We start from the raw sequence: 56,619 nt of genomic DNA, 5'->3' as shown, positions 1-56,619 counted from the left end.
TGACCAGCTCCGCTTTTCTCTATAAAAAATATATCCGCCATGATGCAGGGTATTTTCATCAACGAATTTACCGTCTGCGGTAAAGCCGGTATCATCCCAATAGTCAATATGATCGCCTTTGATCTCGTAACGCCCGGTGTAGGCGCTCTGCCTGTTGCCGCGTGCTTCATCGTATCTGCCATTGGGTAAAAGTTCCTGCCTGATATATTTATCAGCCGTCATCCACATACCCAGGTACTTTTGATTATCCATAGTTTTATGTTTTTGATAAAGCAAAATTAGCCTGGGAGGTTGGGGGAACTATTGCGAAGTGAAAACAAATACTTACAAAATTCAAACAGTCTGTTCAGACACGAGTTTATCCAATGTGGCATAGGTCGCTTTCATCCCATCTTCCATACCCATTTCCAGCACCTGTTCGAGGTCGGCGAGTGATTTGAAGGTCAGCACACTTTGTACGACGGTCGTATCTTCTTTGCCAGTGAAGGTAACCCTCCAGTCGGCACCGGGAATAGCAGTATTGATGGTGCCGTTTTCATCGCAGAAAGCATCAGAAAACGACAATTCACCCGGGGGCTGGATTTTTTTGTATTGTGTCATACCCCAGTATTCGTTGCCGTCGGCATCTACCATTTTGTAATGCCAGTGTCCACCTTCCCGGAAGTCCATTGACCTGGTTACAGTGCTCATTGGCTGGGGAGCAAACCATTGCTCCAGTAATTCCTGTTTGGTGTAATAATCCCAAAGTCGTGCACGATCTGCCGAGAACTCGCGTTGGATGGTGAGGGTGTTCTTTTCCCTGTCAGGGGTGTAGTTAAACATTATATGGAGGATTTAGTTTTTGATTGCTACAATGGTTCCGTCTGGCTTTACCTGGTATTGTTGTTGCGGCGTACCCGCTTCATTTTTCTGCTTCCTGGAATAAAGATGAACGACATGATCTTTATCTATTACAAAATACAACAAACGCTCGTCATCTACCTGACCAATCTGAAGTTTGGCTATTATTTTATAGTTAACGACGGTAACGAGGTAGTATCGTTCTACGTCAGTTTGTGTGTATGCAATAATATAAGGGTGTATGGCTTCTATGTCAGGTAAAATAAAATAGTCAGTAGCATCTTCATCAATCGCTTCTTCTACAATCGATTTCAGGCTGGCATCGTTCTCTATGGGATAGGAAGGATAGTTGGCGGCACATTTACTTTTATCTTCCGGGTAAACGCAGGCTTTATAATATTCGTCGAAGTCAAAAGGCAATTTCACGGGTTGTGTCTCTAAAGGAACTACTTTCTGTGCCCGTTGTTGCCAGACCGAGAGCGGAAGACGGCTTCCCTCTACAGGTTCATCTACGAGGATATCTTTGCAGTCCTGCGTATTTACATAGAACGTGAAATAGTTCTCTCTATGAAATTCGCTATTAAAGCCCACATGGATTTCATAATAGGCATTCCCATCAATATTGGTCGTGTCTGTGATGAAAGATATGCCTTTCTGGTGGTGGGTCAACGAGTCGAGATAATGTGCCTGCCTGATCACTTCAGGGATGTTCCGGACATTGGCAATGGCCTGTTCTTCTGAGCAGGTGGCTGCGGAAGGACCTTTTTTTTCTTTTACACCTTCACAGGCTATGCAGGAAACGAATATGGCGGCTAGTAAGTATTTCATATGACCCGAACTAAAGATAAGTATATTTAAGCATCGTGCTGCTTCTTTTACTGCTGATCCGCCAAAGGGGATGCTGATGTCCACGGCTATAAGTTAACTTCCTGCCTGTAACAGCTATTATGTAAAAATGTATAAGAACTTCCGACATCCGTATAAATCCGTCTATTTCCGCTCTCATAGCTTTGTGTGATCAAACAAACAAAACACATGGCAAAGACAATATTCATTACCGGTGCCTCCCGTGGATTCGGTCAATTATGGGCAGCCGCCTTCCTGGAAAAGGGACACCAGGTAGTAGCAACAGCACGCGACCTGCGTTCTTTAGATAATCTTGCAAAGCAGTATCCCGACACGCTCCTGCCCTTACAATTGGATGTCAATGACCGTGCGGCTGATTTTGCAGCGATCGCACAGGCAAAGGAACATTTTGGTAGCATTGATGTACTGATTAACAATGCGGGCTACGGTTTGTTCGGTAGCATTGAGGAAACGACCGAGCAACAGGCACGTGCGCAAATGGAGACCAACTTTTTCGGCCTGCTCTGGCTGACGCAGGCAGTGCTACCTGTTATGCGCGAGCAGGGACATGGCCACATCATCCAACTTTCCAGCGTATTAGGCCTCGTTACAGTACCTGTTCTGGGGTTATACAATGCTTCCAAATTTGCTGTAGAGGGCCTGAGCGAATCACTGGCACATGAAGTGAAATCGTTCGGTATTCATGTAACCCTGGTAGAGCCAAACCAGTTCTCTACGGATTGGGCCAGTGCTTCTGCGACAGTGACGACTCCAATGCCTGCGTATGATGGTGCAAGGGCCTGGTTACAGCAGGCAGTCACAGAAGATGGAATCGGTATCCCGGAGGCTACGGTACCTGCTATCTTACAACTGATTGATAGCGAAAACCCTCCATTACGGTTATTGATGGGCAAACAGGGTCATCCGTGGATCAGGCAGGTATATGAAGCCCGGTTTGCAGAATGGGATGCCTGGAAGGAAACTTCACTCGCAGCCCATGGCAAATAAACCTATCTTTGATAAGATCTACGCCCGGCATGGGCGTAGATCTTCTAATGTAGTATTTTATGCAGCACTTTAGCAGTCTCGCAGATATGCATCGTTTTAACGGCATCGCCGTGCCGGAGAATCCGCTTTTCAGCGCTATCCGATGTGTGAATCGTTGCAATTTAGGTGACAGGGAGTTTACGTCGGACTTTTACATGATTGCACTTAAGAAACTTACAGCTGGTGTGATCCTGTATGGTCGTACCAAATATGACCATGATACTGGCAGCATGTCTTTTATCAAGCCCCGTCAGGTAGTGGAATTTAAAAACCTGGAATTTGAGGAAGATGCCTTTATGATCTTTATTCATGAGGATTATTTGTCAGGCAACAAGCTTCACAACGAAATTAGTGGCTACGGTTATTTCGATTACGAGATCAATGAAGCGCTGCACCTTTCTCCCAGGGAAGAACAGGTCATGTGGGATCTTTATCTCAAAATAGAGAATGAATACCTCAACAATACGGATGAATACAGCAGGGATATCATATTGACACATATTGATTCCATGCTGAAATATTCACAGCGTTTTTATAAGCGGCAGTTCATCAACCGTGCAAAACTGTCCGGTAAAACAGTATCCCAGTTTAATGAGGCCATGGCTAAATACTTTCAGGGTGGGCAGGGGTTGCCAACCGTGAGTATGCTGGCAGGCCAGCTGAATATCTCTCCCAGGTATCTGAGTGACTTGCTGAAACAGGAGACGGGGAAAACCGCTATTGAGAATATTCATATTTACCTGATCAATGAGGCCAAGAACAGGCTGAAGAGTCAGCAGCAGAATATTTCGGAGATCGCCTATGAACTGGGTTTTGAAAATGTGCCTTACTTCTCAAGGTTGTTTAAGAAAGAAACGGGGATCAGCCCTAACCAGTTCAAAAAACAGCTGATCAATTAAAGGGGTTGTTGTGAAGTGATTGCCTGGTTTGATCAGGAGATACGCTGGTCCGGCTCTTCGGCAGCTAGTTAAATGATTGCCTGAACTGCAAAGGAGATACTTTTGCCTTGACCTTGAAAAACTTACTGAAGGATTGTGAATGTTCGAATCCTAGCTGGAAAGCAATCTCAGAAGCAGACAGTGTAGTAGTAGACAATAACTCTTTGGCTTTTTCAAACAGCTTTGCCTGAATCAGTTGCTGGGCATTCTGACCAACAAGCGAGCGTAGCATATCGCTCAGATAACTGGTAGAAAGGTGTAGCTGATCTGCCAGGTATTGTACAGATGGCAGTCCCGTCGCATCACTATCAAAATAATTATTCAACAGTTCTTCTATTCTTTGCAACAGGTCGTTGTGCACGACCTTACGGGTAATGAACTGGCGCTTATAATAGCGATTTGCGTAATTCAGCAATAACTCGATATGGGAGATAAGCACATCCTGACTAAAATCGTCTATCCTGCTATTCAGCTCTACGTCGATCATTTTAAAGATAGCAATGATCGTCTCTTTTTCTTCTTCAGAAAGATGTAAGGCTTCATTGGTGGAATAGGAGAAAAAACCATATTGCCTTATTTTTTTGGCGATCGGGTAATTCAGCAGGAAATCAGGATCTATCAGCAACACATAGGCAGAACAAACAGCAGCCTCGTCTCCATGCTGCCCGATGATCTGGCCGGGTGCCGCGAAGAGCAAACCGCCTTCATCAAAATCATAGTAACTCTGGCCGTACCGGATCCTTCCGCTCAGTTTTGGTTTATAAGAGATCTTGTAATAGTTCAACACATGTGGGCCTATAGGCGCATTATCAATCCGGGTAGTAGTGCCATTGATGAGACTTACCAATGGATGCTTTGGCGCCGGCAGCCCTACCTCCCGGTGCAGCTCTGTCAGGGAGCTCAGTTGATACAGGTGTTTTTCCTCTTTTTTCATGGTCATTCAAAGATATCTTTAATTTGTTTTCCTTTGATTGGAAACGGAGATTTTCTACCAGGCAGGGCGATGAGGCCAGTTATTGCCGGAGGTAATGATCGTACAAAGATGGGCAGGAATTATTTTCGAGGTGTATCTCTATCGGGGGACTTTGTAGTATAACAGAGGTATGTCATCAGGCGAGGTGAAAATAACGAAGGTACCGGGTTTGGCAACCGCAAATAACTGGTTGAAGATAAGCGGGCATATTGCGCATGTGTTGCTGCATAAGCAGGGGACTTAACAAAGGCGGAACCGGGCCTCCCTCCTCTCCTTTTATGCAACCAGGTCAATCAATAAGCCGTTTGCGGATCCTGCTTAAGGATTGCGGTTTAACACATACGTAAGAAGCTATATAATATTGGGGAATGCGCTGGGCGATATCGAAATAAGTGTCCATGAACTTCTGGTAACGGACCTGGGGCTTATCGTTGTATAGTGAGGAAACCTGTTGTATTACATTTGTAAATACCTGTTCTATAGCCAGACGGCCGAACCTTTCAGCATGTTCCACTTCCTGGTAGAACTTTTGCAGGTCATCTCAAGTGATGGTAAAAATAGTCGAATCTTCCAGGGCCTGTATATTGGCTATCGTGGGCATTTTTGGCAGAAAACTTGGATAATCGCACACCCATTCTCCTTCTTTATTAAAGTAGTAAGTCAACTCCTCTCCATTGTTGGAAAGGTAGTACCTGACGAGTCCTTTTTCAATAAAGACCACGCGGCGGCACACTTCTCCTTCCTTTAACAAATATTCCTCCTTATTCATGTGCTTTTTATGAAACAAGGTCTTGATCACTTCCTCGTCTGCTGCAGACAGCGGTATACAGCTTTTGATATTTTCGATGAGCGGGTCCATCAGCGGGATTTAGTTTACAAAATAAGATAAGGCCTCCTGATTTTTACATCTGAAGGCCTTTAATTTCTCTTTATTGATTATTTGAGTATCACAACAGCGCTTACCAGATCCTGATCCGCTTACTCTCATCCACATACATACTGTCACCAGGTTGTACATTAAATGCGGTATAAAAAGCGGGGGTATTCATCAGCGGGCCATTTACACGCCACATGGGCGGGGAATGCGGATCGTTATTCACCCAATAGCGCAGGTATTCGTCTTTCATTTTCACCCGCCAGATCCTGGCTATTGAAAAGAAAAATCGCTGATCAGGGGTAAAGCCACCGATCTTAGTAGTATCCTGGCCTTGTTTGGTCATTTTAAAAGCATCGTAGGCTACAGCGATCCCGCTGAGGTCTGCTGTATTTTCTCCTACCGTGAGCGCGCCTTTTACGTGAATGCTATCAAGCACGGTGAACTTGCTGTACAGGTCAATCACCTGTTGTGTTTTGGCTTTAAACTTCTCGTAGTCGGCTGGCGTCCACCAGCTTTTCACGTTACCATCTTTATCGAACTGTGCCCCCTGGTCATCAAAAGTATGTGTCATTTCATGACCAATGACCATTCCGATACCGCCATAGTTAAGCGCATCATCTGCGTCGTTATCGAAGTAAGGAGGCTGCAGGATGCCAGCCGGAAATACGATCTCGTTGGCGAGCGGGTTGTTATAAGCGGTCACCGTAGAAGGGGTGGTATACCACTCGGTCTTGTCAACAGGTTTGCCAAGTTTGCCCAGGGCATACTGGAAGTTATTGGCTGCCGCGGAGACTACGTTTTCAAAATATTTGTTCCTTACAACAGTTACATTTTTGTAGTCCCGCCACTTGTCGGGGTACCCGATTTTTTTGGTGATAGCGAATAGTTTTTCCTTTGCCTTTTGTTTTGTGCTGTCGCTCATCCAGTCCAGTTTATCCACCCTGTTGGAGAAGGCTTTCTGGAGATTATTGACTAGTTCCAGCATGCGTGTTTTAGCAGATTCGGGGAAATATATTTTTGTATATAACTGTCCCAATGCCTGTCCGAGATAGCTGTCTACCGCGCCTGACATGATCTCTCCGCGTGTTTTCTGCACGGCCTGCCCGGTCAGGGCTTTATTATATTCAAACGATGCATTTACAAATGGTTTGCTGAGATAATCCGCGTAATTACTTATATAATTTGCTTTCAGGTATATTTTCCAGTCCTGGATCGGGATTGATTTGAGGAGTGCGTTCAACTTATCATAATAAGCTGGTTGACCGACGTTTACTGAATCCATGGTCGCTCCCAGATGTTGGAAGAAGGCTGTCCACCCTATATTTGGTTGTTGCTTATTTAAATCAGCCACTGCTGTCTTATGAAAATTGCCTTTTACATCCCGCAGCTCAATATTTGTTTTATGGGCGGTAGCCAGTTGTTGCTGGATATTGTAGACAAGGGCTGCATTCTTTTGCGCAGCTGCCGTATCACTTCCGGTCAGTGCAAAAAGCGCTGCCAGGTATTTTTTATAGGCCAGTTGTATAGCAACGGTCGCAGTATCGGTCTTGAAATAGTAATCCCTGTCAGGCATACCTATACCGGTTTGATAAATATGGCCCATATTCATGCGGCTGTTTTCCTGGTCGGGATATACCTGGAAATCAATGAGGGACACATTTGACAATCTGGTTTCTTCTGCTATGAAGGTGAGCATATCAGCCGTACCTGTGAGGGCGTTGATACGATCCAATCCGGGTTTTAACGGGTCGAAGCCACGCTGGTTCACGGTGTTTGTATCCATTCCCGCGGCGTAGAAATCCCCGATCTTCTGTTCCAGGCTACCAGCGGGGTTATTGATCTTAGATACGCTATCGAGGATGCCCTGCAGTTTGAGGCGTTGCTGATAGTTCATGAACCGGTATGCGCCTACACCAGACTGGCTGGGTGGGATTTGAGCGGTGTCGTACCATTTTAAATTCACATAGTTATAGAAGTTGTTGCCCGGCCGGATAGCAGAGTCGATCCCTTCTATGGCGATGAAAGGAGGGACTGTTTTTCGGGTTTGGCAGGCAATCATGGAAATCAGGAAAACGGATAGTAAGAATCTGTTTTTCATATAGATTTTGATTGATGGCAAAATGATGTTATGGTTGATAAAGATATTACTTTATTAAATAGATCAGGATTGAAAGTAGTTATCAGGCTATATTGGGCAATGACTTGATAAGTACGTACAGCAGCCGGGGAGCTTTCCCCTGTTTACCGGGTAGTATTTTCCGGCCGGCACTCTCCCTTTCGGCTACAATCCTGCGACATTTGCATACATCCGATCGCCTTTAATGACCCAACTTTGCTGTAACAAAAACAGCCAATATGGAATTACAGCATAACACTATTCTGATCACCGGGGGCACGAGTGGATTCGGTTTTGAATTTGCCTCCCGGTTGATTGCGATGGGAAATACGGTGATTATCACCGGCAGAAACAACCAGAAATTACAGGAAACCAGGCGCAGGCTACCGGGTGTACATACCATACAAAGCGACGTAAGCAAGCCGGCTGATATTGCCAGCTTATATGACGACGTAATACGTGCATTCCCCGACCTGAACATCATCATCAATAATGCCGGCGAAATGCGGCAGCTTGTGGTCCACGATGCGCACGACCTGTATGATGTTACGCGCGAGATCGACATTAACCTGATGGGCCCTATACGCATGATACAGCAGTTCCTGCCGCATCTCAAAAAGCAAAAAAATGCGGCTATATTGAATGTTACTTCCGGTATTGCACTGATGGCTTTCCCGTTAACGCCTGTTTACAGCGCGAGCAAATCCGGACTTCGCGCCTACACCCAAAGCCTGCGGGTGCAATTAAAACACACAGGAATTAAGGTCTTTGAACTGGTTGCCCCTGGGTCGCCAACGCCTTTAAACGAAAAATTCCTGCAAGTGGATGGATTTGATCCGAAGGGATTAGTTCCTGTCAAACAGGTTATTGATGAAGCCATTAAGGGTCTGCAGAGGGATCAATTTGAGGTGTACCCCGGTCCGCTGAAATTCCTCCGTTTTATTATCCGGCTTTTCCCGGGCATGGTAGTTAATTACGCGAGCAAGGTCGGTGCAAAGGCGATGGCAGGTAGTTTAAAAGATTAAAACAAATCTCATGATCACGAAATTAATCACTATAGCGCTGCTATTCATATCGGCGGGGCTCAGCATTAAACATGGCATAGATGCATTCCGGCCCGCTACTGCCGAGCAAGCGCAAATGATGGAGTCGCTCGGCATCAGCACGGATTATGTTCCATACCTGGGTGTACTTTCCTTACTGATCGGTCTCCTTTTGCTGTTTCCACAAACTTATTTTATCAGTAATTTAATGAATGCGATCATCATCCTGCTGATCATGGCTTTTTCTTTACGCGGCGGCTATGTGAAAACCGCGGTGATTGAAATACCGTTTCTGGCTATGCCGCTGCTATTGATCTGGTTAAAATATCCATTCAGCAGGTAGATAATTCCTTCATCATTATAATTGTTAAATTTGACTATGGCTAATCAGCAACCCTACAGAATCAGGTCCATAGCGGAGGTGCATCAGCTGATGGGGCTTTCCAGACCGCAGCACCCGCTCATTGGGGTAATTGACCTGAACGGTTTGAAAGATGATAAGAATATTCCGGCCGTCACGTTCGACTTTTACGTGATATCAATGAAAAGAGGCTGTAACAAGTTATTGTACGGGCAGCAGAAATATGACTTCGATGAAGGTCTGATGGCATTTATGTCGCCCGGGCAAGTCCTTCGCGGCGATGAAACTGGCGTGCCTGATCAACTGGAAGGCTGGATGCTGTTCGTGCACCCTGATTTTTTATGGAATACTCCGCTGGCAAAAAAGATCAGGCAATATGCCTATTTTGGTTATGCCGCTAATGAAGCCCTTTTCCTGTCGGATAAAGAGGAAGGGATCATTAACGGGATTGTAGACCTGATCAAACAGGAGTACCACGCTAATATTGACAGGTTCAGCCAGGATGTGATCATTGCGCAACTGGAACTGCTATTGACATATGCACAGCGGTTCTATGAGCGACAGTTTATTACCCGGAAGATTAGTAACAGTAAGCTGCTGGAACGGTTCGAGGAAATACTGGCGGATCATTTCGGGGACGAAGAACGGCTATCCAAAGGATTACCCTCTGTGCAGGGCATTGCTGATTCGCTTAACATTTCTGCGAAATACCTCGGTAGTCTACTAAAACAACTTACGGGGCAAACTACCCAACAACATATTCATGAAAAGCTGATTGAAAAGGCAAAAGAAAAGCTATCTACATCAGCACTTTCGGTGAGTGAGATCGCTTATAGTTTAGGTTTTGAGCATTCTCAATCATTCAGTAAGCTGTTTAAAACCAAGACGCGGTTGTCGCCGCTCGAGTTCAGGGCTTCGTTTAGTTAAAGGGATTTCACACTACCGGTGCATCCGGATAAAAAGGGGTTGTATAAAAAGTAATTTGAAGACATTGAGAATTCAATATTCAAAATTCCTCTCCATCAGGTATCCGGGTTGAATCCGGGGAATTTTACTTTTGATACAACCCCAAATGGTTTGCGGGGAAATGGGAATACGGGCCTGATATTATTTGAACAAAGACAGGTCAATACTGTCGCCCATTAAGCGATAACCATGTTCATTAGGATGCAGAAAATCATTAGCGCCCGCTTGCACTTCATACTTTAAAGCATCTTTATCATCAGCATCTCTCATCAAATAGTCAAAATCAATCACTGCATCGAAGCGGTTCGACGTCCGGATCCATTCATTGACCTTATTGCGGGCGGAAATTCTATACCCTGCATCATAAAAGCTTTTCTTAAAGGGCATGATGGTAGCACCGTATACCTTTATGCCCTTGGCATGTGCCAGATCAATAAATTTCTGGTAGGCAGCGATGAGATTTTTGGCCACTTCATCGGCGGCGAGACTATCGGGTGTACTGCCAAGGTCGTTCACTCCTTCTGCAATGATCAGCCATCTGACACTGTTTTGGTTCAGCACGTCATGTTCGAAACGTTTTAGACCGGTGGGACCTAATCCTCCTTTGAGAACACAATTGCCACCGATTCCCATGTTGACTACACCTACGTTGCTGGTAGCAGGATCTTTCAGCAAATTTTCTGATAAAATATCGGGCCAGCGATTCTGTTTATTAGTACCAGAGCCGCGGCCATCCGTGATAGAATCACCAAAAACAACGACTGCGCCACTCCTGTTCTTTGCTTCCACTTCGATGCCTGCAATAACATACCAATGGTCAATCCTGATCGCATCTTTGAATGGCTCCCGAGGATTGGCAGGAGTATCGGCAAGCAGGTAAGAAGTAGTTCTGGAGCCGCCATGGCCGGTAAGAATCAGGGGGACATCGCCGAAAGAAATAGTAATGGCGATCCTGGCTCTTGGTTTGAGGTTGTAAGATATTGGATCCGCATATATTTCGGTACCTGGTGGTATGGTAACCTGCTGTTTGCCTTTGAAGGTTAGCAAAGCGGTCGTTGATGTATCTATATCGCTGCTGTCTTTCGCCACGCCAATCTGTACTGATTTGATAACAAGGGGGCTTTTCCCGAATTGATTGGAGAATTTCAGCTTCAGTTTATCGCCACCGATGGAGACGCAGACGATTTGTCTTAAGACATGATTCGCGAGTCCGGGTTTGGGAGGCATGTCTTTGGCTGCAATGGGTAAAAGTGCCGTTGCCCAGGTGCCTACCCAGCTGGGGCTGTTCTGTGATACATGATCAGTGGCAGGTGGGTTTGCTGATAAAGGAATACAATACAGTAGCCATAGCGAGGTGAATAAGATTCGCGCAATGCCAAGGGTCGGATATCGTTTTGTCATGATGAATGATTGAATGTTTAATCGTACACGTGGTTAATTGGCAAGGCCATTGTATTTACCAATTTGATAGTGCCTGGGTTCAATTGGTGGATGCCAGCAGCTGGTAATTGTTTGAATGATAGTTAACATTTGCAAACGGCGTTAGCTCCGTTTGCATGAAATTAATGAAATTATTTATACTGTGAATTGTGTTGGATGATTTCGCTTTTTTGTGAAAAGGAAGGATGCAGACTAAATTTGCAGTTAATATCAAGGGGCTTTCGAATGTAGATCTTGAATTAGTAACAGGTGTGCAGGCTTATAACTTCCGTGGGGAATTTAACCATGGTTGCGAGCTCCCCTATTGCCTAGCAATGGTATACAAAACCGGCAGGCGTCGCAAAAACGGACGGAGTTGGGTAGCAAGGCAGTTTATTGTAACTAAATAGAAAAGTGACGTTTTTGTTAAATAGAATTAATTATAAAGGCTGGGACATAAGTTCCAGCCTTTATAATTAAATGCTATTAATGACATTATTCTGAATAATCCAGCAGATCTCCCGGCTTGCAATCCAATACCCGACACAATGCTTCCAGTGTTTCCAGTCTTATCGCCTTTGCCTTACCAGTCTTTAAAATGGAAAGGTTTGACATGGTAATACCTACTTTTTCACTTAGTTCAGTCAGAGACATTTTGCGCCGTGCCAGCATTACGTCTAAGTTTATAATAATCGGCATAGTTATACAGTTAAATTATTCTCTGTTTGCAGTTCCACTCCACGTTGATAGATCACGGTAATGATATATGTAATTGCGCCAATGATAAAGCCATTGCCTATCTCAGATTCGAGTTTGAACCCCTGCATGGGCATTTGTTGATGCAGATATTGATTAAAGATGAGGTAGTTTACAATTTTTATAAAATCGGCTATTATAAAAACAGCCGCTACATATTTTAACAGTCGTACCACTTTCCCGGTGAATGGTGCATCCAGTTGGATTTCTTTCAGGATTTTTCTAAACGTCCAGAGGGTAAAGATTCCCAGTAGAAGGTGAATGAAATTAACAAGTGCTGTATAGTATCCAAAAGGGCTGGATGGATTGATCTGCACATAGTATTCATTTTGCAGCGGCTGATACCGCAGTTGTTTGTTACCGGAATATTTTACATCGGATGGGCTGCTGTTGCCCGTAAAGGACATCACTTTATATTTATTGTATTTGAAAGTTGGGGAACTTACGGTGTTATTGCCCGTTGCATTCATCAGAAAAAACAGTAAAAATACAGCTGTTATCATAATGAGAAAATAAAAGCCTATTGTAGTCAACACTTTAAAAACGGCGATGAGGTGGGTAGGTTTCATGAGGTTATTATTTATATGCAAAGAAATCAATAATTTATTATTTCACAAAATAATTTTATTGTTTTACAATAAATATTATCTGAATTAAGGCAAGTGTCTCCCCTTTTATTTGACCAGGATGGGGCGACAGTCAGGTTTATTTAGGGCAACACGACATCATAAGGGGGAAATCCTATACAAGTAATTGGAAAGCATTAAAAATTCAGGGAGGGGGGTGTAATACGGACCGTTCAATGCCTACTTAATCTTCAGGTTGCTGATCACCATGAGTGAATTGTTTTAAAATCACCTTTTTCAGATGCTCCTGGTGTTCGTCGCCCCAAAGTCCGATTGCCTGAATTAGCGGGATCAGTGTTTTGCCAAAGTCGGTAAGATCATACTCTACTTTTGGCGGCATAACCGGGTAGATCTTTCTCGTCACTAATTCATGATCTTCCAGTTCTTTTAACTGGATATTCAGCACCCTTCTGGATGCATCGGGGATCTTACGCTGTAGTTCACCGGGGCGTTTGAATCCTTCATGAATAAACCATAGTATCCGGATTTTCCATTTACCATACAGCACCTCTCCTACCAGGTCAAGTCCGCAATTAAGCTGTGGTATAATTTTCCTTTCATACATATATACAAATATAAAGCTGCCACCTGAAGTGGGCAATAGGGAAAAATTTCTCCCTATCTGAATCGTAAGTCCGTACTTGTAAGCATCTCATGTACGATCGAAATTTGTACAAAAATGATCTACATGGAACCAGCTTTTAATGGATACGATGAATTGTCCGGCAAGATTGCCCTGGTAACCGGCGGCACAAAGGGAGCCGGTAAAGCTATTGCGAAACGCCTGCAGGCAGCGGGAGCAACCGTCATAATTACAGCAAGGAACAAACCGGAGCACGACGATCCGCATCTTCATTTTATTGCGGCAGATCTGATCCAGCCAGCAGAGATAGATAAAGTTGTACGGGAAGTACTAGGCAAATATGGCAGGCTCGACATCCTGGTCAATAACCTGGGCGGTGCAGAAACGCCCGGAGGAGGATTTGCCGCCCTGACTGCGGAAGATTGGGAATTATCGTTGCGTACTAATCTGCTGGCACCAGTCGGCCTCGACAGCCGGTTTCTGCCGCAGATGATTGAGCGGGGCAGTGGGGTGATTATCCATATTGCATCCATCCAGGGCAAATTGCCGCTCCATGATTCTACCTTGCCCTATGCTGCTGCCAAAGCAGGACTGATCAATTATAGTAAGGGTTTATCGAAAGAGGTAGCGCCCAAAGGCGTGCGTGTACTGACGGTATCACCAGGATGGATTATGACCGAATCTTCGCAACGAATGATGGAGCGAATCTCGAAGAGTTCAAATATTACGATAGAGGAAGCTACGCAAAGCGTGATGCATGCATTAGGTGGCATACCGATGGGCAGACCGGCACAACCTGAAGATGTAGCAGAATTGGTAGGCTTCCTGGTATCACCAAGGGCCAGTTACCTCACGGGGACAGAATTTATAATTGACGGCGGAACAATTCCGACCGTTTAACACTTTAAAATTTACACCATGCAATTGAATAAAATAGTTACCCGCCTGATAGCGGCACAAAACAGCCATGATAGCCAGGCCTATGCTGCATGTTTTACAGCGGCGGCCATAGTTCATGATGAGGGCAAAATCTATAGCGGTCAAGCAGCGATCGAACGGTGGATTGCGGATTCAAACCAACAATATCAGGCTGTGATGAAACCACTGAATTATGAGGAAACTGCAACTGAGCATTTACTTACAGCGGAGGTATCCGGAAACTTTCCCGGGAGTCCAGCTATCCTGCATTTTCACCTGGGCCTGGAGGGAGATCTGATCAGGTCATTGGAAATAACGGGGTAGTAAAGAGCAGTTCCGAACATGCTATCATTTCGAGCCGGTTAGATTAAATCATAGTCTTCCATACAGTTCACTCTTTCAGTAAATTGTATGGAAGATCAACCGGCTATCATAAGTTAAGCACACCATAGGGCACTCTCACAGCTCTCGGCCGATAAATATCCGGATCAAATTTATTGTTATTACAGGGAGCTACACAAGGTTGGTAGGTGTTAATACAGTAAGTAAACAGCCACTCGTTATTTGCATTGAATTCCGGATGTATGGATGGGGTATAAAAAAACGGAGTGTGTCCCTGCAACTTATCAGGGATGTTATAAATGATATTTGTACTGATAGCTCCCCAACCACTGGTTGGGCTGCTACTGGCTGTTCCATAGATAGCTGTACCGCCGTCGCACTCCATATTGAATGTCGTTGCGATCATAACGTACTTTGTATTCACGTAACTGACACTAATACCTCCTGAGGGTGCGGTAGCTATCACAGCTGCTGATGAAGCAGCATTTCCCCAGGATGAGCCATTCCAGAATGTCCAGTTGCCCACGCTATTTTGGGGGAATCTGGCTACATATACATCGCATTGCCCGATGGTGTTGGGTTTTAATTTGCCTCCCCATATGTAGACATACCCGTCCAGGTTCTTCACCATTCCTTTTGTAAAATCAATACCATTTAAATCAGGTATAGGCGTATAGGAGACCGTATTATCGGACTCATTTAAGCCTGCCATGATCTCACTGACCAGCTGACCGGTTGTGCTACTCATTTCGAGGCAGACAGTATATACAGTGTTTCCTATTTCAACACCGGCAGAAGGCCAGTAGTAATTGCCCGGCGTAATAGACTGAAACAGGTCGGGGTTGCCATACAGCAAAAGGTTTGTGGTTTGTGAGGGATCCCAGCTATGATTGGCTGGCTGTAATAATACTGTATTATGTTTATTAAAAATGCAGGGGACGGTGCCGTCGGGATTCATGTCATCGTAAAAGGTATCATTGAACAGCCAGATTACTTTACCGTTCGACAGTGGTACAGAGAGTGCGCCATCAAAAGCAATGGAGCCGGAGGTTCGCCGGAAGAATGCTGTAGCATTGGGATCCTGGTAGGCGGATGTCGCAACATTGGAGATGGCCATGCGGGTGTTGTCAGTTGGCCGTGGAGATGCCTTTTTTGTACAGGCATGGAGTAGCGGCAATGCTATCGCAATTGCGATACAAATGGATAACGGAGTTTTCATAACATAGAATTTAGATAGTACTGAATGTACAAAAAAAGTGGAATGCTGGTATATCGGTGATCAATTGCCTGATAAATAAGGGAGTGGTGTCCGGCGGCAGTTGAAGATAATTAAGCGTTTCCTAACGAAGGCTATTTCAGGTATTTAGCAGGTAGATATGTTCGATGCCATCCACTTCATCAACCTCTTCATGAATTTTGACAAATCCCATTTTTGAGACAAGGTTAGCAGAGGGGATATTGTTGGGCGCTATGGAAGTAACAATGCCTAAAACGCCGTAGTGTTTGGCCCAGGTGATCATCTCTTTGATCATTTCTTCTGCGAAGCCTTTACGTCTGTATGTTGGGAATATGGCGTAGCCGATTTCAACAAGTGATGGACCATGGTTGCGAAGATACTCCGGGTCGGGAAGCGTATGAAAGCGGAATATACCGATCATTTCGCCGGTGGATCGTAGCAGTACGGCGCGGGTGGACCAGTTTTGGAATGCAGCATCTGTTTTTATCCTGGAAAGGTCATGGGCAAAGGCGGTCGTGTGTTCAAGCAAATGCGGATTAAGTTGTATGCCTTCAGTTATTTCAGCATGTTTGAGATTGCCCATTGACAATGAAGATATTGCATTTGGTGAAAAGCTTCGGATGATCAGTTGTTTTGTAAGAATGTCCTTGTTTAGGTTTTTCATGTACATAGAGTGAAAACTCAAATTTAGGTCATTCGTTGAAATGATGGGTATTGAGATTTGATCTGAGGTAAAAAAGCATCGGCTATCCGATTATGCAGGAAGCCTTCAGACTTTTCACATCTGAAGGCTTCTCGGTTATTGAATGTTTTTAGCGCATTACACAGGATAAGTCCGAATTGACGGGATTATAGAACCGCAGGTTGACTAACGATGCTTAGGATGCCGAAGGAACTGCGTCTTCAGTATTCAGCAGCTCAGTAATGGTTTGTTGCAACTGCGCTTTGGTAAAAGGCTTCCTGAGGAAAGCATCAGCACCGTTTTCGAGCGCTACGTCCTGAGCGGCCGCATCCACGCCAGAGATCATGATCACTTTTATTGCAGGATATTCTTTTTTTACAACGCTTAGAAAATCGATACCGAAACCGTCAGGGAGGCGATTGTCTAATAATATCAAAGAAGGTTGTTCGTGTAGAAGATATTCCTCAGCTTTTGCAATGCTTTGCACATGTTCCACTTCCATTCCTTTTCCATCGAGTAGTATGTTTATAAGCAGGCACAGGTCACCTTCATCTTCAATGATCAGTACTTTGCGGGTGTTCGTTTTCATACTTGCATATTTATTTATGGACAGTAAGTCAAAAAAGCATGCCAAACGGCATACTATTGTAAAAATTAATATGTCCAGCTTAATATTCAGTTATTGTGGGCGGGGATGGCTATTCTAAGCAGCAGGAAGTGGTTCCTGTCAGATCCGGAAGTCAGACGTCCCAACAGCGTCGGTTAATCCGCTTAATATTATCTGAGGATGGCACAAAGGAGCTGACGAAGGTTTATTACATGCCTGCGTTTTTTAAACATGATAGATCAGTCCACTACCTTTATCAAGCGATTTAATAGTTGTCATGTCATCGGGAGACAACTCAAAGTCGAATACGTCGAAATTTTCCTTTATCCTATTCACATTTGCGGATTTCGGAATCGTCACAATTTCTTTTTGAATTAACCATCGTAGTACTACCTGGGCAACGCTCTTCTTATATTTGCCCGAAAGGTTCTTCAAAAGTTCATTATTAAAAAGGTTATTCCTACCCTGAGCAAAGGGAGCCCATGACTCCAATTGAATACCGTGAGATGTCAAAGCTTTTTGCATGTCTGTTTTCTGAGAGAATGGATGTGTTTCTACCTGATTGACTACTGGTATGACATGATGTTGTTCAAGTAAATGTCGGATCTGATTCATATTGAAATTACTTACACCGATCGCCCTTACTTTACCTTCTTTATATAATTCTTCCATTGCAGTCCAGGAGGAATTTACATCTCCCTGCGGGAGATGAATCAGGTACAGGTCTATGTAGTCAAGATTCATCTTTTTTAATGACGTTTCAAAATCACGCTTTGCATTTTCGTAACCAGGATTCACTGGTAGAAATTTCGTGGTTACAAAGAGGTCTTCCCGTTTGACATTCCTTTTTTTAATTGCCCGGCCTACGGATTCTTCATTTTGGTATACTGCAGCAGTGTCGATCAGTCTGTAACCGGTATTTAAAGCATTGAGTACCGCATGTTCACATGCTGATCCGTCGTGAAGCTGGTAAGTACCAAAACCAAGCAGTGGCATTTTTACGCCGTTATTTAATGTTATGTTCATCACTTTTGTATGTTGTTATTTTCGATGAATTTTTCTACCCGTAATTGATTGTTCATACATGCTTTGCGGGGCTATGTTTTCATTGCAGGCATTTGTCTGGGCAACCTTCCTGTGGCAAAGGATTTATTGCTGGTATTGATGTTGGATAGTCCCCATTCTGATAGCTGCCTGGCGGTTATGATGGAAGTTTCCATCAGGAAATTGAAAAATCATCTATGCTTTCCGGTCTATCACCTTGTCCATCATTTCCGGATACCGGCCACCCTTTGCTTCGATGTTATTAGCGCCCTGGGTGATCGTGCTCAACTCTGCAGAAGACAGTTCCAGCGCTGCTGCGCCAATATTTTCCTTTAGACGTGCTGATTTCGTGGTACCGGGGATAGGAACGATCCATGGTTGCTGTGCCAGTATCCAGGCGAGGGCCACCTGTGCCGTGGAGGCACCCTTCTCTCTCGCAACGCGATCAAGAATATCCACGAACGCTTGATTAGCTAACATGTTCTCTTTCTGAAAACGGGGGAAGAAACTCCGGCCATCCTCTTTCACAAAGACCGTGTCAGCATTCATTTTCCCGGTCAGAAAGCCCCTGCCAAGTGGGCTGAAAGATACCAGGCCGATCCCCAGCTCTTCCAGCACGGAAAAGACTTTCTCTTCAGGTTCGCGCCACCAAAGGGAGTATTCGCTCTGCAATGCCGTAACAGGTTGCTCGGCATGTGCTTTACGGATGTTTACCGTCCCGGCCTCGGACAGGCCGAAGTGCTTCACCTTACCTTCGCCAATAAGGTCTTTCACAGTGCCAGCCACATCCTCAATGGGAACGGCCGGATCCACCCGGTGCTGATAGAGAAGATCGATCGTATCGATGCGCAGCCGCCTGAGTGAAGCTTCTACCACTTTGCGGATTGTGTGCGGGTGACTGTCGAGTTCAGTGAACGACCCATTCCTGAATCCAAATTTAGTGGCGATCACCACTTTGCCCCTGAACGGCTCCAGCGCCTCTCCTACTATGTCCTCATTGGTGTAAGGGCCATACACCTCGGCAGTATCAAAGAAGGTGATTCCCTGTTCTACTGCATCGCGTAACACGCGAATAGCGTCTTTCCGATCTGGCTGATTTGCATAACCGTGACTTAAACCCATGCAGCCGAAACCAAGTTCAGACACTTCTAATCCTAAGGTTCCTAATTTTCGTTTTTTCATTTTGTAAGTTTTCTCCTGCAAATTGGGGAGAAAGGGTGAGCTGCATTGTATACAGATTACGTATTTTCCTACCAAAATTACTGGTTGGGAGGTTCGGTATCAAAAGGGGTTGCCGTAAACCTTAATTTTGTAGCGATAAAAGAAAAAGTATGGAAGAGATAGTAAAAATTGACAGCATCGCGCAATACAATGCAATGCGGGACATGACAACCAAACATCCTTTGGTGGCGGTGATCGACGTTTCGAAAGCACAACCGATGCCCGCGAGGTCCTTCAACTTTGGCTTTTATGCAGTGGGTTTGAAAGAATTGAACCTGGGTCAGTTGCGCTACGGAAGAAGGCACTATGACTACCAGGAAGGAAGCCTGATATTTATAGCACCCGGACAAGTAGTAGGATTACAATACGGTGTTGAGCCATTTGCACCGAAAGGCTGGATATTGCTCTTTCATCCCGACCTGATAAGTGGCACTCCACTGGGCAAACACATGCAGGATTATTCATTCTTTTCGTATGATGTAAATGAGGCGCTCCACCTGTCGGAGAAAGAGAAGAGTATTGTGATTGACTGTTTTTCGAAAATCGAGTATGAACTAGATCAAAACATAGACAAGTATAGCAAAGGACTGATTGCATCTAACATTGAATTGCTGCTTAACTATTGTACCCGTTTTTACGACCGCCAGTTCATTACACGTGAAAATTCAAACAAGGGCATCCTGGAACGGCTGGAGGCTTTGATGACAGGCTATTTCTCATCCGACAAACCGCAGCTTGAAGGTTTGCCTTCTGTAGCTTATTGTGCCGAAGCGTTGCATTTATCACCTAACTATTTTGGTGACCTGGTGAAGAAAGAAACCGGCAGATCTGCTCAGGAATATATTCAATCAAAAGTGATAGATGTAGCGAAGGAGAGAGTGTTTGACAGGAATAAATCTGTGAGTGAAATTGCATACGAATTGGGCTTTAAGTATCCGCAGCATTTCACCCGTTTATTCAAGCAAAAAACGGGGGTTACGCCGAATGATTACCGGACGAAGAATTAAATGAATGTATTTGAACTGCCCCTGCCTTCACCCCTCTCTGCGAAAAATTAAAAAGTGACAATGCATTTGAAGGCCTATATATTGAAAGTTGAAATTATATGATTTAATTGTTTAAAGGAAGAGAAGTTGGTGTGATAAAAGCTAAATTTTACAAGCAATACAAAACTTTTGTTTTTTCATTTCCGATTAAATAACTTTAGTTAATCTATAACCCTAAAACCTCATGCTATGGCTAATTCCGCCAACTTCCCCTCATTTGTAACCGGAAATATCTACCCCAGCATTCCAAATGTACAATTTCCCGAACAGGCATTTCCTGAATTTGACCCATCTAAGAAGCTGGTGGGTGTTGCACTATCAGGAGGTGGTCCAAGAGCAATGAGTTGTGCAATGGGACAAATGCGAGGATTACTCGACAGTTTTATTTCGGATGCTATCGGGGCGATTTCCTGCGTATCGGGAGGCTCCTGGTTTGGTACCTCATTCAGCTTTGCACCTGCTACTTTCAGTGATGCACAATTACTCGGTACTCAAGTGCCCCCCGCAAAGTTGACTATACAACATTTACAAAACCTGGAAGCCGGCAATATCTGCCTCCCGTTAACTATTATGGAAAATGTTGCCATTGCAACTGTACTAACTTACCTGCACGAATGGAGCGATGTGCCCTGGACCAAGCTTTGGAGCCGTATGTTGAATGCCTTTTTCCTTGATCCGCTTTTGTTGGGCGATGACCAGACCTTTTTTACGCTCAACAAGCAAACACTTAATAATTTACTTGTCCAGAATCCATCTTTAACACATAGCAACTTTTATTTACTCCGCAACAACCGCCCTTTTTATATTGCAGGTAGTACCCAAAACTATCCCACTGATATTGACCTGGTCATGCGTCAAATGGAATATACCGCTATGTATGCAGGCACACCACAACAATGTGGTGCCATTGGTCCTGATGGAGAGCATTTTGGATATGGCTATGTTGATAATATATTATTTGACACATTACACCCTAAAATGACCAGCGCAAATTCAGCCGCTGCTTATTTAAACACCAATCCTTACAACTTTAAACAACTGCCCTTTCTTTTATCCGATCAAATGGGGAGTAGTAGCTCGGCTCCGGGTAGCTATCTTGACTATTTCAACCAACAGGACTGGTTCCCCCGGTTTAATTACTGGTCGCCTTCCTATACCGGAAAGGAAAGTACAGAATTTTATAGTTTTACTGACGGGGGTGACCTGGAGAATACCGGCATCATACCTTTATTGCGCCGACAGTTTAAATTGATCATTGCCTGTATAAATACTTCCCTGCCCTTAAAACATTACAATTATAACGACGATAATTACGTAAGTGGTATTGATGCACAGATAAGTCGTTTATTTGGAAGACAACCTAATCCGCCTGGTATTATTCCCGACATCCAGGTGTTTAATGATAACGGAAAATTTGACGCATTGGCCAATGCGTTCATTACGAAAAAGAAGAATGGTCAGCCACTGCTTTATTCAGACAAGTATACTATTTATCCAAACAACTATTTTGGCGTTCCGGCTTATCCGGACGGTGAAGAAGTAGTGGTACTCTGGATTTATAATGATATGAACAAAGAATGGTATAACCAGTTGCCGCTGCCAATAAAGTCGTTACTAACCAGTACAGCTCCCAATAACTATATGGCCAATTTTCCAAATCTGGATACGGTGTTTCAGAATAGCACGAAAATATTGGGGGAATGGATACCGGAGATACTACTGTACACGCCTGAACAAATTAACCTGCTTGCGAATATGCAGTATTATAACATCATGGGCAATACATCGATAAATTTATTTACAGACTTAATGAAATCAATAAAATAAACCGGAGTTTATATAGTGATCGCAGACGCAGTAACACAGATTTTTTTTAAATTAAAACAACATGTTGATTACAATCACACTTCACGTCCACTAATTATTCGATAGTCAAATTTTAGTACAAATTTTTAAATCTTTCCAATATCAAAAAGGCGTTCAGAAGATTGATCTGAACGCCTTCTAACACTTGTTAAATAGAATATTAATCTTCCTTTGTCAATTTAAGATCTGTAAAATACGCTAACGTGCCGGGACCGACCCACAGACCAATGCTGCCACGTTGATTTTTGTCCTGCTTCAGGTCATTTACTATCAAAACAGGTTGCGGAGCCTCATTTAAGTATAGTTTTGCAGTATCATTTCTGACTTCAATTTTTACCTTTATCCATTCAGCGGCGACCATATCAGCATAAGATTCATATTTCCCTGGTGATTCATTTCTTAATTTTTCCCAGGGGTAACCAGGCACAGAGATGTATTGAGTAGAATGGTTTCTTCTTACCTGATCATCGGCACGCCCATTAGTTGGACGCAAGTAAAACACTTCCATTTTAGCGACATCGGGAGCCACGCGGAAAGCAATTCCTACGAACCCACGTGCACTTTCACCTGCATTGCTCGCAGGTTGCCCAGAGATCATCGTTTCTATGGTTCCATTATGAAAATCGATGTCTTTTAGTATGGCAAGCGTCTTTTCACTACTACCTAGTCCCTGTACCTTGAGTGCGATTTTACCTTTGTAATTTGACTGTTCAACTGTCACCTGTGACAGATTAACGGAAGCAGGATTTAGTACGACGTTCTGTGCCTTAGAATATAAAATAGTTAACCAACTTAGAATAAGGGTGAATGCAATTCTTTTTAACATGCTTGTTGCTTAATTATTTGAGTCTGTAAGATAATAAAAGCCTGTAAGTGATGTTGGTCTTTGGGAAATATAATTGCTAATGATATGGTAAATTAAGCGTCGTCGACTAGCGGGGGTTTAGAAGAATCGCGGTGGAGATAAGGGATTCGAGTGTATGGGAGCTATTAGCGTCAAAATCTTTAAATCAAAAAACGGAGGGACACCGAGTGATTACTTGTGAACGTATTTAAATTTGAGGTGTGAAGATTGGGGCCCCTTTTGGGGGCCTGATTATTAGAATATAATTCTACGGGTTGATTTAGTACTGATAGTATCAAATTAACCTGGTTCAGCTAATGATAAAGCTTCTTTCGCTGAACGCAGGAATTGCCGGGGGGGCCTCATAAAAGTAACGGATATCATCTTTATTGTCGGTCATCCCCAAACTATACAATATTGGGACATAATGATCCGGAGTCGGTGCCGCCAATTTCCCAAGTTTATGGCTATGCTCGTAGTTGATGATATTGGCGAAGTTTCGCTCGTCAATTTGTTTTTTTATCCAGTCATCATATTCTGCTTCCCAACCAAAAGGTGTCATGTCATTATTTCTAAATTTTTGACTCGCCAACTGTAGATTGTGAATGACTGAACCGCTTCCGATGATCAGTACACCTTTTTCACGCAGGGATTTCAACTGTCTTCCCAACTCGTAATGATAATCCGGCTTTGCGTGGTAATCAATGCTTACCTGAAAAACAGGAATATCACCTTTAGGAAACAAATGCATCAGCATAGGCCACGCGCCGTGGTCAAGTCCCCAATCGGTAGTTTCGTTGACATACGGAATGATTCTTTTCACCTCATGTGCAATTTCCGGCGAACCTTTGGCGTGATAATATACCTTATAATATTCCTCTGGAAAACCGTAATAGTCATAGATCTGTTTTTGTTCGGAACAAATATTAACAAAAGTTCCCTGTGTTAACCAATGCGCAGAAAAAACCAACGCTGCTTTTACATCGTAGCTTTTTTGCAGATCTTTCCCCAACTCGTACAGCGTTTGCCAAAATGGACGTTGCTCATTGGAAAGTGGTATATCCATCGGGTTGCCGTGGGAGGTAAATAGCACTGGCATTCGCTTTCCTTGCCTGGGAAGCGTATCTGTAAATGCCTTTAGTCCACTTAATGTGTTCATTGCTGTAAATGTTAAAATGGATTTCTGTATAAATGCCCTTCTGTCCATAGATTAAATTTTTGGCTGAATTGGCGCTTTTTTTAATCTTCCCCAGGCAATAAAAACTGCTATCAAAAGGATAATAATATTGAAACCAATATTATTTGCTTCACCTCTTAAAACATGAAAAATACTGGCAATAAACATTAAGGCGAGAATGCCATATGCAGCCCAGATCGTTAACTTTGGTTGGAGGCGGAGTATTGCAGGCAATATAATACCTATACCTCCCAGTAAGTCCACGATACCTGTAACCAGGACAAGGCCCGGGTGTTCTTTTGTCCATGGAAAAGGCAGCGCTGCAGGTGTGGCAAGTTTTATATAGCCCAGCCATAAGAAAAGAAGTGCCAGTATTCCCTGCGCCAGCCAAAGCAGGATGTTAATGATTTTAGAATTTTGTAGTGCCATGATATTCTTTAATTCAGTCAGGTGATAAACTTGTTTACAAAAGTCTTTTAAGTGATTGACTTGATGTTCAGTAATTTCTACGCAACAATATTGACCTGGTCGGGTTCACCCTTATCTGATAATCGCCAAACACTACAAAGATTCCCGAAAATTCTACAAACCACAGGCATTGATAAAGGACCGCATATATAAAAATCAGGGCCTTGAAAATGGTTATTCCATTGTTCTGGTATCTATCGAAGTGATCCTGGCAGATGACTCAAATAACACATTGCAAAATTCCTCCTCGTAGTCCTGGAAGACAAGATCAAATCATTAAATGTTTCGGATATATCATTAATGCCCAGGTGAGTAGATGTAAATGTCAATTATGATGCTCTTTGTTATTCTTCCAGAAATCCTGGAGTCCAACCAGCGGCAATGAGACGATTGCTGGTTTTTAATCTGGTTTTTATTTTTCATAAATTATTATATAACGTTACAAATGTAGTTACCTTAGCTATACAAAAGTATGTTCTATACCTTTGTATAGTTCTATACTAAAGTATAGTGCCTAAAACAAATGAATACTATGTCAGACCTTAAAAGCCTCCAGGACTGTCCGGCCAGGTATATTCTGGCTCTAAATGATACCGTAAACGTGATTACTGGCAAATGGAAGCTGCCGATCATCGCCGCTTTGTTTTTTGGTAAGAAGCGGTATTCGGAAATTGAGAAAGAGATTCCGAATATAAATCCCCGGATGTTATCTAAAGAGTTAAGAGACCTTGAAGCAAACGGCATAGTGACAAGGCAGGTGTATAATACCGTTCCGGTTACAATTGAATATTTATTGACAAGTTCAGGACAATCCTTTAAAACGGTAATGGATGTAATGCTTGAATGGGGGCTGGAGCATCGTAAAAATGTATTAGAAGGTGATAAAGTATAAATTACAAATGCACCTATAGATTCACAACGATTTTGCCAATAGTTCTACCGCTTTCTATTGCATGATGTGCTTCGGCCATTCCGATAAAGGCAAAGGTTTTAGAAATATATGACCGGATAGCACCCGAATGAAGGACTTCAGCAAGACTATTCATATCTGTTCCGTTTGGTCGAACAGAGGTAAATTCGGCTGCTATTGAGAATTTAGCTGCCTTTTCTCTTGTTTCCGGAGTTATCGGTGCCGATATGCTTATCAGCATGCCGCCTGGTTTAATGAGATCAAGAGAGTCGAGCGCACTTTGATATCCCAGGCCGTCAATAACCAGATCAACGGGATCTACATTTTCGACCAATTGCCGGGTTTTGTAATCAATATGTTCGTCCGCTCCGAGCGACAAGACAAAATCCTTGTTAGCAGCAGAGGAAGTGCCGATTACATATGCACCGAAGTGTTTGGCAATCTGGACCGCGTAATGGCCCACGCCACCTGCCGCTGCGTGGATCAATATCCGGTCACCCGGTTTAACTGTTCCTTTGTTTACAATATTCTGCCAGGCGGTTAGCGCCGCGAGTGTCGCTCCCGCCGCTTCGGCATGAGAAATATTTGCCGGTTTTTTCGCCAATTGGTTTGCCGGAGCAGCGACATATTCAGCATAAGTGGCCCCAATACCCGGGAAATTGACCATGCCAAAAACTTCGTCACCGGGTTTAAATGCAGGTGAGTGGGACTGTGTAACAACGCCTGAAATATCCCAACCGAGGATATATTCTTTGGCAGGGTCAAGATTTGCATACAGAAAAGCGCCCTGGCCCTTTCTTGTCTTAATATCGATCGGGTTAATGCTAATTGACTTGACTTCTATTAAAACTTCCTGGTCTTTAATGTGCGGCAATTCAATATTTCTATAACTAAAGTTATCAGTTGTACCTGGTGTCGTTAAAATAATTGCTTTCATTGTAGTAATTTATAGTAAGCACAAATTTATACTCGATAACCTATTCTTATAGAGTATAAATTTTCCATAATGTGGTATATTTGGTGCATGCGGAAAGAAAATATCCATAACCCTTATGATATTAGTTTTGTTACCGCAAGCGTTTGTGCGAAGCTTGAGCATGGACACAATTTTTTTGAACTGGCATATATTCGCTCCGGAACAGGAAGACACATTTTAAACTACTCCAGCACAGTATATCATACTGGCCAGCTTTATTTAATCACTCCTGATGACACGCATCATTTTGAGATTGATACGGAAACCGAATTCTTATTCCTCAAGTTCAATCATATTTTTCTTAAGAAAAGTAATTTCGGAACCGATAGTTTAAAGCATTTAGAATATATTCTGCAAAATGCTAACCGCCATCATGGTTGCATTTTAAAAAACTATGCAGATAAAGATTTCGTTAAACCATTAGTAGAGGCTATACATCGGGAAGTAACAGCCAGCGATTTTTATAATGAAGATCTCATCCGCCAGTTAGTTTATACATTGGTTATAATCGTGGCCCGTAATATTGCCAAATTCCTCCCTGTTTACGTTGCTGACGCAACCGAGGAAAAAGTTGTTGGCATTTTACAGTATATAGAGCAGAACATATATGATCCTAAAAAGCTGCGGGCCGAACATATAAGTGATATGTTTACAGTTTCTACTTCTTACGTTGGCCGGTATTTTAAGAAACATACCAATGATACACTTCAGGGATACATTTCAAAATATAAAGTGAACCTGATCGAGCACAGGATAAAATATAGTGATAAACGGATCAACGAAATAGCCAATGAATTTGGCTTTACCGATGTAAGTCATCTTAATAAATTTTTCAAAAAGCAAAAAGGGTATAGTCTGAGAGATGTTAAAAGGGGGGTGTGAAGTAGTTCAGTTTGCGCGGTCAGAGTACCCCCTCATGATGCGATAAGAAAAGAAGAATGCAAAAAAGCAACAGGGAAAATAGACGAAAAAATAACTACCGAGCTACGCAGCCTTTAATAATGTGAGCTGTGAACACTGACAGAAAGGCAACCTACCCTACCATCATATGATAAGCATCCGGACAAGCGTATAATGAGAGAAGCATTGAAATACAGTGTGCATAATAATTCGGCGATCACAGTAGGTTGCATACGTGATCGCTTATTACTTTTCCTCACAATTCTCCACCCCACTCGACCTAAGCGGGATAATACGGTATGCGAATATTATCCTCGCTGTCAGGTAACAAGTTTTGAGGTTGAACTTTTTGTTTTGGGTTTGTAAAGTTGTGCCAATAATTTTCACGCCCTATACTATTTTTACCTGTTCCTTTTCAATCTGTTTATCTCCCCAATCTTTTAAATATTGAATAAAAGGAATAAGCTCTTTTCCTACCTCCGTCAATGTATATTCTACTTTGGGTGGGACTTCGTGGTATACTTTCCGCTCAATTAAATTGTCGGCTTCCAGTTCTCTTAAAGTTTGTGTCAGCATTTTGGTCGTGATGTCGGGCATGGTTCGGCTCAATTCGCCGTAACGCAAAATGGAATGTTCGTGAAGATACCATAAAATCCTGCCTTTGTATTTACCACCAATGCGTTTAAAAGCGTAATCTACAGAACAGGTAGTTTCCTCCGGGCAAGTTTTTTCTTTCTTTTTCATTTTTTATATCATTGATTATCAACTATACATTACTTTGGGTATGTAGCGTACAAATAAGTACATACTTGCTACAAATATACTGTCATTTTATTTTTGCCAACAATTAAATACTACATAAAATGAGTGCAGAAAAGAAAAATAACAGACCGACAGTGATGAAAGCAATAAGACAACACGAATTTGGCGGACCAGAGGTGCTTCGGTACGAAGATGCACCCGTTCCGGAAGTGAGAAAAGGAGAAGTACTGGTAAAAGTGAAAGCGATCGGGTTAAACCCTCCTGATTGGTATTTACGTGACGGGTACAAAATGTTACCTCCGGAATGGCAGCCAGCAGTGCCGTTTCCTATCATTCTGGGGACGGATATTTCGGGGATTGTGGTTGAAGTTTCCGAAGGTGTAAAGGAGTTTGCTGTGGGTGATGAAGTATATGCTATGGTACGGTTCCCCAGTTACGGAGATAGCCGGGCGTACGCGGAATATGTAAGTGTGGATGTCTCGGATCTGGCTTTGAAACCTAAAAACATTGATTTTGTTGAAGCCGCTGCTGCGCCAATGTCATTGCTTACGGCCTGGCAGTTCCTGATTGAACTTGGGCATAACCAACCTAATCCGCTGCAACCCAACCGGCACGAGCCTGTACCGCTTACTGGTAAAAAAGTGCTGGTAAACGGAGCAGCTGGCGGCGTTGGGCATTTTGTTGTACAGTTGGCAAAATGGAAGGGTGCATATGTGATTGCCGTTGCTTCTGAAAAACAGGGAAATATTTTGCGTGAACTGGGTGCTGATAAGTTTATTGACTACACAAAACAAAATGCTGATGAAATTGTGTCTGATGCAGACCTGGTAGTTGATTGCGTTGGTGGCCCTGCGACAGGACGTTTTTTGAAAACACTTAAAAAAGGAGGTGCTTTATTCCCGATTTTCCCATTGGGTTTTTGCGGTGCAGCGGAGGCAGAAAAATTAGGCGTTACGGTATCTGCTACACAGGTACGCTCAAATGGTACACAACTTTCGGAATTGGCCAGCTTGATTGATAATGGCACTATCAAAGTGGTCATAGATAGTGTTTTTCCTTTTGCCGATGCCCGTAAAGCACACGAAAGAGCTGCAAAAGGAAACATACAGGGAAAAATTGCATTGACTGTTTAATAAGCGGAACTATGGATAAAAATGAATTAGCAGACAAAATTGCCTTAAGAGAACTCATTGATAAAATCTCAATGCTTGGGGATAAAAAGGATTTTGTACATCAAACGGAATTATTTTCCGAAAATGCTATTTCCGAAACGGTGGCGGGAGGCGAAACCATTTTAAAACTGGAAGGAAGAAAAGAAATGGTACAGGCATTTGAAAAGTTTCTCCAGGGCTTTGACACGGTTTACCATTTCAATGGACAGCAAACCGTTACGATAAATGGAGATACCGCAACCGGAACCTGTTATTGTTTTATTACGCTTATAGGTAGTGAAAATGGTAAAAAAATAAGAACTACGGTAGGTGCCACTTATGAAGACGAGTACGTTCGTGTGAATAGTCAATGGCTCGTTTCCAGAAGAGTAGGTAATTTCAATTGGCAGGATAAAACAGCAATTGCATCCTGAAAAAGATCGCTTCAGGATATGTAAAACGATTGGCGTTTTTACGAGTAAGGAACTGTGTGTGGTAAAACCGGTCCACAGAGTTGAGCAGCGCTTGCAGATGGTTCATCATAATATCTTGTCTAAACAAAACCTGGCAGAATGTACCTGCCAGGTTTTGTTTAAATAATTAAAACAAATTATTCTTCGTAACAGGAAGAGGTACCTATCTGGTAGGGATTGTCTACATTAACATCCAATTTTTCTGGCAGGTTGTATTGATTGAATCAGGATCTGTTGCTTTTTTTGTAGAGAATAAAATATGAAATGAATGATCATCTGCCCGGTGAGGAAGGACCTGTAATACTTGTAATGTAATATCCGTAGCCATCTTTTTTAATTCCATAATAGCTTTCTTACAAGCAGTCGATCCGTTATCATCAACTACAACATAAAATTCATAATCACGTCCCAGAAGATACTTTACATCCGTTTTTGAAGCTGACTCATTTGCAAAATCTTTTATCACAACTTAGAATTAATAATTGCCATAGCCCTATTTAAAATCTCATCTTGTCCTTCTATGGCACCTTTCAGTGTTTTTTCTACGATTACGTCAATTTTTACACCCAGTTTTTGGTTGGGTGTGTGGTCTGGATAATATTCCGCAAATCCTGAAAAAAAACTCATATAGTCCCCTGGAAAAGGAATAGACACTGCCATACCATTAGCACCAGCTGTTGTACGCCCGATAGTTACGGCGTTGGTTACTCCCTGTAGTGCAATGATATTCCATTCTCCCTGGCTTTGATTACCTTCATCAACAAGAATATAGTATTTTTTATTTTTTAAGTAATTATTGTGATGGGGTTCTATAACAGCGTACTCAATTAATTCCTGATTTTTTGACAGATCCGGGCTGGTAATAAACGGAAAAACGTCATAAGCCACTGTGTCTTTTTTTGTTGCGATATAGGAAGCAAAGTGAGTCCCTATACGGGAATCTTTTGGATATCCCCGTGCGTCAATTATAATTTTATCGCAACTCTTTAGCGTATAAGCAATGGTATCCAGTTCTTGCGATAAAACTTTGTTCAGGCGGATATAACCAATATTATCCTTAATAATTTTGTAATAAGGTGGATCCGAAATGCCTGAAGCGTATTTACGGGGTACTCTTCCCCAAAGACTATAATATTCATTTCTGTCGATCCTGTTTAAATGAATACTTTTCTGCTTTCCTTTGTTTACAACTCTTACAGTAGCCGTACTTCCTGTATTGCCGGCAGTAAACCAGGTTGCATACAATTCTCTATTAAATCCTGAAGTATTTGAGGCCACCAACAGCTTTTCCCATCCTTTGATTATGTCTTTTACCGGTATATTATCAATAGATACAATTTCATCGCCATAGTGAAATTGAGCTAATGCATCCTGCTGTAATTTATCCGGCATAATTGAAGTAATGTACACCTTTCCTTTTATGATATCGCAGGCAATAGGGAGGTTGCCATCCATGTAATTTTTTGGTGTACGTCCTGTTTTGGTATTAAACATAATAGCATGTCCATCGTTTATGGAAGCAGTAAGTTCCATAAGGGCAAGAAAATACTTTTCTTGTGTATCAGCATTTAAAAATTTAGCAACAAAATAAGGCAGAACATTATCCCAATCCACTGAAATCAGGTTTTTATCAGGGCTAAAAAAGTGTATGGCGTTCCAAAAATTAAAAAGCCCCAGGAGCCTTAGACTAGCGCTTGGCAACGTATTTTCGGACAAGTATTTAACAGGTTTCTGAATGTAGACAGTATTTTCTATATGTTTATTATCATTTTCTTTAAGGGGCTTGCTAAAGAGCGCTGTAATATTCTCAATAAATTCTTTTTGAGATATCCGTCCTCCCTCTAATATTAAATCAGGTTTACTCCCCAATGTGCCATCTTCATAGATCACTTCTGAACTTTTTATTCTGGCAATATATTTGTTGCAGACTTCAATATCATAAAAAGAACCGTAAAGGTATTCCGGCACATCCCCATCAAAAGTCACATAACATAATCCCCTGTTTTTAAGAGCCATTATCGCCTTGACAGTGTTAACATTTACAAACTTGTTTAAAACAAAGGAAAATTTAATGTTGGTATTGTTATATTCCGAATTCGCAAAAAGGTAACTACCTTCAGAAATATTTTTAAGACCTGTATTAACTTGATAATGGGGCATGTTACCGTTTTTATCAGGATCAAAGAGATTGATACTGTATGGAAAATCCTGCCTCATCATGCCTTTATAGCATACGGTACGCTCTGTTGGTAAAATCATTGTAGAATTTATCAGTTTTGCAATGAGTGGTGCTACAAAGGAATTGTATTGGCGCAGTCCGATATCGTTATTGATTTCATTACAGCGAAAATCTAAGATAATCTCCCTACAATCATTTCCGATAACAGTATCCATAGAAATTTCCTTAGAAAATATATTCTGAGGTAAAGAAATATACAGCTTGTTACCTTTTAATGCCTTTCGTTCATATTGCGGGAAGACACTGCTTTTTGTAGATGTCTCAGCTATAGGAATAAGTTTCGTGTGGAGATCATTTAGTGAAGCTAACATTCCTTTGAGGTTAGTTACAAAGCTTTCTTCAGAACCATCATTGATTACAGAGGTAACAAAATGTAGGAACAGGCTATCACTATCTATCATATTCCCCTTACCAGAATTAGGATGAAAATATTTGATAACACCCCATATTTTGCCTAACTCAGTAATTCTACCTACGTTTTCATCTTTTGAACTTACTGAAGTTTGGGATAATGCTCGCGACGTACAGAAGATAAAAGTAGCGGCTAAAATTATCTTTAAGTGGAATTTATTCATTATAATATATTTACGGTTCGTTCGTAAATATATAGCAACACGTTATCTCAAAATTGTATAAATCATGCAAAGTGGACTATTCGCCTAAAAGCCATATAAGATTATTCTGCTCACAACTAATTGCAGTTTGCAATTGCTTAGGACGCAACCCTGACAGAACTTTAATTTCTTTATTGAAATGTGACTGATCATAATAGGCACTCGAATGAGCTATATTTGTCATTGGCGCTTTCCCAACTTGTAATAAGTGTTGCAGCGCTTGACGAAATCGTACTGTTTTTTGAAAAGCTTTGGGGCTTTGTCCAATTTCTTTAAAAAACTGCCTGTATAATGTGCTGGCACTCATACTACACTTCTTTGCAATATTTTCAATACTAATATTATTATCTATTTGTTGACATAGCAGTTGTATTGCGTATTTTATCTTTGCATCACTATTTGGGCTTAAAAGCTTTTTCAGAAGAAAATTCTCTAAAATATCAACCCGTTCACTTGTGATTTGCTTATTAAATACTGCTTCGAGAACCCATCTGTCGCCTGGAGAAAATATAGAATCAAACACATTTTCTGTTGTTATGAGTTCTTCATAAGGCACTTTAGTATATGCTCTTAAGGCACCTGGACGAAAAAGGATACATATTTGGTCAACAGGTGCGGTAAGCTGTGCATGAAAAGGCCGATCATGAAAACCATACAGTCTACTTTCATAATAGGTGCTGCCTGAACCAACAAGACAAAGACTATACGGTTTGGTCTTTGAATAGTTAATCCCGTTGTTGGCATATATTGCCAGACATAAGTTTGTATTTGGGAAAGTTGTGTAATTGAAAGGTTGAGAATCAGTTTTTGAAAAAAGTAAAATTGACTCAATGAATTGAGCTAAATGAGGATGCTTAACATGACATATTTGAGTTTGCATTAAAAAATTTCTGTAAATGTAGACAAATTAAAGCTGTACTAAATTGGATAATATTGATAAGGGAATGGGGGTCAATAAATCACTTAATGGCTTATTACTAAATCTTTCATAAAACCAATATATAGTGCACCTTTTGACTTCTGATACCTCATATCTTTCCAGAGGCAAATTCAATAGGCTGTGAAGCCGGAGGGAATAAAACTTTTTACTGTTTTACCAGCGTTTACGCGGTTTTCCAAGTTTCAATATCGTTTGTGCCACAAAATTGCCACAAATTTTACCTCGACTGCCTTAATCACCTTTGATAAGTAATTTTTGACTTGGGAGGAAGGGATTCGCCCCCCTGGACCTGTCACAGTCAAAATCAGCTAAAACCCGGCCGGCAAATTCAATTCCCCAAGAATTCAACTTGATCCCAAATTCAATCTCAAAACTTTAAAACGCAAAAAAGCCTCCAGATTTTACATCTGAAGGCTTCTAATCTTTTGCTAAACGTCTCCGTTTATTTTGCGGAGAAAGAGGGATTCGAACCCCCGGACCTGTTACAGTCAACGGTTTTCAAGACCGCCGCATTCGACCGCTCTGCCATTTCTCCGCTGCAAAAGTAGGAAACTGGATTAATTTTCAAAAAAAAATTTTCAAGCACCTCCCTATCTTCCATGAAAATCCAACCGTAGTCTGCATTTGCAAAGAAAAAAAACCTATTTTTAAGCACTAAATTGTTTACCCGGACGCCTTAAAACATGCTATTGAAGAAATTTTTCCTGTACCAATTCATGGTGCTGGCCTTATTGAAAACCGCTACAGCGCAAACCTGTACCTCTATCGGCCAGACTCCCTCTACCGCCTTCCCGGTGTGTGGTACGAAAACTTTTATTCAAAAATCCGTTCCCGTCTGCGAAACGCACGGTGTACCGGGTCCCACCTGCAGCAGCCCCTATGACGGTGGTCATACAGATGTCAATCCATACTGGTATAAATTCACTTGTTATACCAGCGGCACCCTTGGTTTTACCATCACCCCCAATACATTGACAGACGATTACGACTGGCAATTGTTCGATATCACCAATAAATCACCCGACGCCGTTTTCACAAACCGATCTTTATATGTTTGTATGAACTGGTCGGGAGAAGGTGGCATTACCGGGGCTTCGGCAGCAGGTACCCTCAATGACGTTTGCGGTGGCCCCGGACAACCGCTGTTCAGTAAAATGCCGACTATTACCAAGGGGCATGAATACCTCTTGTTAATCAGTCACTTCGATGGCGATTCTCAAAGTGGGTACAGTCTTCAGTTCGAAGGAGGTACCGCAGATATTACTGATCCGGCAGTTCCGGAACTACATTCGGCAACTTACCGTTGTCTGAACAATACCATCAAAGTAGCTATTTCCAGAAAAGTGGCCTGTACGACACTGGCTGCCGATGGAAGTGACTTTACCTTTTTGACACCCGGAGGCTACAAGATCACCGGTGCTTCCAGCACACAATGTAGTGTTGGGTTCGACTTCGATACCCTTACCCTCACCCTGAATGCTATCCCTCCTCCCGGAGATTATATCATTGCGGCCCAGGCAGGGACTGATGGCAACACCCTCGCCAATACCTGTGGTAATCCCATCCCTGTGGGCGACACCCTACATTTCCGGATCGGTGCTCCACCAGTCGTCACCGTAGTTGCAGAAGGCGAGACCGGCTGTGCACCCAATGAATTGAAAATTGCATTATCCGCTCCTATCCGGTGCAGTTCCATCTCGGCTAATGGCAGCGATTTCTCTATAACCGGACCTGCAGCGATCGCCATTACAGGCGCCCGTGGACTTTGTGACAGTGATAACCTGACAGATAGTGTAATCGTGACACTCTCCCACCCTATTTATAGCAAAGGTGATTATACTGTCACACTGCAACGTGGTACAGATGGTAATGTGCTGATTGGTGAATGCGGGCAACCTGTACAACAATCCGCGCAAGCCGTCATTTTTCATACGGCCGATACCGTAAATGCATCCTTTTCCTATACTACAGCTATTAGTTGTAAAGTCAATACAGTCGATTTTATCCATGACGGAGACCATGATGTAAACAACTGGCAATGGACTTTCGGAGATAACACAACCGCCACCACTCAGGAGGTCGCAAAAGTGTATACCTCCTATGGTATCAAGACTGCCCAATTGATTGTTACAAACGGGGTTTGTACTGATACTGCTTATGATAGCTTTAGTTTTGAACAGAAACTGGGGGCCGGTTTTATCCTGGACCCTGGCCCCTACTGCCCACTGGATGTAGTGATCCCGAAAGACACCAGCTTTGGAAACATCATCCGCTACTTCTGGGATTATGGCAATGGTGTCACCAGCATCAGTCCTTCAGGGGAACCTCAGCAATATTTTCCCACCAGCAAGGAGCAGCAATACCTCGTCCGCCTGATTGTCGAAGACGAACTTCATTGTAAGGATACAGCCGATCATTATATCACAGCTGTAACCAGTTGCTACATAGATGTTCCCAGCGCATTTTCTCCCAATAATGATGGGGTGAATGATTATCTTTATCCGTTGAACGCATATAAGGCGATTGACCTGTATTTTGCAGTATATAACCGTATTGGACAACTGGTATTTGAAACTACAGACTGGACCAGGCGCTGGGATGGAAATGTAAAAGGGCAGCCCGCCGATATCGGCACTTATGTGTGGATGCTCAGGTATACCATGAAAGATACCGGAAAGAAGATATTCAGGAAAGGAACAGCCACGCTGATCAGATAACTTAAATAAAATTTACGATGAAGCGCCCTTGTTTGCTGCTGGCAGCACTTGGCCTGACTATGTCGGCAGCTGCCCAGACTATCTGTATTGCCCATGTGAATATGATTGATGTGAAGAAGAATGTGACCCTCCCGGATCAAAACGTTATTATCACCAAGGATCGCATTGTTGCTGCCGGGCCCGGAAATAAGGTAAAAATTCCTGCTGATGCCACTGTCATTGATGGTACCGGAAAATACCTGATGCCAGGAATGACAGATGCACATATCCACTTCTTTCAAAGCGGAGGTTTATATACACGCCCCGATGCTATTAACCTGACAAAGTACTATCCTTACCAGCAGGACCAGGATTATGTAAAAACTCACCTGAGCGACCTCATGGCCAGGTACCTTGCCTGTGGAATTACTTCTGTCATCGATGTAGGTGGTCCGATGGCCAATTTTAACATCAGGGACAAAGCAAATAGTGAAGCGGCAGCACCTGCTACGTGGGTAACCGGCCCGCTCGTATCTACCTACCTGCCTCCGCGACTGGATGAAAAAGATCCGCCGATTGTAAAAGTGACATCGCCGGAAGAAGCAAAGGCACAAGTACGGAAAGAGTTGCCCTATAAACCTGATTTTATAAAGATCTGGTACATCGTTTATTCTGGTCATAAAGCTGATAGTACCCTGCCTATTGTAAAAGCTGCTATTTTGGAAAGTCATGCCAATGGACTGAAGGTGGCTGTACATGCTACGCAGTTGGCAACAGCTAAACTCGCTGTTGAAGCAGGTGCGGATATTCTCGTACATAGCGTGGATGACGAAGTAATGGATGCGGGAATGTTACAACTGCTGAAACAAAAACATGTACTATATATTCCTACCCTGAGAGTGATGGACGGTTATTATCGTGCCATGATTCAGCAACAGCCGTTTACCACGCACGAGCTGGCTTACAGCGATCCTTTTATGTTAGGTACACTCACCGATTTACAACATATGCCAGGTGCGTATGATTACAAGACCGCCCGTAAATCTATCCAGGTGCCCAACAGAGGAGATACGATTATGGCGACCAATTTAAGACTTGCACAGGAAGCCGGCGTATTGGTTGCGGCGGGTACCGATGCAGGAAATATAGGGACGATGCATGCCTCGTCTCTGCTGGAAGATCTGCTGGCCATGCAAAAGGCAGGGTTGAGCAATCGTGAAATTATCAGAGATGTTACGCTGAATGCGGCAATTGGTTTCGGTAAAGAAAAAGACTATGGTAGTATAGAAAAGGGAAAGATTGCAGACCTGGTCCTGTTAACGCAGGATCCTTTGGAAGACCTGCAGGCATTGGGGAATATAGCCATGACGATCCACAATGGTCAGGTCTTCACGAAAGAAAAACTCCTGCCGGTGACACCGGAAATCCTCGCACAACAGCAATTGAATGCCTATAACGCGCGGAACCTGGAAGCATTTCTGGCACCATTCAGTGACAGCGTGAAGATCTATGATCAGACAAGCGGACGACTACTATTGCAGGGGAAAGATGCGATGAGAAAAAGTTATGGTCCGCTATTTCAGGCAGCCCCTGAGCTGCACTGCCAGGTGGTGAAAAGAATTGTATCCGGCAACACGGTAGTAGATGAGGAAAGTGTGACCGGGATGAAAGATAAGGCCCTGACTGCCGTGGTAATCTATACAATCGATCATGATAAAATTGTGAAAGTTGCTATGGCACTGTAACATTATTGCAGTGAGATCAGCTAATTTGAATGCTTTATTACCATCAAAATAACATTTATGAAAAAGCAACAATCAAAAAAGCTCAACCTGCAGAAAATCCGGATTGCAAATCTGAATGCAACTACTACTGACAAGAAAGTAGCACCGACTACCACGGTTTGGTTAAGTATCAGGAATCTTTGCTGAGAACAAAAATCGTAAGGCTGGCTGAAAGGTCAGCCTCTTTTATAACAAGCTAAGCTCTTCCGCCGTCAGATCATAAAAACAATTCTGTAACTGATGCACATACACCAACGGCCTTCCATAAGGTACCAGACCTGCGGGTGACGCTGTCAACAGCTGAAATGCATAGCCCTCATCCCGGATATAAATGCTATCCTTATGTGTATACCTGTAAGAATACACATTAATATCTTCTCCATATTCCTTCTCTCCCCGTACAAAACCCCACCCATTCAATTGCTCCGCCTCCAACTTCAACGGATTTACCTTTGACAACGGCAGTTTGCTTTTAGGCAGGCAGGAATTGTAGACATATCCTTCCAGTATACCCTCAATTTTGAAGGAAGTTTCATTCATGTACAAATCATAGTACCAAATCAAATTCCCCACACGGATGTCTGTGTCTGCTATCATCAACAAGTGTTTGTTATGCAAGTATAGGGATTTTGACTATTTTACCATTCTACTAAATATTAATTATTGATGCCCACGATCAGAACTATTGAACAAAAAGATAACAGTGCACTGGCTAAAATTATCAGGGATATTTTCATTGAGTTCGATGCCCCTTTGATTGGAACCGTTTATGACGATCCGAACACGGATCATTTGTATGAAGTATTTCAGCATCCGAAAAGCACCTATTACCTTGCAGAAGAGAACGGAGAAGTATTAGGCGGATGCGGCCTTTATCCTACAGCCGGATTACCGGAAGGATGTGCAGAGCTGGTGAAATTTTACCTGTCACCTGCCGCAAGAGGAAAAGGATTAGGAAAGATCCTGATGGATAAAGCTGTTGCGGCGGCCCCGGGCCTTGGTTATAAACAGATCTACCTGGAAACATTTGATCAGCTGGCAACAGCAGTAGGGATGTATGAAAAGGCAGGGTTCAGGAAATTAGATAAACCCATGGGAAATTCAGGGCATTATAACACGACACTCTGGATGATCATGGATCTGCAATAAATTGAAACCCGCTTTTGCTGGTTGGGCAAAAGCGGGTTTATTACTCTTCAGGATGCTTTCTTGTATCAGGAACTTTATATTTCTTCTCAGGAGTCAACGACCAATCCGCCTCAAACCTGCACCTCACATTCTCCACTTCGCCATCACTTACATCCAGCAACGCTGTGAGTGGTAGCAGACTGCCATCAATTATACTTACACCGCATATATGCAACGTTTCCTTCACCTGCTGCGGGTCAGGAATGCCGGTGCCCCTGTATTGTAATATATAGTTTGCCATACAAAAATTATTTATCCTCCAATAGCATACCTTTTCCTTCATAGTTTGCACCAAACCCTAGAGATTTGATCTTTGTTGAAAGGTACTTCAACATTTCATCCGCCCTTGCGGATGCGCGTGGCAATGCAAGTATGTCCGGTGCCTCCGCCAATAAACGGGCGGCCATACCTACTGCTGCCGGACATGCCATACTGGTACCATCCATTATCGCATACAAATCATTCGGAAAGGTAGAAATTATTCCAACACCAGGAGCAGTCAAATCAGTTTCTGCCCCTATGTTCGAAAAGTCTGCTATAAAATTGGCTTTATCTGTACCATAAGGTGACTTTACGATGCCTGTCTGCACCGTATTTTTCGGGAAAGTATTTTTCCTTCCCATTGCGGATACTGCTACAGACAGACTGTAATTAGCCGGAAAACTTACCGGCCCCCTGTCGTCATTACCATTTGCACAGAAACACAGGATACCTGCATTGTAAGCCTGCTTGATATAACTACTGATCCCCTCATCTGTCTCTGACTCTCCCAGGCTCATATTAATGATATCACATTCATCCTGGATGGCCTGTGCCAGTCCTTTCATGATATAGAAGTTAGATGCATTCGCATTTTTCGGGAACACCCTGTAACTATACACTTCCACTCCAGCCGCAAGGCCATACACACCGCCGTAGGCGCTGATTATACCTGCTACGTGCGTACCATGGCCTTCGCCATTGTCTTTGAAGTCAGTTGGATCTTCATTGGCCACACAGTTCAAACCGCCACTTACCACCAGATCCTTATGGGGGCCTACGCCTGTATCGATGATACCGATCCGGATTTTCCGGGTGATTTTAGGCCACTGAGGTGCGTTATAAAAATGACGTAAGGAATCTGTGTAGCCGGTATCAATCTTTTGTAATTTGATGTTGAGACTGGTAGCACTAAAATTTGTTTTGTAATATCCCCAGTAAGTATGTTCAGGATACACATAAATGCGCTCAATAGTCTTACTTGCCAGGTTCAGTGAAAGCCTGCCCTTAGCATTCGTATTTCCGGCATCTCCTGTTCTGCTCTCAAAATCAGTAAAGGCGACAATATAAATGCCGGCTATAGGGTTTCCAGCTGTATCCGTGATACTCAGGTTTAGTTTCCTGGTGGTTCTGGTCTTCTTTGCTTTCTGCTGAATCGATTCGCGGTATACCTGCGCCTTCTTATAGAATTTCTCCCTGATAATACGCAGTCCGGGATAAGAAAATCGAAAGTCAGCCAGCTCCTCTTCGCTTAATTGTACCAGCTTGGCACCATTATCCTGGATAGAATCAATCACTTTTAAAGGGATCTTTTTCGCCGTTTTTTCAGGTCCGCGGGTTTTCAGGCTAACGGCTTCCTTGCTTACTGCGGGCTCTAATACTGCCGTGAGGAAATTTTTTACTTTAGGATTGGTGTCGGCAGTGGTTTGCGGTTCTGTGACAGGCAATAGAATGTAGTTACCTGTCTTTGATTTGCTCTTTGCCATAAGCGGTAATTTTTTGAGTAAATGGAATTCTTCTAATGGTATATTCAGTTAACGCCATGAATTTACTAAACAATATGTGAATCCATCCCCTGCTCGAAAGCGGGCAGGCCCTTTTCCATGGCAGAAAGCGTGGGAAGAAAGACTGGTATTACCTTTCAAATACGCAATAAAATATCGTTAATCTTTTAATGGTGAATGGCTGATTCAATAAAACGCTATTTCGTACCAATTTTAACAATATGACGATATATCGTCAATTTCACAACGGACAATTTCACACAAATCATTGATTTACAATAAAATGCTCTTAGGCACAGGATATGAAGTCTAGGGGGCAAAACACAGCTGCCATGAAAAATCCTGAATATTTTCCTTTGCAGGAATTCAAACACAAGGAAGCAGATCTTCCTTTTGAGATCCATCCTTTTCGTTGGGATGATGAATCTGTCAGATCTCATAATGCCCTCCCTCATCGCCAGAACTTTATTGAGATTATCTGGGTGACCAAAGGACACAGCACCCTGATCGTAGACATGCAAAAACATGAAATGCCTGCAAATAGTGTGTACTGTGTTACATCCGGACAAATCCATCAGCTGATTGGGAATGAGGAGACCGAAGGATACATTTATCAGTTCACCGAAGACTTCCTGTATATAGGTGAACATGAATTTGACCTGATGTATCATTCAGGATTATTTCAGGCTTTCTCCCGATCGGCAGGCATAGAAGTAGATAGCGAGATCGCCGTGGAAATGGAAGAGATCACACGGAAGATGATGCGCGAGGCAGATAATTTATACCTTTTGCGGACGGAGCTGATGCGCAGGTATCTGAAGATCTTTCTGATCTACCTCACAAGGCAGTTAAGGGGCACTTTGCAGACCACCATCCAGACAAGGAATATTGAGTTGGTAGAGAAGTTTAAGAACATGGTGGAAGCGATGTTCAAGAACAAAAAGAAGGTGGCAGATTTTGCCCGGGAACTATCTGTAACGCCCAATTATCTGAATGAAATTGTAAAGAAGATCACTGGTTATCCGGCAAGTCATCATATTCGTCAAAGGATCGTATTGGAGGCTAAAAGGCAGGCTGCCTATTCAGATGTATGTATGAAAGAGGTGGCGTGGAACCTGGGATTTTCGGACATTGCCCATTTTAGTAAGTTCTTTAAGAATTCGACCGGCACAAATTTCTCTGAATTTAAGAGAGAGTGCCTGGTATTTGCAAGTACAGCCCCTGAAAACTAATTGAAAAAAAGAGATTGTTTCAATAGTAAATTTTACCCGATTTCTTTCCGGCACCTGGTGCAGAGCAATTCCTTATAAATGAATTCCGGAGCGCTCAGTTTACTGTTGAAACAATCTCTTTTTTGTGTGGATGACCTGCGGCCATCAGGAAAAACGTATTATCTGCCCGGATACAAATTACCTGAGAGATTTTTTAATGAATGCTCCTGCATGTAACATAGCATCCTGTGTGCTTGGTACATGTACCAGTGGATTCAGTAAACCCCAGTCGTGAATAGTGGTTGAATACTCTACCAGTGTTGTGATCACGCCTGCTTCATCCAGTTTGCGGGCATAGGCAGCACCTTCGTCATGCAGCACATCATTGCCTGCTACCATTACCAGTGCGGGAGGCAGCCCTTTCAGCTGCTCTGTGGTAGCCTGTAGTGGAGAAGCGTAGATCTCTTTACGCTTTGCTGCATCAGGCAGATAGCTATCCCAGAACCATACCATCATGTTTTTTGTAAGGAAACGACCGGTGGCGTATTTGTTATAGGATGCTGTTTCAAAATTAGCATCTGTCACAGGCCAGAACATCAGTTGGAACCTGATTGCAGGGCCTTTCTTTTCCTTTGCCATGAGTGCCACAACAGCAGTCATGTTGCCCCCTACGCTATTACCGGCAATACCCAGTCTTTTACTGTCTACATTGATCTCGCTGCCATGTTCAGACACCCATTTTGTAGCAGCATAAGCCTGGTTGATTGCTACAGGATATTTTACTTCAGGAGACGGCGTGTAGTTTACAAATACAGCTACAGCTCCTGAACCTACTACCAGGTCACGTACCAGCCGCTCGTGGGTAGGGAAATCGCCCAGTATCCATCCACCGCCATGGAAGAACATAAATACCGGTAACTGTCCTTTTACTCCTGCGGGACGTACGATATTTAATTTCACTGACTGACCATCTTCTGTAATTGTCTTCTCAGATACTTCAATACCAGACAGATCTACTTTCACTGATTGCTGTGCACCTGTCAGTACTGCACGTGCATCTTTGGGAGAGAGGGTTTCAAGAGGAGCGCCTCCGCTTGTATTGAGCGCATGCAGAAATACTCTTACACGGGTTTCAATGGCCGGGTCTTTGTCAGGATCCACCGGTGTAATGTTTTGTGCGCTCATGGTCATTGTTTTGCATGCAAGCACTGTCATTAGCAGGAATGCAGCCGCTTTGTTCGCTGGTTTGATTTGTTTCACTGTAGTAGTTATTTATGATATAACAATACCTGCAAAGCTATGCCTGTATAGGGCTGCAGTCAATTGATAAATGCAGTCTACCCTTGTATATTTCACTGTGGTGAAAATAATCTGCGCCACAAACGCTGCTTCGATAATATGTACAACAATTGCGATAATCTGTCAATTGGTTATGGATGTTGTTGCACCTAGCTTTGACCAATATTGCCTCTGAAAATCCGGGCAAAATCCGGGGTCCACGTTATCTGTTTAAATCGCTTCAGCATTTAGTTAAAGCTTTTTTTAAAAAATTAGAATATGCATACTTCATATAGATTGGCACGGCTGATGGATGCTGAAGAACTCACCATAATGTCGATGGAGCTATACTCTGAAATTAGCAACCGAAAAGACTTTACGGACAATAAAATTGTTGCTACGCTGCGTTTCTATGAACAACATCGCCACATGGGAGAAGTCCTGATGATTGAATGCGATGGTGGGTTGGCTGGATATTCAATTATTTTCCGGTTCTGGAGTCACGAATATGGTGGTTTGATGGTGGGGGTGGATGAGCTATACATCAAAAAGAAATACCGCAGATCAGGGACCGCCAGGCAATTTATTGCGCTATTAATAGCCAGTGAATGTATGCACCCTCACTATGTCGGTATTGAACTGGAAGCGCATTCGAGTAATACGCTGGCGAATAAATTATTTGCTTCCGTTGGAATTCCGAAGAATGACTATTCACGTTATATAAAACTGCATAAGAGTTAACTATCAAAAGTACCCGTTATACCGCGGTTTTTCTCCTATAAATGATCACATGGCAGGGTCTTGCGCTACCAATGTCCAGGATTGTGACGTCAGATCCTTTTTCTTCGCTGCCAATACAATGTCGTTCTCCCGCTGTGTAATATACAGGTCTGTCCCCCTGACGCGGATCATGTAGCTGTTCTTGTCCCCTGGCAGCAATTCGTATTGTTGCCCGGCAATAGGTTGCTCTTCCATTGTTCCTCCTTCCATGGCTGTTCCTTTAGGTTGCAATGTTTTCCCGGAAAACAGGTTTCTGAGCTGGTAAGCCTGACCTTCTACATTTTTAAAATCCCAGGTGACACATTTCCAGTTCACCGGAGAATAAGGTACGATCGGCGTGCCATTGGCAGTATTGGCGTCCCTGATACGCAGTACCATACCGGAGGCAACGTTCTTAATAGCATAAGTTCCTTTGATGACCTGTGCAGCAGCGGTGGCAGTAAAAATGAGGGCGGCAAATGTAAAGAATAAGCTTTTCATGACAGACGGATTTTGCTACTCCAAATATATAAAAAAAGCAGCGCCATACGGGGATATGGCGCTGCGGGTTAACAACAACTTATCTACCTATTACAACTATTATTGCTTATAATTAGGACTGAAAAACTTATTACTGGTGAATTTCACTGTCAGCAGTAACTGGATTTGTAAACTAACTGACTCTTTCTACTGCCATCCGCCACCAAGGCTTCTGTACAACTCCACACCTGCACTCAGCTGCTGGCGGGTAATATCTGCCTGTGTCAGCTCAGCCTGCAGGGCATTTCCCTGTGCCGTGATCACCTCCAGATAGTTCGCCATACCACTACGGAACAGCAATTGGGCATGCCGCGTAGCCAATTGGGTTGTTTCTACCTGCTGTGTGGCAATGGATTGCTGTGACTTCAGCTTATTCAGTTTTACGAGGGAATTACTCACTTCTCCTACTGCATCCAATGCCAGCTGGCGAAAACGGATCACCGCCTCTTCACGCTGAATCTTCGCTACTTCCAGCTGGGTTTTCAGTTGCCTGTGCTGAAACAATGGCTCAGTCAGCCCTCCACCTGCTATACCGAATAAGGAAGCAGGAATGGTGAACCAGTCACTTGCCTTGAATGCATTCAATCCACCCTGAGCCGTGATAGTCAATGTAGGATACATGCTGGCCTGCGCCACCCCTACCCTTGCATTGGCAGCTACCAGGGCCATTTCTCCTGCTCTTACATCCGGGCGTTTACTGATCATGCTGGCAGGAATACCCACCGGCAGTGAATCGCGCATCAGGGTCGTACTCAGGCGTTGACTGCGGGCAATAGTTCCCGGCAATTCTCCGGTGAGGATGCGCAGGGTATTCTCCTGGATTGCCAAAGCCTGTTCCAGCTGAGGTATCAGTAATGCTGCTGTTTGTTGTTGCGCGATCGCCTGCTGTACACCCAGTTCTGTCACCTCGCCTGCTGTCTTTTGTAAACGGATCATCTGCACGATGGTATCGCTAAGTGACAGGCTGTTCTTAGCAATCTGCAATTGAGCATCCAGCATCAGCAGGTTGTAGTATGCATTCGCGATATCAGATACAAGGGTCGTTTGCACAGCATGTGCACCATCGTAGCTTTCCAGATAAGTAGCCAATGCGGCTTCTTTCTGTCTTCTGATCTTACCCCATACGTCTATCTCCCAGGATACTGCCGCATTCAATGAATAGTCTTCTATATGATCTGTTCCCAGGAACGTCTTCAAACTCGTACCATTCAAACTGTTATTAGAAGGATTGGTCGTGTTTGCCGCAACATTCAGGGTGGCTGTTGGCAGCCATGCTACTTTTGCAGCTTTTACGTAAGCAGCAGCTTCTTCTATCCGCTTCACGGCCAATTGCAAATCATAGTTACCACTCAGTCCGGCGCTGATCAGTCTTTGTAAGGTCGTATCTGCAAAGAACTCCTTCCAGGGCATCCCGGCAATGCTGGAATCTGAAGGGGCTTTGTCGCCGAACTGCTGCGGCAGGACCAGGGCAGGCTGTTTGTAGTCACGGCCCACCCGGCAAGCTGCCACTATGGTACTTATAGCAATGAAGACGATTAAGACACTGATATATTTTTTAGTCATCACTTTTTATTCTTTAATTTTTTTAATACTCTGCTGCTGTTGCCAGATCTTCCTGTCTTACAGGTTTGCCGCTAATGCGCTCCTGTATATACTGGAAGATGATGAACAGCACCGGTATCACAAAGATGCCCAGCAATACGCCTGTCAACATCCCGCCTGCTGCACCAAAACTGATAGAGCGGTTACCCTGTGCAGATGAACCCGTTGCTCTCATAAGTGGTGTCAGACCTGCAATGAATGCAAAGGAGGTCATGAGGATGGGACGGAGACGTAACTTAGCCGCTTCCAGTGCTGATGCCAGCAAGCCCATTCCACTCTTACGTCTTTGCACTGCATACTCTACGATCAGGATGGCGTTTTTAGCCAGCAAACCAATCAACATGATCAGACCTACCTGCACATAGATATTATTATCTATACCTGCAAGATTAATGAAGGCAAATACACCGAAGATACCCAGCGGAATAGACAGGATCACGGAGAATGGTAAAATGTAGCTTTCATACTGTGCGGACAGCAGGAAGTATACAAAGATCAGACACAACAGGAAGATGATCCCTGCCTGCCCGCCTGCGGCTATTTCTTCCTTGGTCATACCTACCCACTCATAAGCGTAACCTCTTGGCAGGTATTGCGCTGCTACTTCCTCTACTGCTTTGATCGCATCACCAGAGCTATAGCCCGGTTTGGGCTGACCATTGATGGATACTGCATTAAAGAGGTTATTGCGGGTCACGGTTTCAGGGCCATAAACACGTTCCAGTTTTACAACGGTATTTATTGGCACCATTTCACCCGTTTCGTTCTTTACATACACTTCATCCAGAGAAGCAGGTTCTGCACGTGCAGGTACATCTGCCTGTACAATCACCCTGTAATATTTACCAAAGCGGTTGAAGTCTGATGCATAAGTGCTACCATAAAACACCTGCAATGTTTGCAGAATGTCGGATATCTTCACGCCCAGCTGCTTCGCCTTGCTTTCATCGATCTGCACACTATACTGAGGGTTACCGGCATTGAAAGTGGTAAATGCAAAAGCAATTTCTTTGCGCTTCATCAGTTCTCCGATAAAACCATAGGAGGTATTGGCAAGTTTGTCAAGCGGACCACCGGTACGGTCCTGCAGGATCACTTCAAAACCATCTACGTTACTAAAGCCCGGTACAGTCGGCATATTGAACATAAAGATGTTAGCTTCCGGAATACCTGCCAGCGCGCCTTGCATCATACCCATTACGGCTTTCAGATCTTTCACCTGTCCACGTTGTTCGAATGGCTTCAGTTTTACGAAACCTACCCCATATGCAGAACTATTGGAACCTGTGATAATATTAAAGCCGGATACACTCAGGTAAGCATTGACAGACTGGAAGTCGTGCATAATCTTTTCCACCTTGCCTACGACTTCCCTGGTACGTTGTAAGGATGCACCAGGCGGCATAGTTACCGAATACACCACGAAACCATTATCTTCTGTAGGAATAAATCCTGTAGGTGTGCGCTTTACCAAGAATACGGTTACAGCTGTAAGAATAGCCAGACCACCGATTGCAATCCATTTACGTCTTACGAGGAAGCGGAGACTACTTATATATTTTGCAGTTACGGCGTTGAAACCTGTATTGAAAGCATTGAAGAAACGACTCCCGAAGCCCATGGTGGTATGTTTGGACGAATGGTCGTCGCCGTGGTGTTTATTTTTCAATAACAGGGCACACAGCGCCGGACTCAGGGTCAGCGCGTTCAATGCAGAGATCAGGATGGCGATCGCCAGTGTAAAAGCAAACTGACGGTAGAATACCCCAGCAGGCCCCTGCATAAAACCAACAGGCACGAATACAGCCGCCATCACCAATGTGATAGAGATGATCGCACCGGATATTTCCTGCATACTGGTAATAGTCGCATTGCGGGGCGTCATGTTGATCCGTTCCATTTTTGCGTGCACGGCCTCGACGACGACGATAGCGTCATCCACCACGATACCGATAGCCAGTACCAGTGCAAAAAGGGTAAGCAGGTTGATGGTAAAACCAAACAGCTGCATGAAGAAGAAGGTACCGATGATGGCTACCGGTACGGCGATAGCAGGTATGAGTGTGGATCGGAAGTCCTGCAGAAATATGAATACAACAATAAATACCAGTATAAATGCTTCCAGCAGGGTATGTTTCACCTGATCGATCGATTCATCCAGGTATTCCTTGGTGCTATAGATGTTGAAATATTCTACGCCTTTAGGGAATTGCAGGGATGCTTTCTTCATCAGGGCATTGGCAGCTACCTGTATATCATTTGCGTTTGAACCCGCTGTCTGATAGATAGCTATACCAATCCCGTATCTCCCATTCACCTTGGTGTCACTGCTGTAAGTAAAGGAACCGAACTCCACTCTTGCTACGTCTTTCAGGCGCAGTAAGGAACCATCTGCGTTTGCCTTCAGGACCATGTTTTCATAGTCTTCATGCTGGTTCAGTTTACCTTTATATTTTAATACATATTCAAAAGCCCGGTCGCTGCTTTCACCAAAGCGGCCCGGGGCGGCTTCGATGTTTTGCTCGTGGATGGAGTTCAGCACATCCTGAGGAGAAAGGTTGTTGGCTGCCAGGCGGTCAGGGTGCAACCAGATACGCATAGAATAATCCTTTGCACCGAATACCATGGCCTGACCTACACCTGTGATACGTTGCAGTTCCGGAATGATGTTAATCTTCGCATAGTTCTGCAGGAATTTCTCATCATATTCAGATGTAGTACTCATCAGGTTCACCACCATGATCATGCTGTTCTGTTTCTTCTCTGTGGTGATACCGGCACTTACTACTTCGGATGGCAGCAGAGAGGAAGCTTTCGCTACCCGGTTCTGTACGTTTACGGCTGCCATATCAGGATTAGTTCCCAGTTTGAAGTACACACTCAGTGTCATGGAGCCATCGTTGTTGGAAGTAGAGGTCATGTAGGTCATGTTCTCTACACCGTTTACGGCTTCTTCAATGGGGGTGGCTACCGAACGTGCTACTACTTCGGCGTTTGCACCGGGATAGGAAGCAGTTACGGCCACGCAGGGAGGGGCGATGTCCGGGAATTGTGTAACCGGCAACGTAAGTAGTGATAAGATCCCCAATAGTACCAGCAGGATGGAGACCACCGTTGCCAGTACAGGCCTTTCTATAAATCTTCTTAACATAAATCTTTAATTGAATCGTTTTTGGATAGGAATAGCCCTCCACTTACAATAATGGCTTTACCTTCAGCAGGCTATCCATAGACAACGGCTGGGGAGTAATTACCGCGCCATCCTGCAATCTTCCAAATCCTGCATATACAATGCTTTCACCGGCTTGCAGTCCTTTCTCCACAAAGTAGTACGCCCCGTTTTTACCAGCGATGGTAATTGGCCTGCTAGCCACTTTGTTGCTATCACCTACAGTGAACACAAATACTTTATCCTGCAATTCGAAGGTGGCTTCCTGGGGCACGAGCAGAGCGGCAGAGAGCTGTTCAGAAATACGTACCTTTCCTGTATTACCGGAGCGAAGCAGACCTGCACCATTCGGGAAGGAAGCACGGAAACTTACAGCACCGATTGTTTTATCGAACTGACCTTCCATTGTTTCTACATGACCTTTTTCAGTATAGATCGTATTGTCGGGCAGCACCAGTTCTACAGCAGGTAATTGTTTCACTTTGTCGGCGATGGTATTACCGGTGAATTTATTTTTGAATTTGAGGAAATCGATTTCACTCATGGAGAAATAAGCATACACTTCATTTACATCTGATAATAAAGTGAGTGGCTGTGTTTCTCCACGACCTACCAGGCTACCAGTCTTGAAAGGAATACGGCCGATGTAACCGCTCACTGGTGCTGAGATCAGGGTATAACCTACATTGATACGTGCATTGCTTACATTGGCCTGTGCCTGTGCTACGCTGGCTTTTGCGGCCTGGTATGCAGCATTCGCAGTTTTCAGTTGTACGTCAGATACCACATTGTTTTGAACGAGTGGTGTGAGACGGTTTACTTCTACCAGTGCTTTCTCTTCATTCGCTTTCGCGGCGAGCAGCAGTGCAGATGCATTGCTCAGTTGCTCCTGATAGGTGCGGTCATTGATGCGGAACAAAGGCTGTCCAGCTTTTACATAGGCACCTTCATCTACAAAGATCTTGTCGAGGTATCCATCGACCTGGGGACGGATCTCAACGTTTACCTTTCCTTCTACTGTTGCGTTGTAATCGCGGTAGGTAGTAGCAGGAACGGCTGCTACTTTCAATACAGGCAGTACAGCCGCCGGTTGGCCGGCATTTTCCGGCTTCGCAGAAGATGAAGCACAGGAAGAAAGGAACGCAACAATGATAATACTATAAAGAAGACCTGCTGGTCCATGTTTTCTGTGCGCTTGTTGTAATAAGTAATTCATAAAAATATTCGTTTTAAAAAAAGTATGGCAATACCCTGCCATGCCGCTATGGGCGGTAATTTCAGGAAAAAGATTTCCCTTCCCGCCATCGGCGGTTATTCCAGACAAAGTCTTTCCTGCACGGTCTTAACCGTTAGCTGATAATGACAGTTATTGGAAATTGATAGATTTTCTATCCCCTACCCCTGGTAACCGGTTACTGAACGATAATAGCCATTGTAAACAAAAAGACCACCCATTCCGATGGTTGCCACCGGTCATTTAATAACGACAGTTATTGGAGATAGAATAGCCACCCCTCCCGCCTGAACCGGGAAGCCAGCTGATAATTTTTTTGATTGGTTACTGCTAATAGAAACTTATGAACAGGTTAGCAGGAGAAATTTTGGTACTTCATGTGCTAGTGGTTTTTAAGGACAACATTGTTTCAACGTCATCATGTTATGATTATTATAACCTTACAAAAGTACAATGAGAATCAGGCATGTTCATTTAACTAATCGCGGTATTAATTGTACTTTTCCCGGATACTCTTTTGGAAGGTTGCGGGCGTAAATCCAGTGTGCTTTTTAAAGAAACGATTGAAGTATCCATCGTCTTCAAACTTAAGCTCCCACGCGATTTCCTTGATTGTATGTTCTCCATAAAACAAGAGACGCTTTGCTTCCGTTATCCTCTTCTCATCGATGATCTGTTTCGCTGTTTTTCCTAAAACGGCCTTTATCGTATCATTCAAATGCCCTGGTGTTACATACAGCATATCTGCATAATGCGCTACCTGTGTTTTATCCTTATAATGTACATCAGACAATTCGTCGAACTGGCGTACAATGCGGTTTGGCAACGTATCTGTCTGCATCGCAGCAATGTCTCGCTGTGGTAAACGGGAAATAGCGGCGATGAGAGAATGTAACAAATTACGGATGATCAGCTCACGCAATGGCTGACTGGATTCCATCTCCTTCAGCATGAGACGTGCAAACCCCATCAGATCACGTATCTGGGTATCTGTCAGCTCTATCACGGGTGTTCCGCATACGCAGCCCCAGCAGATAGGACTTCCTAATCCGGTTTCATTCACCAGGAACTCCTGTGAAAAAATAATATTAACTACCTCGCATAAACTATCGCCTGTATGCTGATGCACCTGGTCAGGATAAAGCATCACGACAGCAGGGCCTTTCACAGTATACTTTTCGAAGTCAATATATTGTGTTGTTTCTCCTGACAGCACCAGCGTAATACTGAAATGCTTACGGCGATGTGGTTCTTTCAGATCTTCCGGTTGTACCAGGTAGGTAGTACGGTTGATAAAAAATCCCTTTAATGGATTTTGCAAATCAGTGCAATCGTCAACATTATAAACTGGTATGACTACATTAGTCTTCATATCACATACAGTTTAGTCGTTTAAAAGAAGAGGGCAGTTGTAAAAGTTCAGAGGCAGTGCCATTCTAGCTACAGAATCGGCATGGATTAGTTAGTTCGGCAGGATTGTAATCAGTAGATGATTAACAGATGATATCTATTACATAGTGCGACAAAAGTATAGTATACATTTCATTTTTCATCGAACTATTTTTACATGATAATTATATTTATTATCTGCTATTATAATTAGCCGGCTAATTAAATACTTAAAAAATATTATTTTTTAAGATTTTCCAGTACCTGCATGAGTAGACGTTTTAAGATAATTCTTTCTTCCAGACTGAGTCCTTCTACCATTTGCTGTTCCAATTGATTCCAGGTTTGTTCTGTGATATGCATAGCGGCTTCCTTACCTTTTTCAGTAAGAGACACACGAACGGCACGCTGATCATTACAGCATTTTTCCTTTACCAGAAAGCCATTCTTCTCCAGGCGGTCAGCCATACGGGTCACCGTCACAGGCGTAACCTCCATATTGGTGGTCAGGTCACTGAGCATAATGCCACCGTGGCATAATACCTGCTGCAGAAAGATCTCCTGCCCCGCGTGCAGGTTATATGCAGCCAGCATTTGATTCCCCTTGTTCCTGTGCGCTTTACCGATTTGTACCAACAGGTGACCCAGGGTACTGCACATGAGCGGTTTATTCATGGGACAAATATAATAATTAGCCGGCTAATTATATTCAATAAGAAAAAAAATAGCTTTCACCTGCGGCAAAAGCTATTTTTTTGGAGTGAGCCACTTTCTGTTAACCACCCCCGTAGGAAAACTTATAATTATTTAGTGACAGATTCCTTTTCTTTAGGGCGTTCTTTCACCAAAATCAGGTCCGCCAGCAACACATTCATCGGGATATTACCCAATTTCACGATTCCCCGCTTGTCCCGGATCTCAATAAGCTTACCTACCTGTCCATTGGTTTTAATCTTCACCAGGTCATTGATCTCAAGGTTTCCCCCTACTACTTCCTGGAACTTATCGGTTACCTTCTTCTCCAGTTTGTCGTTGATTGCCTTTTCACGCTTCCTGAACAGCAATGCTTCCGCCTGCTTCATCACTTTCTGCTTGTCGTCGGTCCGCTTCCACTCTATCACTATCTGCTTCATTTTGCGCTCCATATCTTTCAGGTAGGCCAGTTCATCCTCCTTTATCTTATTCTGGAGTTTCAGCATACCAAACTGCTGGTTCTTCCTTTCTTTGTCTGAAAGCACCTCATACTCCCGTTTCAAACGCTCGTTTTCGCGCAGTAACTGCTGCAGTTCCTTCTCCTTTGCTTCGATCTTCTGCAGGTCCTGTTCAGCTTTATTCAGGAGTTTATCCAGCTGGAAATGACCTTCATCTACCAGGTTCCTCGCCCGGTTGATCAGGGAAGGATGTAATCCTATTCGTTGTGCAATCGAGAATGTGTACGAGCTACCCGGCTTACCTACGATCAGTTTGTACATCGGCGACAGGTTCTGCTCATCGAAGCCCATGGCTCCATTGATGATTCCCTTTACCTTGTTCGCCATGACTTTGAGATTCAGGTAGTGGGTCGTTACTATCCCAAAGGCATGCTTCTTGGCCATTTCCTCCATGATCACCTCTGCAAAAGCGCCACCCAGGTTCGGGTCAGAACCACTTCCCAGCTCGTCGATGAAAAACAGGGTCTTCCCATTCGCATTCTCCATGAAATACTTCATGTTCTTCAGGTGGGAGCTATAAGTACTCAATTCGAATTCGAGTGACTGGGTATCCCCAATATGGATCATCAGTTGCCTGAAGATACCAATCTGGGAACCCGGATGTACCGGTACCAGCAGCCCTGCCTGCAGCATTAGCTGGATCAGGCCGACTGTTTTCATGGTCACCGTCTTACCGCCGGCATTCGGTCCGCTGATCACGAGGATATGGTTATTGTTATCCAGCGTCAGATTGATGGGAATAGTCGGTTTGGTATTGCGGCGGTTATACAACAGCAACAGGGGGTGATACGCATCTACAAGATGGAGTTGTGCGCCAGGCGTAAGCATAGGGTAGTTTCCATCCATATCCAATGCCAGCTTAGCTTTGGCACGAATAAAGTCGTAAGTACCAAGAATAATGTGATAGTTATTCAGCAGCAGGGAATGCTTTGAAAGGTCAGCCGTCAGGGTGCGTAATATTTTATACACCTCACGGTTTTCGTCCCTTTCCAGTGCAGCGACATCATTATTCAGTTCAATGGTCTCTTCCGGCTCCACAAATGCAGTACGACGGGTATCGGATTCTCCGTGAAGAATCCCTTTCACCATACGTTTGTTCTCCGCATAGATCGCTACCACTCTCCTGCCATTCAGAAACGCTTCACCGGTATCAGCAAGGTAGCCCAGCTTGCTTAATTTAGATAAACTACGGTCAAATACACGACGCAGCTCATTCCGCTTGCGGAACAGGGCCATGCGGATCCTGGACAACTCCGGCGTGGCGTTATCCCTTACCATTCCTGCCTCATCCAGTATCTCGTCGATAATCAGGACGATCTTCTTTTCGTAGTGGGTGTGAGTGATCACCTCGAACAAACCTGCGTAAGTAACACGCCTGTCATGATCAAAAAAGCGCACAATGCTGCCCATGCTTTCGGCCAGCTTGCGCAATTGCATTACCTGCTCACCGCTTAATACGGCACCCTGGATGCCCAGAAGGCGCAGTTCATTTTTCAGGTTCAGTACATAATCGTTCGGAAAATGCTCCTGCAATAGTGTGAGCTGCTTATATTCGTGCGCCTGCTGTAATGCTGTTTTTACGTAGTCAATGTGGGTATGTAAACGCAGTTCCTGCGCCATTTCTTTACCCAGCTCCGTTTTACAATGTTCCTCCAACAAAGCCTGTACTTTGTCGAATTCCAGCTGTACTAACGCTGAATCGGGAAAATACTTCATCTTAAATTTAATTCCATACAAAGCCTGTGGTTACACTACACAGGCGGTTAAAATTGGCTTTTGGGCCCTCAAAAGAATGTTAAAGTTAATTAACTTGGCGATCTATTACATCAACATTATCGTAATTTAACTTGTCAGGAGTCGAAGAAGTTACGCGTACAAAACTACTCCAAACGATAAAAATCATGCGAAGATACTCATTATTAAGCTGTTTGCTTGCAATAACCTTTGCAGCCTGTGCACAAAGCAAACCATCCAAAGAAAAAGTTCCGGGAGATATGGCAGTACCTAAAAATGTAAAAGTTGAGAAAGCCACTTTCGGGGGAGGATGTTTCTGGTGTACCGAAGCACAATTTCAGTACCTGGACGGGGTGCTGAAGGTAGAGTCAGGTTTTTCCGGCGGTACTGTGGCAAATCCTACCTACGAGGAAGTTTGCACAGGTACCACAGGCCACGCAGAGGTGATCCAGGTGACCTACGATCCTGCCAGGATTTCTTACGAAGAATTACTGAAGGCTTTCTGGACCGCCCATGATCCCACCCAGCTGAACAGACAGGGCAACGACGTTGGCACGCAGTACAGGTCTGTCATCTTCTACCATAATGAAGAACAGCATAAACTGGCCGAAGAGTACAAAGAGAAACTGGATAAGTCAGGGGCGTATGATAAGCCGGTGGTCACTGAAATAGCACCTTTCACGAAGTTCTACCTTGCTGAGGATTATCACCAAAACTACTACAAAGAGAACGGTTCCCAGCCCTACTGTCATTTCGTAATAGCACCAAAGCTGGAAAAATTCAAGAAAGTGTTTAAGGATAAGCTAAAAGCTGATTCAAACTGATTTCAAACAAAAACGCATTGGCCAGTTGCCAATGCGTTTTTGTTTTCGCCCACCTGCAGCCGGCTTTTCCAAATTGTAACCCGCTCACAAAAAAAATAAATATTATATATTAAAAAAATTATTATATTGCTATAGTACAATCCCAACCTATGCTATGAATCACGTTACTACTCAATCGTTATTTTCCCTGATCCGTCGGGACACTGTTCTGATTTCATTCCTTGAAACCGCCACCATATCTAAGGGAGAAAGATTTCTGAATGATCCCAGATACAATGAACCCGCGTTACTTAAAATCATCGCGCCTCATTTTGAACCTGTCTTCACCGCAGCAGTTATTACCAGCCTGCAAACGAAGGATACCCAGATGATGCGGGATCTGATGGCCAACCCTCTCCTGCTCGACGATTGTCACCAGGAAAAAAGTTA

General features: G+C 43.5%; 55 protein-coding genes and 1 tRNA gene (1 of these 56 running past the window's edge). 21 read left to right on the top strand and 35 right to left on the bottom strand.

All coding sequences use genetic code 11. The features are described from left to right. From ABDW33_RS16950 to ABDW33_RS16940, 3 genes are all read right to left on the bottom strand, one after another. On the bottom strand, positions 1-252 hold a 252-nt coding region (locus ABDW33_RS16950; RefSeq protein WP_343691266.1), incomplete at its 3' end, for an Atu4866 domain-containing protein. A gap of 81 nt (positions 253-333) precedes the next feature. Beyond that, entirely contained in the window at positions 334-822 is a 489-nt protein-coding gene (locus ABDW33_RS16945; RefSeq protein WP_343691265.1) for an SRPBCC domain-containing protein, read from the bottom strand. Positions 823-834: 12 nt separating this feature from the next. Next, positions 835-1,668 (bottom strand): hypothetical protein, encoded by an 834-nt coding sequence (locus ABDW33_RS16940; protein ID WP_343691264.1) that lies wholly within the window; start codon positions 1,666-1,668, stop codon positions 835-837. Positions 1,669-1,875: 207 nt separating this feature from the next. Here ABDW33_RS16940 and ABDW33_RS16935 point away from each other — a divergent pair, with 207 nt between their 5' ends. Both ABDW33_RS16935 and ABDW33_RS16930 read left to right on the top strand, forming a co-directional pair. Further along, positions 1,876-2,694, top strand: a complete 819-nt coding sequence (locus ABDW33_RS16935) for an SDR family NAD(P)-dependent oxidoreductase (RefSeq protein ID WP_343691263.1) — start codon at positions 1,876-1,878, stop codon at positions 2,692-2,694. 59 nt (positions 2,695-2,753) lie between these two features. After that, positions 2,754-3,632, top strand: a complete 879-nt coding sequence (locus ABDW33_RS16930; protein ID WP_343691262.1) for a helix-turn-helix transcriptional regulator — start codon at positions 2,754-2,756, stop codon at positions 3,630-3,632. A gap of 64 nt (positions 3,633-3,696) precedes the next feature. On the opposite strand, the gene ABDW33_RS16925 is transcribed toward ABDW33_RS16930, so the two are convergent. The 3 genes from ABDW33_RS16925 to ABDW33_RS16915 all read right to left on the bottom strand — a co-directional run bounded on the left by ABDW33_RS16925 (position 3,697) and on the right by ABDW33_RS16915 (position 7,619). Then, positions 3,697-4,605, bottom strand: a complete 909-nt coding sequence (locus ABDW33_RS16925; RefSeq protein WP_343691261.1) for a helix-turn-helix transcriptional regulator — start codon at positions 4,603-4,605, stop codon at positions 3,697-3,699. 580 nt (positions 4,606-5,185) lie between these two features. Then, on the bottom strand, positions 5,186-5,503 hold the full coding sequence (locus ABDW33_RS16920; RefSeq protein WP_343691260.1) for a cyclic nucleotide-binding domain-containing protein: 318 nt from the start codon (positions 5,501-5,503) through the stop codon (positions 5,186-5,188). 100 nt (positions 5,504-5,603) lie between these two features. Next, the gene (locus ABDW33_RS16915; protein WP_343691259.1) at positions 5,604-7,619 is read right to left on the bottom strand and encodes a M13 family metallopeptidase; all 2,016 of its coding nucleotides are present in this window, start codon (positions 7,617-7,619) and stop codon (positions 5,604-5,606) included. Positions 7,620-7,876: 257 nt separating this feature from the next. Here ABDW33_RS16915 and ABDW33_RS16910 point away from each other — a divergent pair, with 257 nt between their 5' ends. Genes ABDW33_RS16910 through ABDW33_RS16900 form a run of 3 tightly spaced genes read left to right on the top strand, consistent with a single transcriptional unit; the run spans position 7,877 to position 9,968 of the window. Continuing rightward, positions 7,877-8,662 (top strand): SDR family NAD(P)-dependent oxidoreductase, encoded by a 786-nt coding sequence (locus ABDW33_RS16910; protein ID WP_343691258.1) that lies wholly within the window; start codon positions 7,877-7,879, stop codon positions 8,660-8,662. A 10-nt stretch (positions 8,663-8,672) separates the two neighbouring features. After that, complete coding sequence (locus ABDW33_RS16905; RefSeq protein WP_343691257.1) at positions 8,673-9,023, top strand: hypothetical protein; 351 nt, start codon at positions 8,673-8,675, stop codon at positions 9,021-9,023. A 36-nt stretch (positions 9,024-9,059) separates the two neighbouring features. After that, complete coding sequence (locus ABDW33_RS16900) at positions 9,060-9,968, top strand: helix-turn-helix transcriptional regulator (RefSeq protein WP_343691256.1); 909 nt, start codon at positions 9,060-9,062, stop codon at positions 9,966-9,968. Positions 9,969-10,148: 180 nt separating this feature from the next. Here the strand turns inward: ABDW33_RS16900 and ABDW33_RS16895 are convergent, their stop codons facing one another. The 4 genes from ABDW33_RS16895 to ABDW33_RS16880 form a co-directional block, all read right to left on the bottom strand. After that, positions 10,149-11,408 (bottom strand): SGNH/GDSL hydrolase family protein, encoded by a 1,260-nt coding sequence (locus tag ABDW33_RS16895; protein WP_343691255.1) that lies wholly within the window; start codon positions 11,406-11,408, stop codon positions 10,149-10,151. Positions 11,409-11,921: 513 nt separating this feature from the next. Further along, a complete protein-coding gene (locus ABDW33_RS16890) occupies positions 11,922-12,125 on the bottom strand; it encodes a helix-turn-helix transcriptional regulator (protein WP_343691254.1) in 204 nt (67 codons plus the stop codon). A 2-nt stretch (positions 12,126-12,127) separates the two neighbouring features. Then, positions 12,128-12,751 carry a DUF2975 domain-containing protein gene (locus ABDW33_RS16885; RefSeq protein ID WP_343691253.1) on the bottom strand — a complete coding sequence of 208 codons (624 nt, stop codon included), beginning with the start codon at positions 12,749-12,751 and terminating at the stop codon, positions 12,128-12,130. Positions 12,752-12,992: 241 nt separating this feature from the next. Beyond that, complete coding sequence (locus ABDW33_RS16880; RefSeq protein WP_343691252.1) at positions 12,993-13,373, bottom strand: helix-turn-helix domain-containing protein; 381 nt, start codon at positions 13,371-13,373, stop codon at positions 12,993-12,995. A gap of 123 nt (positions 13,374-13,496) precedes the next feature. Between ABDW33_RS16880 and ABDW33_RS16875 the strand changes: the two genes are divergently transcribed. Beyond that, the gene (locus ABDW33_RS16875; RefSeq protein ID WP_343691251.1) at positions 13,497-14,291 is read left to right on the top strand and encodes an SDR family oxidoreductase; all 795 of its coding nucleotides are present in this window, start codon (positions 13,497-13,499) and stop codon (positions 14,289-14,291) included. An 18-nt stretch (positions 14,292-14,309) separates the two neighbouring features. Next, entirely contained in the window at positions 14,310-14,633 is a 324-nt protein-coding gene (locus ABDW33_RS16870; RefSeq protein ID WP_343691250.1) for a nuclear transport factor 2 family protein, read from the top strand. 106 nt (positions 14,634-14,739) lie between these two features. Here ABDW33_RS16870 and ABDW33_RS16865 read toward each other — a convergent pair whose 3' ends face one another. The 5 genes from ABDW33_RS16865 to ABDW33_RS16845 all read right to left on the bottom strand — a co-directional run bounded on the left by ABDW33_RS16865 (position 14,740) and on the right by ABDW33_RS16845 (position 19,403). Then, positions 14,740-15,870 (bottom strand): DUF4185 domain-containing protein, encoded by a 1,131-nt coding sequence (locus ABDW33_RS16865; RefSeq protein WP_343691249.1) that lies wholly within the window; start codon positions 15,868-15,870, stop codon positions 14,740-14,742. A gap of 136 nt (positions 15,871-16,006) precedes the next feature. Then, positions 16,007-16,552, bottom strand: coding sequence for a GNAT family N-acetyltransferase (locus ABDW33_RS16860; protein ID WP_343691248.1), 546 nt, complete (start codon positions 16,550-16,552; stop codon positions 16,007-16,009). A gap of 214 nt (positions 16,553-16,766) precedes the next feature. Next, positions 16,767-17,159 carry a response regulator gene (locus ABDW33_RS16855; RefSeq protein WP_343691247.1) on the bottom strand — a complete coding sequence of 131 codons (393 nt, stop codon included), beginning with the start codon at positions 17,157-17,159 and terminating at the stop codon, positions 16,767-16,769. 243 nt (positions 17,160-17,402) lie between these two features. Next, positions 17,403-18,203, bottom strand: a complete 801-nt coding sequence (locus tag ABDW33_RS16850; RefSeq protein ID WP_343691246.1) for an aldo/keto reductase — start codon at positions 18,201-18,203, stop codon at positions 17,403-17,405. A 213-nt stretch (positions 18,204-18,416) separates the two neighbouring features. Next, a complete protein-coding gene (locus ABDW33_RS16845) occupies positions 18,417-19,403 on the bottom strand; it encodes an aldo/keto reductase (protein ID WP_343691268.1) in 987 nt (328 codons plus the stop codon). Between the two features lie 149 nt (positions 19,404-19,552). Here ABDW33_RS16845 and ABDW33_RS16840 point away from each other — a divergent pair, with 149 nt between their 5' ends. Then, positions 19,553-20,449, top strand: coding sequence for a helix-turn-helix transcriptional regulator (locus ABDW33_RS16840; RefSeq protein ID WP_343691245.1), 897 nt, complete (start codon positions 19,553-19,555; stop codon positions 20,447-20,449). A gap of 228 nt (positions 20,450-20,677) precedes the next feature. Continuing rightward, entirely contained in the window at positions 20,678-22,315 is a 1,638-nt protein-coding gene (locus ABDW33_RS16835) for a hypothetical protein (protein WP_343691244.1), read from the top strand. A 199-nt stretch (positions 22,316-22,514) separates the two neighbouring features. On the opposite strand, the gene ABDW33_RS16830 is transcribed toward ABDW33_RS16835, so the two are convergent. From ABDW33_RS16830 to ABDW33_RS16820, 3 genes are all read right to left on the bottom strand, one after another. Next, a complete protein-coding gene (locus ABDW33_RS16830; protein ID WP_343691243.1) occupies positions 22,515-23,180 on the bottom strand; it encodes a hypothetical protein in 666 nt (221 codons plus the stop codon). A gap of 328 nt (positions 23,181-23,508) precedes the next feature. Then, complete coding sequence (locus ABDW33_RS16825; protein WP_343691242.1) at positions 23,509-24,405, bottom strand: class III extradiol ring-cleavage dioxygenase; 897 nt, start codon at positions 24,403-24,405, stop codon at positions 23,509-23,511. Between the two features lie 3 nt (positions 24,406-24,408). Then, positions 24,409-24,804: a DoxX family protein gene (locus ABDW33_RS16820; protein ID WP_343691241.1), complete on the bottom strand. Its 396-nt coding sequence runs from the start codon at positions 24,802-24,804 to the stop codon at positions 24,409-24,411. Positions 24,805-25,375: 571 nt separating this feature from the next. Between ABDW33_RS16820 and ABDW33_RS16815 the strand changes: the two genes are divergently transcribed. Continuing rightward, positions 25,376-25,735: a helix-turn-helix domain-containing protein gene (locus ABDW33_RS16815; protein WP_343691240.1), complete on the top strand. Its 360-nt coding sequence runs from the start codon at positions 25,376-25,378 to the stop codon at positions 25,733-25,735. Between the two features lie 13 nt (positions 25,736-25,748). Here the strand turns inward: ABDW33_RS16815 and ABDW33_RS16810 are convergent, their stop codons facing one another. Continuing rightward, the gene (locus ABDW33_RS16810) at positions 25,749-26,690 is read right to left on the bottom strand and encodes an NADP-dependent oxidoreductase (RefSeq protein ID WP_343691239.1); all 942 of its coding nucleotides are present in this window, start codon (positions 26,688-26,690) and stop codon (positions 25,749-25,751) included. Between the two features lie 87 nt (positions 26,691-26,777). Between ABDW33_RS16810 and ABDW33_RS16805 the strand changes: the two genes are divergently transcribed. Beyond that, the gene (locus tag ABDW33_RS16805; protein ID WP_343691238.1) at positions 26,778-27,611 is read left to right on the top strand and encodes an AraC family transcriptional regulator; all 834 of its coding nucleotides are present in this window, start codon (positions 26,778-26,780) and stop codon (positions 27,609-27,611) included. A 408-nt stretch (positions 27,612-28,019) separates the two neighbouring features. On the opposite strand, the gene ABDW33_RS16800 is transcribed toward ABDW33_RS16805, so the two are convergent. Beyond that, complete coding sequence (locus ABDW33_RS16800; RefSeq protein WP_343691237.1) at positions 28,020-28,373, bottom strand: winged helix-turn-helix transcriptional regulator; 354 nt, start codon at positions 28,371-28,373, stop codon at positions 28,020-28,022. Positions 28,374-28,492: 119 nt separating this feature from the next. Here ABDW33_RS16800 and ABDW33_RS16795 point away from each other — a divergent pair, with 119 nt between their 5' ends. After that, positions 28,493-29,524 (top strand): NADP-dependent oxidoreductase, encoded by a 1,032-nt coding sequence (locus ABDW33_RS16795; protein WP_343691236.1) that lies wholly within the window; start codon positions 28,493-28,495, stop codon positions 29,522-29,524. An 11-nt stretch (positions 29,525-29,535) separates the two neighbouring features. Then, on the top strand, positions 29,536-29,976 hold the full coding sequence (locus ABDW33_RS16790) for a nuclear transport factor 2 family protein (protein WP_343691235.1): 441 nt from the start codon (positions 29,536-29,538) through the stop codon (positions 29,974-29,976). Between the two features lie 220 nt (positions 29,977-30,196). Here ABDW33_RS16790 and ABDW33_RS16785 read toward each other — a convergent pair whose 3' ends face one another. The 4 genes from ABDW33_RS16785 to ABDW33_RS16770 form a co-directional block, all read right to left on the bottom strand. Then, on the bottom strand, positions 30,197-30,481 hold the full coding sequence (locus ABDW33_RS16785; protein WP_343691234.1) for a hypothetical protein: 285 nt from the start codon (positions 30,479-30,481) through the stop codon (positions 30,197-30,199). After that, entirely contained in the window at positions 30,478-32,829 is a 2,352-nt protein-coding gene (locus ABDW33_RS16780; RefSeq protein ID WP_343691233.1) for a S41 family peptidase, read from the bottom strand. The genes ABDW33_RS16785 and ABDW33_RS16780 overlap by 4 nt, the downstream gene beginning before the upstream one ends. Positions 32,830-32,905: 76 nt before the next feature. Then, complete coding sequence (locus ABDW33_RS16775; RefSeq protein ID WP_343691232.1) at positions 32,906-33,748, bottom strand: AraC family transcriptional regulator; 843 nt, start codon at positions 33,746-33,748, stop codon at positions 32,906-32,908. Between the two features lie 510 nt (positions 33,749-34,258). Then, positions 34,259-34,343 (bottom strand) — tRNA-Ser (locus ABDW33_RS16770). Between the two features lie 148 nt (positions 34,344-34,491). Between ABDW33_RS16770 and ABDW33_RS16765 the strand changes: the two genes are divergently transcribed. The 3 genes from ABDW33_RS16765 to ABDW33_RS16755 are packed head-to-tail and all read left to right on the top strand — an operon-like array spanning position 34,492 to position 38,435. Next, on the top strand, positions 34,492-36,525 hold the full coding sequence (locus tag ABDW33_RS16765; RefSeq protein WP_343691231.1) for a PKD domain-containing protein: 2,034 nt from the start codon (positions 34,492-34,494) through the stop codon (positions 36,523-36,525). Positions 36,526-36,542: 17 nt separating this feature from the next. Continuing rightward, complete coding sequence (locus tag ABDW33_RS16760; RefSeq protein ID WP_343691230.1) at positions 36,543-38,249, top strand: amidohydrolase family protein; 1,707 nt, start codon at positions 36,543-36,545, stop codon at positions 38,247-38,249. Positions 38,250-38,306: 57 nt separating this feature from the next. Continuing rightward, positions 38,307-38,435 carry a class I lanthipeptide gene (locus ABDW33_RS16755; protein WP_343691229.1) on the top strand — a complete coding sequence of 43 codons (129 nt, stop codon included), beginning with the start codon at positions 38,307-38,309 and terminating at the stop codon, positions 38,433-38,435. 39 nt (positions 38,436-38,474) lie between these two features. Here the strand turns inward: ABDW33_RS16755 and ABDW33_RS16750 are convergent, their stop codons facing one another. Next, entirely contained in the window at positions 38,475-38,885 is a 411-nt protein-coding gene (locus tag ABDW33_RS16750; RefSeq protein WP_343691228.1) for a hypothetical protein, read from the bottom strand. 69 nt (positions 38,886-38,954) lie between these two features. On the opposite strand from ABDW33_RS16750, the gene ABDW33_RS16745 reads away from it, so the two are divergent. Continuing rightward, positions 38,955-39,437, top strand: a complete 483-nt coding sequence (locus ABDW33_RS16745; protein WP_343691227.1) for a GNAT family N-acetyltransferase — start codon at positions 38,955-38,957, stop codon at positions 39,435-39,437. 40 nt (positions 39,438-39,477) lie between these two features. Here ABDW33_RS16745 and ABDW33_RS16740 read toward each other — a convergent pair whose 3' ends face one another. Together ABDW33_RS16740 and ABDW33_RS16735 are read right to left on the bottom strand one after the other, a co-directional pair. After that, entirely contained in the window at positions 39,478-39,717 is a 240-nt protein-coding gene (locus ABDW33_RS16740; RefSeq protein ID WP_343691226.1) for a hypothetical protein, read from the bottom strand. A gap of 7 nt (positions 39,718-39,724) precedes the next feature. Further along, positions 39,725-41,221: a S8 family serine peptidase gene (locus ABDW33_RS16735; RefSeq protein ID WP_343691225.1), complete on the bottom strand. Its 1,497-nt coding sequence runs from the start codon at positions 41,219-41,221 to the stop codon at positions 39,725-39,727. Between the two features lie 350 nt (positions 41,222-41,571). On the opposite strand from ABDW33_RS16735, the gene ABDW33_RS16730 reads away from it, so the two are divergent. After that, a complete protein-coding gene (locus ABDW33_RS16730; RefSeq protein ID WP_343691224.1) occupies positions 41,572-42,471 on the top strand; it encodes a helix-turn-helix domain-containing protein in 900 nt (299 codons plus the stop codon). 177 nt (positions 42,472-42,648) lie between these two features. Here ABDW33_RS16730 and ABDW33_RS16725 read toward each other — a convergent pair whose 3' ends face one another. Further along, positions 42,649-43,710, bottom strand: coding sequence for an alpha/beta hydrolase (locus tag ABDW33_RS16725; RefSeq protein ID WP_343691223.1), 1,062 nt, complete (start codon positions 43,708-43,710; stop codon positions 42,649-42,651). Between the two features lie 297 nt (positions 43,711-44,007). Here ABDW33_RS16725 and ABDW33_RS16720 point away from each other — a divergent pair, with 297 nt between their 5' ends. Beyond that, on the top strand, positions 44,008-44,469 hold the full coding sequence (locus tag ABDW33_RS16720; RefSeq protein WP_343691222.1) for a GNAT family N-acetyltransferase: 462 nt from the start codon (positions 44,008-44,010) through the stop codon (positions 44,467-44,469). Positions 44,470-44,514: 45 nt separating this feature from the next. Here the strand turns inward: ABDW33_RS16720 and ABDW33_RS16715 are convergent, their stop codons facing one another. From ABDW33_RS16715 to ABDW33_RS16685, 7 genes are all read right to left on the bottom strand, one after another. Further along, complete coding sequence (locus tag ABDW33_RS16715) at positions 44,515-44,988, bottom strand: RICIN domain-containing protein (RefSeq protein ID WP_343691221.1); 474 nt, start codon at positions 44,986-44,988, stop codon at positions 44,515-44,517. A gap of 186 nt (positions 44,989-45,174) precedes the next feature. Then, positions 45,175-46,590: an efflux transporter outer membrane subunit gene (locus tag ABDW33_RS16710; RefSeq protein WP_343691220.1), complete on the bottom strand. Its 1,416-nt coding sequence runs from the start codon at positions 46,588-46,590 to the stop codon at positions 45,175-45,177. 22 nt (positions 46,591-46,612) lie between these two features. Then, a complete protein-coding gene (locus ABDW33_RS16705) occupies positions 46,613-49,780 on the bottom strand; it encodes an efflux RND transporter permease subunit (protein WP_343691219.1) in 3,168 nt (1,055 codons plus the stop codon). 43 nt (positions 49,781-49,823) lie between these two features. Then, positions 49,824-51,014, bottom strand: a complete 1,191-nt coding sequence (locus ABDW33_RS16700) for an efflux RND transporter periplasmic adaptor subunit (protein WP_343691218.1) — start codon at positions 51,012-51,014, stop codon at positions 49,824-49,826. Between the two features lie 508 nt (positions 51,015-51,522). After that, positions 51,523-52,404 carry an AraC family transcriptional regulator gene (locus ABDW33_RS16695; RefSeq protein WP_343691217.1) on the bottom strand — a complete coding sequence of 294 codons (882 nt, stop codon included), beginning with the start codon at positions 52,402-52,404 and terminating at the stop codon, positions 51,523-51,525. A 257-nt stretch (positions 52,405-52,661) separates the two neighbouring features. Continuing rightward, on the bottom strand, positions 52,662-53,096 hold the full coding sequence (locus ABDW33_RS16690) for a MarR family transcriptional regulator (protein ID WP_343691216.1): 435 nt from the start codon (positions 53,094-53,096) through the stop codon (positions 52,662-52,664). Positions 53,097-53,224: 128 nt separating this feature from the next. Then, positions 53,225-55,348, bottom strand: a complete 2,124-nt coding sequence (locus ABDW33_RS16685) for a DNA mismatch repair protein MutS (protein ID WP_343691215.1) — start codon at positions 55,346-55,348, stop codon at positions 53,225-53,227. A 185-nt stretch (positions 55,349-55,533) separates the two neighbouring features. On the opposite strand from ABDW33_RS16685, the gene msrA reads away from it, so the two are divergent. Next, complete coding sequence (gene msrA, locus ABDW33_RS16680; RefSeq protein ID WP_343691214.1) at positions 55,534-56,190, top strand: peptide-methionine (S)-S-oxide reductase MsrA; 657 nt, start codon at positions 55,534-55,536, stop codon at positions 56,188-56,190. A gap of 154 nt (positions 56,191-56,344) precedes the next feature. Beyond that, positions 56,345-56,619, top strand: partial view of a hypothetical protein gene (locus ABDW33_RS16675; RefSeq protein WP_343691213.1) — the start only. Its footprint extends 406 nt past the window's final position; only the first 275 of its 681 coding nucleotides appear in the window; it begins with the start codon at positions 56,345-56,347; the stop codon falls past the right edge of the window.

The sequence above is a fragment of the Chitinophaga sp. genome, from assembly GCF_039596155.1.
Classification (GTDB): Bacteria; Bacteroidota; Bacteroidia; order Chitinophagales; family Chitinophagaceae; genus Chitinophaga.
The sequence above is the reverse complement of the archived record's forward strand: the minus strand, read 5'-3'. Positions and strand labels throughout refer to the sequence as shown.

What these genes read in the sequence shown, in the direction of transcription:
- ABDW33_RS16945 (WP_343691265.1), bottom strand. Translation starts at nt 822, where the DNA reads ATGTTTAACTACACCCCTGACAGGGAAAAGAACACCCTCACCATCCAA.
- ABDW33_RS16940 (WP_343691264.1), bottom strand. Translation starts at nt 1,668, where the DNA reads ATGAAATACTTACTAGCCGCCATATTCGTTTCCTGCATAGCCTGTGAA.
- ABDW33_RS16935 (WP_343691263.1), top strand. Translation starts at nt 1,876, where the DNA reads ATGGCAAAGACAATATTCATTACCGGTGCCTCCCGTGGATTCGGTCAA.
- ABDW33_RS16930 (WP_343691262.1), top strand. Translation starts at nt 2,754, where the DNA reads ATGCAGCACTTTAGCAGTCTCGCAGATATGCATCGTTTTAACGGCATC.
- ABDW33_RS16925 (WP_343691261.1), bottom strand. Translation starts at nt 4,605, where the DNA reads ATGAAAAAAGAGGAAAAACACCTGTATCAACTGAGCTCCCTGACAGAG.
- ABDW33_RS16920 (WP_343691260.1), bottom strand. Translation starts at nt 5,503, where the DNA reads ATGGACCCGCTCATCGAAAATATCAAAAGCTGTATACCGCTGTCTGCA.
- ABDW33_RS16915 (WP_343691259.1), bottom strand. Translation starts at nt 7,619, where the DNA reads ATGAAAAACAGATTCTTACTATCCGTTTTCCTGATTTCCATGATTGCC.
- ABDW33_RS16910 (WP_343691258.1), top strand. Translation starts at nt 7,877, where the DNA reads ATGGAATTACAGCATAACACTATTCTGATCACCGGGGGCACGAGTGGA.
- ABDW33_RS16905 (WP_343691257.1), top strand. Translation starts at nt 8,673, where the DNA reads ATGATCACGAAATTAATCACTATAGCGCTGCTATTCATATCGGCGGGG.
- ABDW33_RS16900 (WP_343691256.1), top strand. Translation starts at nt 9,060, where the DNA reads ATGGCTAATCAGCAACCCTACAGAATCAGGTCCATAGCGGAGGTGCAT.
- ABDW33_RS16895 (WP_343691255.1), bottom strand. Translation starts at nt 11,408, where the DNA reads ATGACAAAACGATATCCGACCCTTGGCATTGCGCGAATCTTATTCACC.
- ABDW33_RS16890 (WP_343691254.1), bottom strand. Translation starts at nt 12,125, where the DNA reads ATGCCGATTATTATAAACTTAGACGTAATGCTGGCACGGCGCAAAATG.
- ABDW33_RS16885 (WP_343691253.1), bottom strand. Translation starts at nt 12,751, where the DNA reads ATGAAACCTACCCACCTCATCGCCGTTTTTAAAGTGTTGACTACAATA.
- ABDW33_RS16880 (WP_343691252.1), bottom strand. Translation starts at nt 13,373, where the DNA reads ATGTATGAAAGGAAAATTATACCACAGCTTAATTGCGGACTTGACCTG.
- ABDW33_RS16875 (WP_343691251.1), top strand. Translation starts at nt 13,497, where the DNA reads ATGGAACCAGCTTTTAATGGATACGATGAATTGTCCGGCAAGATTGCC.
- ABDW33_RS16870 (WP_343691250.1), top strand. Translation starts at nt 14,310, where the DNA reads ATGCAATTGAATAAAATAGTTACCCGCCTGATAGCGGCACAAAACAGC.
- ABDW33_RS16865 (WP_343691249.1), bottom strand. Translation starts at nt 15,870, where the DNA reads ATGAAAACTCCGTTATCCATTTGTATCGCAATTGCGATAGCATTGCCG.
- ABDW33_RS16860 (WP_343691248.1), bottom strand. Translation starts at nt 16,552, where the DNA reads ATGAAAAACCTAAACAAGGACATTCTTACAAAACAACTGATCATCCGA.
- ABDW33_RS16855 (WP_343691247.1), bottom strand. Translation starts at nt 17,159, where the DNA reads ATGAAAACGAACACCCGCAAAGTACTGATCATTGAAGATGAAGGTGAC.
- ABDW33_RS16850 (WP_343691246.1), bottom strand. Translation starts at nt 18,203, where the DNA reads ATGAACATAACATTAAATAACGGCGTAAAAATGCCACTGCTTGGTTTT.
- ABDW33_RS16845 (WP_343691268.1), bottom strand. Translation starts at nt 19,403, where the DNA reads ATGAAAAAACGAAAATTAGGAACCTTAGGATTAGAAGTGTCTGAACTT.
- ABDW33_RS16840 (WP_343691245.1), top strand. Translation starts at nt 19,553, where the DNA reads ATGGAAGAGATAGTAAAAATTGACAGCATCGCGCAATACAATGCAATG.
- ABDW33_RS16835 (WP_343691244.1), top strand. Translation starts at nt 20,678, where the DNA reads ATGGCTAATTCCGCCAACTTCCCCTCATTTGTAACCGGAAATATCTAC.
- ABDW33_RS16830 (WP_343691243.1), bottom strand. Translation starts at nt 23,180, where the DNA reads ATGTTAAAAAGAATTGCATTCACCCTTATTCTAAGTTGGTTAACTATT.
- ABDW33_RS16825 (WP_343691242.1), bottom strand. Translation starts at nt 24,405, where the DNA reads ATGGACAGAAGGGCATTTATACAGAAATCCATTTTAACATTTACAGCA.
- ABDW33_RS16820 (WP_343691241.1), bottom strand. Translation starts at nt 24,804, where the DNA reads ATGGCACTACAAAATTCTAAAATCATTAACATCCTGCTTTGGCTGGCG.
- ABDW33_RS16815 (WP_343691240.1), top strand. Translation starts at nt 25,376, where the DNA reads ATGTCAGACCTTAAAAGCCTCCAGGACTGTCCGGCCAGGTATATTCTG.
- ABDW33_RS16810 (WP_343691239.1), bottom strand. Translation starts at nt 26,690, where the DNA reads ATGAAAGCAATTATTTTAACGACACCAGGTACAACTGATAACTTTAGT.
- ABDW33_RS16805 (WP_343691238.1), top strand. Translation starts at nt 26,778, where the DNA reads ATGCGGAAAGAAAATATCCATAACCCTTATGATATTAGTTTTGTTACC.
- ABDW33_RS16800 (WP_343691237.1), bottom strand. Translation starts at nt 28,373, where the DNA reads ATGAAAAAGAAAGAAAAAACTTGCCCGGAGGAAACTACCTGTTCTGTA.
- ABDW33_RS16795 (WP_343691236.1), top strand. Translation starts at nt 28,493, where the DNA reads ATGAGTGCAGAAAAGAAAAATAACAGACCGACAGTGATGAAAGCAATA.
- ABDW33_RS16790 (WP_343691235.1), top strand. Translation starts at nt 29,536, where the DNA reads ATGGATAAAAATGAATTAGCAGACAAAATTGCCTTAAGAGAACTCATT.
- ABDW33_RS16780 (WP_343691233.1), bottom strand. Translation starts at nt 32,829, where the DNA reads ATGAATAAATTCCACTTAAAGATAATTTTAGCCGCTACTTTTATCTTC.
- ABDW33_RS16775 (WP_343691232.1), bottom strand. Translation starts at nt 33,748, where the DNA reads ATGCAAACTCAAATATGTCATGTTAAGCATCCTCATTTAGCTCAATTC.
- ABDW33_RS16765 (WP_343691231.1), top strand. Translation starts at nt 34,492, where the DNA reads ATGCTATTGAAGAAATTTTTCCTGTACCAATTCATGGTGCTGGCCTTA.
- ABDW33_RS16760 (WP_343691230.1), top strand. Translation starts at nt 36,543, where the DNA reads ATGAAGCGCCCTTGTTTGCTGCTGGCAGCACTTGGCCTGACTATGTCG.
- ABDW33_RS16755 (WP_343691229.1), top strand. Translation starts at nt 38,307, where the DNA reads ATGAAAAAGCAACAATCAAAAAAGCTCAACCTGCAGAAAATCCGGATT.
- ABDW33_RS16750 (WP_343691228.1), bottom strand. Translation starts at nt 38,885, where the DNA reads ATGATAGCAGACACAGACATCCGTGTGGGGAATTTGATTTGGTACTAT.
- ABDW33_RS16745 (WP_343691227.1), top strand. Translation starts at nt 38,955, where the DNA reads ATGCCCACGATCAGAACTATTGAACAAAAAGATAACAGTGCACTGGCT.
- ABDW33_RS16740 (WP_343691226.1), bottom strand. Translation starts at nt 39,717, where the DNA reads ATGGCAAACTATATATTACAATACAGGGGCACCGGCATTCCTGACCCG.
- ABDW33_RS16735 (WP_343691225.1), bottom strand. Translation starts at nt 41,221, where the DNA reads ATGGCAAAGAGCAAATCAAAGACAGGTAACTACATTCTATTGCCTGTC.
- ABDW33_RS16730 (WP_343691224.1), top strand. Translation starts at nt 41,572, where the DNA reads ATGAAAAATCCTGAATATTTTCCTTTGCAGGAATTCAAACACAAGGAA.
- ABDW33_RS16720 (WP_343691222.1), top strand. Translation starts at nt 44,008, where the DNA reads ATGCATACTTCATATAGATTGGCACGGCTGATGGATGCTGAAGAACTC.
- ABDW33_RS16715 (WP_343691221.1), bottom strand. Translation starts at nt 44,988, where the DNA reads ATGAAAAGCTTATTCTTTACATTTGCCGCCCTCATTTTTACTGCCACC.
- ABDW33_RS16710 (WP_343691220.1), bottom strand. Translation starts at nt 46,590, where the DNA reads ATGACTAAAAAATATATCAGTGTCTTAATCGTCTTCATTGCTATAAGT.
- ABDW33_RS16705 (WP_343691219.1), bottom strand. Translation starts at nt 49,780, where the DNA reads ATGTTAAGAAGATTTATAGAAAGGCCTGTACTGGCAACGGTGGTCTCC.
- ABDW33_RS16700 (WP_343691218.1), bottom strand. Translation starts at nt 51,014, where the DNA reads ATGAATTACTTATTACAACAAGCGCACAGAAAACATGGACCAGCAGGT.
- ABDW33_RS16695 (WP_343691217.1), bottom strand. Translation starts at nt 52,404, where the DNA reads ATGAAGACTAATGTAGTCATACCAGTTTATAATGTTGACGATTGCACT.
- ABDW33_RS16690 (WP_343691216.1), bottom strand. Translation starts at nt 53,096, where the DNA reads ATGAATAAACCGCTCATGTGCAGTACCCTGGGTCACCTGTTGGTACAA.
- ABDW33_RS16685 (WP_343691215.1), bottom strand. Translation starts at nt 55,348, where the DNA reads ATGAAGTATTTTCCCGATTCAGCGTTAGTACAGCTGGAATTCGACAAA.
- msrA (WP_343691214.1), top strand. Translation starts at nt 55,534, where the DNA reads ATGCGAAGATACTCATTATTAAGCTGTTTGCTTGCAATAACCTTTGCA.